This is a genomic window from Allobranchiibius sp. CTAmp26 (genome assembly GCF_017565405.1).
In the GTDB taxonomy this organism is placed as follows: domain Bacteria; phylum Actinomycetota; class Actinomycetes; order Actinomycetales; family Dermatophilaceae; genus Allobranchiibius.
The window spans coordinates 57,222-114,892 of the sequence record NZ_JAGEKR010000012.1; the positions used below are offsets into that span (position 1 = coordinate 57,222).

The following is a 57,671-nucleotide window of genomic DNA, read 5'->3' on the forward strand; positions in this document are numbered from 1 at the left end:
AGTAGGTCATCGACGGATCCAGGAACGTCGCGAACATGTCGTTCGAGAGGTCGTAGTGCCGCTCCACGTTGCTGCGGGAGTTGGCGGTCGACGGCTTGTCGGCGAGCGGCTTGCGCGTGAGGTACGCCGATCGCAGCCGCTTGAGGGATGTCGGCACGAGGTCGTCGATCCCGCCGGCGAACGCGGCGATCAGGCCGGCGAGGTCTTCGCTGTCCCACTCGCGTGCGAGGTAGGACTCGCCGAAGCCGATCAGTCCACCGGTGCCCATCCGGCGCATGAGTGCGCGCGGACGGTGCACGTGCATGGTGGGCGCGGCGGGGTCGTCGGCGCAGCCGCCGAGGGTGACGCCATCCGGCATGACGACGCGGATCGCGAGGCGTGCGACGGCCCGACGGAAGAGCCCACGCGTCACGCTCTCAGCAGCAGTTGCCTTGAGGCTACGAGGGATTCGTACGACGTCCGGCCACCGGATCGGGTCGATCCCCGTGGTTGAGGGGTCGGACAGGGCGGTCATACTGCCTCCTGAGGCGCGTGGTGTGGGCGAGGTTGGATCGGCAGCCTCCGCGACCACAACCGCACTCCGTGCAGATGGATCAGGGTGGTGACGAGATAAGAGGCTAGGGGAGTGGCGACGGCCGCCTTGAGCACGTCGCCACGACCGCGTACGCGCCGACCGGTCCAGGTGGTCGCGAACGGTCGCTGATCCGCACGGCGCAGCGTGATGGCGACGGCGAAGTCGTCGTCCGGTTCGGGCAGGGACATCGTGTATTCGCCGTCGGTGTCGTTGAACGGCGAGACGTAGAAGTCCTTGCCCACCCGCGCACGACCACGGTCGTCGGTGCGCAGCAGGTAGGCGTGCCGCTCGCCGTAGGTGTTGTGCACCTCGGCGATCACACAGCTGAGCACGCCGTGCTTGTCGCGACACCAATAGATGCTGACCGGGTTGAAGACGTAGCCGAGAGAGCGGGCCCCGGTGAGGACGCGCACCGTGCCGCCTTCGAGATCGATTCCGTGCGTTGCGGCAAAAGCTGTCACATTGTCACGCCACGATCCGCGCGGGTCGCCGAGGTGATCGGACGCCTTGAAACGGGTGAATACACTGGCCCACCAGGGCAGCTCGGGTGGGTGTTCGGAGCTGCCCAGCTTGTCGAGGTCGACGAGGTAACTGATCCCGGGGTAGCTGAATCCGTGCTTGAGCGGGGAGGTGCGCTGATGGCGTACTCGCGTGAGGTAGGCGGTCGCCGAGGGGTGCGGGCTCACTCCCACGTCCCGCCGAGACGGGTGGCCGCCTGCAGACCCGAGAGTGCGCCGTCCTCGTGGAAGCCCGAACCGTGGTAGGCGCCGGCGAAGGCGACGCGCTCGTCGGACAGGGAGGGGAGCTCGCGCTGCGCCCGGAGCGAGCCCAACGAGTAGAGGGGGTGCTCGTAGGTCATCTGGGCGATCACGGTGCGCTTGTCGACCCGGTGCTCGCCGCCGAGCGTGACGAGCATCCGGGTGCCGTCGGGGCTCGGCAACCGCATCAGACGGGTGAGGTCGTAGGTGACGACGACGCCGGTCTCATCCTCCGGCGACAGGTAGTTCCACGAGCCCCAGGCGCGCGGGTTGCTCGGCAGCACCAACGAATCCGTGTGCAGCTGTGCGGTGTTGACCGAATACGGCATCGCGCTGAACACTCGCTGCTCGTCCGCGGTGGGCTGGGCCAGCATCGCGAGCGCCTGGTGGGGATGGGTAGCGATGACGACACCGTCGTACACCTCGCGGCTGCCGGCGAAGTCGCCGACCTCGACACCATCGGCGAGTCGGCGGACGGACGCGACGGGGGTGTTGAGCAGCGTGCGGTGCAGCCCGGAGACGACCCGGTCCACGTAGACGCGGGACCCGCCCGTCACCGTGCGCCAGGTCGGCGATCCGCTGACGGTCAGCATGCCGTGGTGGTCGAGGAACGTCAGCAGTGCGCGCGCGGGGTACTCCAGCGCCACGTCCGGCGGGCACGACCAGACAGCCGCGATCACCGGGCGGATGAAGTTCTCGGTGAAGTCGCGCCCGTAGGTCGACTCCCCGAGCCAGTCCTGCATCGTCACATCATCCTGCTCCGGGGCGTCGAGCAGCGCTCGGGCGCGACGGTGGAATCGTTTGACGTCGACGAGCATCCGGCAGAACCCAGGACGCGACATCGTGCGGGCGTCGGCGAGGATGCCGCCGAGACCCTTGCCCCCGGCGTACTGGAACCCGGTCTGCGGCACGTAGACCGACATGCTCATGTCGGTCGGCTGGGTCGGGACGTCGAGCTCGCGGAAGAGCCGCTGCAGCGTGGGGTAGGTACGGTCGTTGTGCACGATGAACCCGCTGTCGACGGCGACCGTGGTGCCGTCGGGCAGGGGTACGTCGTGGGTGTGTGCGTGACCGCCGGGTCGCTCATCGGCCTCGTACAGGCTCACGTCGCCATTCTTGCTGAGGACGTGCGCGGCCGTTAGTCCGGACACACCGCTGCCGATCACGGCGAACCTGCGCGGTGACATGGGTGCTCCTCGTGGGTGGGACGTCGGTGAACTACTGGTGATTCGAGACGACGCAGATCACGGATGGGTACGGCCGGCGGTGAGGCGTACGTCACATCGGCTCGGCGTCGGATACTTCCCCCATGGATGCGGGTGGAGCAGCGGTCGTGGTCGCGGTGGTGGGAGCGACCGCCACCGGTAAGTCGCACCTGGGATTGCACCTGGCCGACGCCCTCGGCGGCGAGATCGTGAACGCCGACGCCTCGCAGCTCTACCGCGGGATGGACATCGGGACGGCCAAGCTGCCGATGGCAGAACGACACGGCATCCCCCACCACCTGCTGGACGTGTTGGACGTTCGCGAGGAGTCCACGCTCGCGGCGTACCAGGAGCGCGTCACCGTGGCCATCGACGACGTGTGCGCCCGTGGCCGTACGCCGATCCTGGTCGGTGGTAGCGGCCTCTACGCGCGGGCGGCGCTGGATGTCTTGGAGATCCCACCGACCGACCCCGCTGTGCGCGTCGCATGGGAGGACCGGCTGGAGACCGACGGCCCGGACGTGCTGCACGCACAGCTGCGCGAGCGGGACCCCGCGGCAGCCCGCGCCATCGGACCGGCGAACGGCCGGCGGCTCGTGCGCGCCCTGGAGGTCATCGAGCTGACCGGTCGACCGTTCAGCGCCACCATGCCGACCCGCACGTACCGCCGCCCGGCGGTCCAGGTGGGGCTGCGAGCTGACCGGACGCTGCTGCACGACCGGATCGGTCATCGCGCGGCGCAGATGTGGGCCGACGGGCTGCTGGGGGAAGTGCGCGGCCTCGATGCTCAGGGCCTGCGGACCGGCCGGACGGCAAGCCGGGCCATCGGGTACGCGCAGGCGCTGCGGCAGCTCGACGGAGTGCTGACGCAGGATGAGGCGATCAACGAGACCGCCCTGTTCACAAGACGATTCGCCCGTAGACAGGTCGCGTGGTTCAGGGCCGACCCGCGGATCACCTGGCTCGAGCACGACGATCCGGGTCTCACCGAGCGCGCGCTGGAATTGATCCGGGCCGTACGTCCGTGACAATGGCACGCATGCCGACCGTCGATTTCGTCAAGGGCCACGGCACGATGAACGACTTCGTGCTGGTGGCCGACCTGGACGGTGCGCTGTCGCTGACCGCCGCCGACATCGGCTTCCTGGCCGATCGCCACGCGGGCATCGGCGGCGACGGCGTCATCCGGGTGACCCGTACCGCCTCGGTCGCGGACGCCCCGGCAGACATCGACCCACAGCTGTGGTTCATGGACTACTACAACGCCGACGGGTCGGCCGCCGAGATGTGCGGCAACGGCACGCGGGTCTTCGCCCGCTACCTCGTGGAGCACGGTCTGGCGAGCGGGCCGTCGTTCGACATCGGCACTCGCGCGGGCGTCAAGCGCATCGATCTGGTGGGCGACGGATACAGCACGGACCTCGGACCCTGGAGGCTGTCGCGCGTGGACGAGGCCACCGAGCGGGGGATGGACGCGGTGGTCCAGGTGGTCGGCGCACCCGATGCGCTGCCCGCGCTCAGCCTCGACCTCGGCAATCCGCACACCGTCGTCGCACTGCCGCCGTCGGTGGATCTCGGCACGCTGGACCTGCAGCTGGCGCCACGGGTGGACCCGCGTCCGCACGACGGCACGAACGTGGAGTTCGTGCGCGCGCTCGGCCCCGGGCACATCAGCATGCGGGTCTTCGAGCGCGGGGTGGGGGAGACCCTCAGCTGCGGCACGGGGGCGGCGGCCGCGGCCCTCGCCACCTGGTGGTGGAGCGGGCAGTCGCCCGACGAGCTCTCCTGGGTCGTGGACGTCCCTGGCGGACGCCTCGGCGTGCGGATCAGCGACGACCGGGTGTCGTTGTCCGGGCCGGCCGCGCTGGTCGCCGACGGCCGGGTCAGCCTGCCCGGCTGACCCGCAGGATCCGGTAGCCCTTCTCACTCGTATGCCGGGTGGTCACCAGCCCCTGGTCCGCGAACTCCGCGGTGAGCCAGCGATGCAGGGAGTCCGAGCCCAGGTTGCGCTGCACCACGAGATAGGCGTCACCCGTCGGGCTCAGTCGCGGCAACCAGGTGCTGAGCAGGTCGTGCAACGCGGCCTTGCCGACCCGGATGGGCGGATTCGACCAGATCAGGTCGAAGCGCAGGTCCGTGGGTACGTCGTCGGGAAGCTCCGCGCGTACGCCGTCCGCTCCGATGGCGGCGGCGTTGCGGCGGGTCAGATCGAGCGCTCGTTCGTTGACGTCGACCGCGTGAACGCTCGCCTGGGGCGACCGCAGGGCGAGCGTCAGCGCCACGGGCCCCCAGCCGCACCCCAGGTCGAGGAATGTGCCGGTGGCCGGCGGCTGCGGAGCGTGGCGCAGCAGTACCGACGTGCCCTGGTCGATGCGGTCGGGGGAGAAGACGCCGCGGGCGACCTGCACGGCGTACGTCGTGCCGGCGAGCGGGATGTTGATCGTGCGGCGATCCGCGTCACTGGCGGGTTGCGCGGTGAAGTAGTGCTGATGTTCCTCTGAGTCCGCCACGCGAGCACGCTACCCACCTCCCGGGACTGGACAACCCGCGGGTTTTCGGACCATCGACGTTTGGGGCCGAGCGGGCCGAAACGAGACTCGGCGCGGGGCTGGGCCGCGCATTTGGGGTCGAGCGGGCCGAAACGAGACTTGGCACGGGGCTGGGCCGCGCATTTGGGGCCGAGCGGGCCGAAACGAGACTTGGTGCGGGGCTGGGCCGCGCACTTGGGGCCGAGCGGGCCGAAAACGAGGTGAGGTAGGCGTGTGTTCAGGCGACCGAGCGGTCTGCAACGGGCGAGAAGTACGTTCGCCATCGCGAAGACGGGCGCGGCACCGGCATTCCTTGAGCTCGCATGGCCGCCGCGACCCGTGTCAGTAACCGGTCCGGGTGCGAGTACAGATCATCGGACGTGATGACGACGAACCGCCACCCGTGGCCTTCCAGTTCCTCGCGGCGCAGAAGGTCTCGCTGCCACTGGTCCCGCCGGTCGATGTGGTGTCGGCCGTCGTACTCGATGGCGAGCTTCGGGCGTTCGTACGCCAGATCCAGCCTCCGCAGGATCTCGCCATCTGCGTCTCGGAGGGCGAGGTTCACCACTGGTTCGGGAAAGCCGGCCAGGATCAGAAGGAGCCGCAGCCGCGTCTCATTCGGTGAGTCGACGTTGTCGCGCACCCACGCGGCGGCGCGGCAGGCGTTCTTCGCTCCTCGACCTGTCCCGGCTCTCGCCGTCGACCTGAGTTCGGCAATGGTGGTGCGCCGCTTCTTGATGAGGGAGTCGCCGAGGATGACCAGGTCGACGAGGTCCAGGCATGCGCCCAGGTCCAGGAAGGTCTGTTCGGGAGTCGTCGTCGGCACACCGGATCGCTCGACGACGCGAGGGCGCTGGTCGTACCGGTGGGTTCGTATCCCGCGCCGCTTGCTACGTAGGTCTGAAGCAACGGCGAGGTGGACGTCGGAGGTGCGCGGCGCGATCCCGCCCCACAGTTGGGCGGCTGAGTAGTGACTGGCAGCGATGGCATCGGGTGCGCAGAAGAGCGCCGCCTGAACGATGAGGGTCTGGGTGAGGTTGGTGTTCGCTGGCACGTAGCAGTCGAAGAACACCTTGGTGTACTTGCTGCTGAGCAGATCCTGCACCGGCACGCCGAGTGAGCGAGCCGTTCGGCGATCGATGAACACGCCGGCGTCGTCGGGGGTGGCCATCCGGACAGCATCGGGTACTCCGGCAGCTGCTCAGGGGTTATCCACAGCCCGCCGGGATCCGGTGTGGCGGGTGAGCCCGCACGTCTGGGGCCGAGCGGGCCCTAACGAGAGCGGGCGGGGGCCTGTGACCGGGCGTGTGGGGCCGAGCGGGCCCTAACGAGAGCGGGCGTAGGGCTGGGGTGCACGGTTGGGGCCGAGCGGGCCCAAACAAGACCGGCGTAGGGCTGGGGTGCACGGTTGGGGCCGAGCGGGCCCTAACGAGACCGGGCGTGGGGGTGAGCAGCTCGTCTAAGGCCGAGCGGGCCGAAACGAGACCGGGCGTGGGGGTGAGCAGCTCGTCTAAGGCCGAGCGGGCCGAAATGAGAGCGGGCGGCGGGGCTGTGGGCGGCGGCGTACCCGGCATAAACGGTTCGCAGATGCTGTTGACGTCTGCGAACCTGAGGAGAACATGACTGCACACGACGACTTCTTCGATACCCGCGCGACCGCGCTCGCCCAGGACGACGGCGACGCCGTGCTGGAGCGGTACGACGCCGACGGCTTCGTGCTCGACCCCGGCACAGACGGTGACCAGTTCGAACGCGAGAACAGGGCCGCCTTGCGCCGTGTCGAAGGTCTGTCCACCGAGCTCACCGACGTCACCGAGGTCGAGTACCGCCAGCTGCGCCTCGAACGCGTCGTCCTGGCCGGCGTCTGGCACGACGGCACGGTCCAGGACGCCGAGAACTCCCTACGCGAACTGTCCGCCCTGGCCGAGACCGCCGGGTCGACCGTCCTCGCCGGTGTCCTGCAGCGCCGCAGCAAGCCCGACGCGAGCACCTGGATGGGCGCCGGCAAGGCGAAGGAACTGCGCGACATCGTGATCGCCGAGGGCGCCGATACCGTCGTCGCCGACGGCGAGTTGGCGCCCGGCCAGCGCCGCGGCCTGGAGGACGTCGTCAAGGTCAAGGTCATCGACCGCACCGCCCTGATCCTGGACATCTTCGCTCAGCACGCGAAGTCCAAGGAGGGCAAGGCGCAGGTCGAGCTGGCCCAGTTGCAGTACCTGCTCCCGCGGCTGCGCGGTTGGGGTGACTCGATGTCCCGGCAGGCCGGTGGTCAGGCCGCCGCGGGCCAGGGCATGGGCTCGCGCGGACCCGGTGAGACCAAGATCGAGTTGGACCGCCGACGCATCAACACCCGTATCGCGAAGCTCAAGCGCGAGCTGACCGGCATGAAGACGATGCGCGACACCAAGCGGTCCTCGCGGCGTAACCATCACGTGCCGTCCGTCGCCATCGCGGGCTACACGAACGCGGGCAAGTCCTCGATCCTCAACCGGCTCACCGGTGCGGGCGTGCTGGTGCAGAACCAACTGTTTGCGACCCTGGACCCGACCGTACGACGCGCCGAGACCGCCGACGGGCGCCTCTACACGCTCGCCGACACGGTCGGTTTCGTCAGCAACCTGCCCCACCAGCTGATCGAGGCGTTCCGCTCGACGCTGGAGGAGGTCGGCGACTCCGACCTGCTGCTGCACGTGGTCGACGGGTCGCACCCCGACCCCGAAGGCCAGATCAGCGCCGTACGCGAGGTGCTGGCCGACGTGGGCGCGCATGACGTCCGTGAGGTGATCGTCATCAACAAGGCCGATGTCGCCGACCCCGAGGTGATCGACCGGATCCGCCGCGCCGAGAAGCACAGCATCACCGTGTCCGCCCGCACCGGCGCCGGTTTCGCCGAGTTGAAGGCGCTCATCGACGACGAGCTGCCCCGTCCGGAGATCCGGGTCGACGTGCTGCTCCCGTACGACCGGGGCGATCTGCTGAGCCGGATCCACGACGAGGGTGAGGTCCTGCAGACCGAACACCTCGCCGACGGCACCCGCGTGCACGCCAAGGTGACACCGGCCCTGGACGGCGAGCTCACGGCGTTCGCCCGCTGACCCGGTCGGCTCCACATCGTCGGACCCCCGGAACCTGGAGGGTCTGGCACAGTCAGGTGGGTGAGCGCCGAACACGACCGTCTGGCCGCCTCGCACGACGACCTCGCGCCGTGGCGGCTCTGGGGGCCGTACGTCAGCGGACGGCAGTGGGGCACCGTCCGCGAGGACTACTCCGCTGACGGAAATGCCTGGGACTACTTGCCATTCGACGACGCGCACCGCCGCGCGTACCGATGGGGCGAGGACGGCCTGGCCGGACTGTGCGACCGGTTCGGCTTCTTCAACCTGGGCCTTGCCCTCTGGAACGGCAAGGACGACCGCCTCAAGGAACGACTCTTCGGCCTCACCAACGGCCAAGGCAACCACGGCGAGGACGTCAAGGAGGTCTGGTGGCCCACCGACGCCACCCCGACCCACTCCTACGCGAGTTGGCTCTACCGATATCCGCAGCGGGCCTTTCCGTACGCCGACCTGGTCCGTGAAGCGGCCGCGCGCGGGCGCAACGACCCCGAGTTCGAGCTGACCGACACCGGCATCCTGGCCGACGACCGGTTCTTCGACATCGAGGTCGTGCACGCGAAGGCCACGCCGACCGACATCGTCGTCCGGGTCACCGCCACCAACCACGGACCGGACGCCGCCCCGTTGGACCTCGTCCTGCAGGGGTGGTTCCGCAACACCTGGGCGTGGGGCCGCGACGACCGCCGGCCCACGATGCAGCGGACGCAAGGGACCGCAGGTGGTGCCGATGCCGTGGAGTTCCACCACGCGTGGCTCGGTGACTACCGGATCGTGCCGGACGGTAGTCCGAGAATCCTGTTCTGCGACAACGAGACCGATGACCTTGCGCTCTACGGGACCCCCAGCGCGAGCGACTGCCCCGTCAGTGGACTCGATCAGGCCATCGTGCGGGGCAACGCCGCCTGCACCCGCCCGGATCACGGCACCAAGGTGGGCTTCTGGTGGCACTCCGACGCGGTGGCGCCGGGCGCGTCCGTGACGGTCGGCGTCCGGCTGACCGCGAGCGCAGATCAACCCACGCCGGAGGGGAGCGGTACGGGCGCCGACCTGCGCGCCACCGCCGGGGTGGCGCAGGCTCCGGTGGCAGCACCGGACGACACCCCGAGCGACCGCGTCGTCGAGGACCGCGCGCACGAGGCTGATGCGTTCTACGCCGAGGTGCTCGCGGACGTGCACGAGGACGAGGACAGGCACATCGCGCGGCGGGCGTTCTCCGGTCTGCTCTGGGGACGGCAGCTCTACCGCTACAGCATCGGCGAGTGGCTCGAGGGTGATCCATCCCAGCCCGTCCCGCCGACGGCCCGACGGAACGGGCGCAACAGCAGGTGGACCCACCTCGACATCGCCGACGTCATCTCGATGCCGGACGAGTGGGAGTACCCATGGTTCGCCTCGTGGGACCTGGCGTTCCACACCCTGCCCCTGGCCGACATCGACCCGTGGTTCGCCAAACAGCAGATCGAGCTCATGGTGCGCGAATGGGTGCAGCACCCGAACGGGCAGCTCCCCGCGTACGAATGGGATTTCGGCGACGTCAACCCTCCGGTGCTCGCGTGGGCGACCCGGATGGTGCACCGCATCGACGGTGGCACGGACACCGGATTCCTGGTGCGGGTCTTCAGCAAGCTGCTGCTCAACTTCTCGTGGTGGGTCAACCGCAAGGATGCCGACGGTTCCTACCTCTTCGAGGGCGGCTTCCTCGGCATGGACAACATCGGACTCTTCGACCGGTCGGCCCCACTGCCCGGCGGCGTGCGGCTGGAGCAGTCCGACGCCACGAGCTGGATGGCGTTCTACGCGCTGTCCATGCTGCAGATCGCCGTCGAGCTCGCGCGCGACACTCCGGGCTGGGACGACGTGGCGCGCACCTTCTTCGAGTACTTCCTGCGCCTCGCGGGGGCCATGGACGACTTCGGCTCCACGGGCGTCTCGCTCTGGTCGGAGCAGGACGGCTTCTACTACGACACCCTGGTGCACCCGGACGGCTCGAGTGAGCAGCTGCCCGTGCGGTCGCTCGTCGGTCTGTTGCCGCTCATCGCCGTGCACTCCGTGCACCCCGTGGTGCTGGGTGAGATCGGTGAGCTCATCGACGAGGTCGAGTGGACCCAACGTCGCGACACGGCGCTTGCGGATGCGCTGGTGCACCACCAGTCGCACGACGACGACCGCGTGACGATCGCCCTGGTGCCCCCAGAACGACGAAAAGCTCTGTACCGCAGGCTGTTCGACGAGTCGGAGTTCCTGTCCGGGCACGGCGTCCGGTCGCTGTCGGCGGCGTACCGGGAGGGGTTCGAGGTCGACGTCGATGGCGCGCGTACGTCGATCCGCTACGTGCCTGCCGAGTCCGACAGCGGACTGTTCGGCGGCAACTCCAACTGGCGTGGCCCGGTCTGGATGCCGGTCAACGTGCTGCTGCTCGATGCGTTGCGTAGCTACGCCGCCGCCGAACCCGGGCTCCAGGTGGAACACCCCACCGGAGCAGGCACGAGTACGACGCTCGTGGCCGTGGCGGACGACCTGCGGGAACGACTGGTCGATCTGTTCCGTGCGGGTCCCGATGGTCGACGTCCGGGCACCCCGCGGTGGTATCCGGACGGTCCGCTCTGGGACGGGCAGGTCACGTTCAGCGAGTACTTCGACGGTGACACCGGCGCGGGACTGGGCGCGACCCACCAGACCGGATGGACAGCCCTGGTCGCCCACCTCATCTGCCACCCCGGCGGGTTGCGCGACTGACAGGACGGCGACGCTCGGCCCGGGGTCCGTCCACAGGGCGCGGCGGGGCTCTCCGGCACGTCATACCCTGGCCTGATGCCCGACGACTTGGACGCACTGCTCGCCGCGGCGGTCCAGGGGGTGGGAGGCGCCCCCCGGGAGGGGCAGACCCGGATGGCGCACGCCGTGCAGGACGCGCTGAGCGACAGATCCCACCTGCTCGCCCAAGCGGGCACCGGCACCGGCAAGTCGTTGGCCTACCTGGTGCCGGCGATCGCCCACGCGGTCGAGAGCGGCAAACCGGCCATCATCGCCACCGCGACCCTGGCTTTGCAGGCGCAGATCGTCGACCGCGACCTGCCTCGCATCGCGGACGCGCTGGCGCCGGTGCTGGGGCGCCGGCCGACGTACGGGCTGGTCAAGGGCCGTCGCAACTACGTCTGCGTGAACAAGCTCGGTGGTGGCTACCCCGACGACGAGGGCGAGGGACTGCTGTCGGTCGGCGAGGTCGACCAGCAGGCGGGCCGGCTCGGTCGCGAGGTCGTACGGCTGCGCGAGTGGGCCGAGGAGACCGACTCCGGCGACCGCGACGACCTCGTGCCCGGCGTGAGCGAACGCGCCTGGCGGCAGGTCTCGGTGTCGGCCCTGGAATGCCTGGGTTCGAAGTGCCCGATGGTCGCCGAGTGCTTCGTGGAGCAGGCGCGCGCACACGCCAAGGACTGCGACGTGGTGGTCACCAACCACAGCTTCATGGCCATCGACGCGTTCGAGGGCCGCCGGATGCTGCCGGAGCACGACCTGCTGGTCATCGACGAGGGCCACGAACTGGTCGACCGGGTCACCTCGACCGTCACCGACGAGCTGTCCGGGGGTATGGCGTCCGCGGCCGCCCGGCGTTGCGGACGCCTCGCCGACACGGCCGCGCTGACCGACGCCGGCGAATTCGTCCAGGGCGTCCTGGACCGTCTGGCACCGGGGCGGCTGACGGGCATCCCCGACGACCTGGCCCTCGGCCTGGGACGGGTGCGCGACACCGCGCGTGAGGTGGCGAGCCAGCTGAAACCCGAGCAGGGCGCGGCCCCCGACGGTGGGCGCCAGATGGCCCAGGCGGCGGTCGACGAACTGTTCAACACCGCCGAGCGGGTGCTCGAGGAGCGCGAACTGGACGTCGCCTGGATCTCCGATGACCCCCGCCGCGGCAATCTGCTGCGGGTCGCGCCGATGAGCGTGGCGATGGCGTTGCGTGAGGCGGTCTTCGGCGACCGCACCGTGGTCCTCACGTCCGCCACCTTGGAGTTGGGCGGCAGCTTCGACGCGGTCGCCGGCACCCTCGGACTGCGCGGCGCGGGAGGCCCCTCCTGGACCGGTCTCGACGTCGGCTCGCCGTTCGACTATCCGACCCAGGCGATCGCGTATGTCGCGTCGCAGCTGCCACCGCCTGGCCGCGACGGACCCGCCGACGCGGTGTTCGACGAGATCGAGACGCTTGTCCGGGCAGCCGGTGGCCGCACGCTCGGGTTGTTCTCCTCGACGCGCGCGGCGAAGGCCGCCGCCGAGGCGTTGCGTGCGCGGCTCGGCGACGAGATCCCTGTCCTCTGCCAGGGCGATGACCAGATCGCAACGCTGGTGCGGCAGTTCGCAGCCGACGGGCCCACTTGCCTCTTCGGCACCATGAGCCTCTGGCAGGGCGTCGATGTGCCGGGCAGTGCGTGCCAACTGGTGATCATCGACCGCATCCCCTTCCCACGCCCGGACGATCCGCTGTCCTCGGCCCGCACGGAGGCCATCGCCCGGCGCGGCGGCAACGGCTTCATGGCGGTCTCCGCCACCCACGCGGCGCTGCGGCTCGCGCAGGGGGCGGGTCGGCTCATCCGACGGGCCGACGACCGCGGCGTGGTGGCGTTCCTGGATCCCCGGATGGTCACCGCCCGGTACGCCGGTTTCCTGCAGTCCACGTTGCCGCCGTTCTGGCCGACCAGCGACCGGGCTCTGGTGCTCAACGCCCTCCGACGGCTCGACGAGACGGCGGGGCCGGTGATCGCCGTACCCGACCGAGGCGGCGCACAGACTCCGTCGCCGGTCGCCGTCGTGCGCGACGACGACACCTCCGCACACCCCGGGCAGTCCACGACCGGTCCGGCCGGTCCCGTCGAGCATCCCGCACCGGCCGAGGGGCTCGAGGGGCCCGGCCCGACCGAGCAGCCCGTTGCCGCGCCGGATCCGTCGGTCGCCGCGCCGGGACCGGCGTCGACGACCGCGCACCCGTCGGGGTCGCCACAGCAGCAGCTTCTCGACCAGTTGCGCGCCCAGGTCGCGCAGGTGGAGGAGCAGCCACTCGCGCAGCCGTCGATCATGCCGCTCGGTGCGAAGCGGCCCAAGGCCGACGACATCCCGTCGAGTGGGCCGCCGCCGGCACCGGCGGAGGTGCAGGAGCCCGCCGTCATTCCGGACACACCGGAGCCCCCGGCTCTGCGGGTCGTCACCGACGGCGGAGAGCGGGTCTGGAGTGCGGAGGACGACGAGGAGCTGCGCGACGGCGCGGAGATGGGGCTGAACGTCGCCGAGCTGGCCGAGCACCTGGACCTCCCGGCGGAGGATCTCCGCACCCGAGCGGGCGTGCTGGGCGTGCGCCTGGACGGGTGAGCCTCCGGCGCCCGCGAGGAGGCGGTCCGGCCCTGGCCGGAGCGCTGCTGGTGCTGCTCGCCGTCGCGTTGGCGACGGTCTGCACGCACCTCGGCGCGCGACGTACCGGTGAGTTGCGGGTCAGCGTCTGGGCCACCCACCACGATCCGGCTTGGGCGGAGCAGGTCGGTCGGTGGATCGACACCGGCTTCGGCACCGTCGGCGCGGTCGTGATGATCGTGCTGGTGGTGCTGGTCCTCCTGATCGGCGGTCGCCGGCGGGACGTCGTGGTGGAGGTGGCGCTCTTCCTCGCGACCTGGGGTGCGTGCTCTCTCGTCAAACATGTGGCGGCCCGCCACCGGCCGCCCGCACCGCCGGTACGCCGGGTGGTCGCCCTGCAGGACCCGTACTCGATGCCCAGCGGACACACCGCGATCGCGACCGGCATCGTCGCGGCGATCTGCTTCACCGTGTGGCTCGGGCGGGGTTCGCACCGCGTGGCGCTGGGGATCGGCCTGCCCGTGGTCCTCGTGGTCGCCGCGAGCAGGGTGCTCGTCGGCGCGCACTACCTGGGTGATGTGACCGTCGCGATGCTCCTGGGTGCGGGGGTCTGTCTGCTGGTGCTGGCGCTCGGGCGCAGCGTCGGTCGGATCACGCCGGACCTGCAGGGCACCGAACCCCTGCGCCTCCCGATCCGGCGCAGCTGAGCGGTGGTCCGCGGTGTCGGCGCCGCGTGGCAGGGTGTGCCCATGCCGGAGCCTCCTGCCCTCGTGCTCATCGCCGGTCCGGAGCGGGTCCTGTCCGACCGGGCGCTGGACAGCACGCTGGAGGTCCTGCGGGCGCACGACCCGCAGATCGAGGTGGTGCGGCTGTACGCCGCCGACTACGCCCCCGGGTCGTTGCTCGTGCACGCCAGCCCCAGTCTCTTCGGCGGGGCGACCGCGATCGTCCTGCACGATGCCGACGAGGCGTCCGACGACCTGCAGGCAGATCTGCTCACCGTCATCGAGCAGGTCGGCGACGAGCTGCGCCTGGTGGTGCTGCACAAGGGCGGCAACCGCGGCAAGCGGGTGCTCGACGCGCTGAAGAGCGCCGGCGCCCGCCGGATCGACGCCCCGGCCATCAAGACCGACCGGGAGAAGAACGACTTCCTCACCCACGAGTTCCGCCGTGCCCGCCGCAAGGCGACCCCGGAGGCGGTCCGAGCGCTGCTCGATGCGGTCGGCCGCGATGTGGGGGAGCTGGCCGCCGCCGCGCGGCAGCTGGTCGACGACACCGAGGGCCTGATCGACGTCGAGCAGGTGCAGGAGTATCACGGGGGCAAGGTCGACGCGACAGGCTTCCGGGTCGCCGACGCGGCCGTCGCCGGGCAGACCTCGGAGGCGCTACGACTGCTGCGGCACGCCATCGCCTCCGGTCTCGACCCGGTGCCCATCGTCGCCGTCCTGGCGAGCCAGCTGCGCCAGGTGGCGCGGGTGGCGACAGCCGGCGGGGGATCCTCGGGTGCGCTCGCGGGCAAGCTCGGGATGGCACCCTGGCAGATCGACCGGGCGCGTACCGCCGCACGCGGCTGGGACGGCGACCGGCTCGGCCGCGCGATCCAGGCCGTCGCCACCGCAGACTTCGAGGTCAAGGGCGGCGGCCGCGACCCCGTCTACGCCGTCGAGCACGCGATCCTCACCATCACCCGGGAGCGGGGTGCGGGCTGAGTCCACGGCTGGTCGACGATTTGGGCGCTTCCCTGCGGCGCTGGTAGATTTGGCGATCGCGTGCGCGCCCCGGTCGTGCGCGCATGCAGCAGCATCTCGTACGACGATTCGCCCGGAGTGTCCCCACGCCCCAACCCGTCGTCGTACGTGCCCTCGACACCCCTGACATTTCGACCAAGGAAGTTCATTCGTGGCAAACATCAAGTCGCAGATCAAGCGGGTCAAGACGAACGCGATCCGTACGGAGCGCAACAAGGCGCACAAGTCCGAGGTGCGCACCTGGATCCGCAAGGTCCGTGAGGCCGCCGAGTCCGGTGACAAGGCCGGCGCCGAAGAGGCGCTGAAGACCGCGTCCAAGAAGCTGGACAAGGCCGTCACCAAGGGCGTCATCCACAAGAACCAGGCGGCCAACAAGAAGTCGAACCTGGCGAAGAAGGTCAACGCTCTCTGAGCGATCTCTCCTGTGCAGCGCCGGTCAGCCCGTTCGGGCGGCCGGCGCTTCGCGTTGTCGGGCAGCCAGGAGCGATGAGGTCTGTTGCGGTAGTCTGCGGACATGCATCGTCGGCTCCTTCTTCGGCAGCCGCGGCCGATCTGAACCGGATCCGGACGCGGCGACCCCTTGCATGCGCAGGGGGTTTCTTCATGCACATGAGCGTTCCCGCGTGGTGAACCCGGCGCCGCAGGCGAGGACCGACTGAAGGACGAGCAGGAGAAGCATGAGCGACACCGAACCGCAGCACCGCTACACCCCTGAGCTGGCCGGCGCAATCGAACGCCGCTGGCAGGAGCACTGGCAGGAGCACGGCACCTTCCACGCCGCGAATCCCAGCGGCCCGTGGGCGCAGAGCGGCACTGCCGATATCGGCGACCGGCCGAAGTTCATGCTGCAGGACATGTTCCCCTACCCCTCGGGCGCAGGTCTGCACGTCGGCCACCCGTTGGGCTTCATTGCGACCGACGTGATCGCGCGCTATCAGCGCATGCAGGGCCGCAACGTGCTCTACACGCTGGGCTACGACTCCTTCGGCCTGCCCGCGGAGCAGTACGCCGTGCAGACCGGCCAGCACCCCCGCAAGACGACCGAGGAGAACATCGAGACCTACATCGGTCAGTTGCGTCGCCTAGGGCTGTCGCACGACGACCGGCGTGCGGTGCAGACCATCGACCCGGCGTACTACAAGTGGACCCAGTGGATCTTCACCCGGATCTACGACAGCTGGTACGACGAGCGCGCGGGCAAGGCTCGGCCGATCGCCGACCTGGTCGCCGGGTACGAATCGGGCACGGTGGCAACGCCGTCCGGTGCGCACTGGGGTGACCTGACCGCCGCGGAGCGAGCTGCTTCGGTCGACGCCCGTCGGCTGGCGTACAAGTCGACGGCGCCGGTGAACTGGGCTCCCGGCCTGGGCACCGTGGTCGCGAACGAGGAGGTCACCAACGAGGGCCTGACCGAGCGCGGCGACTTCCCGGTCTTCCGACGCAACCTGCCGCAGTGGATGATGCGCATCACGGCGTACGCCGACCGCTTGATCGACGACCTGGACCGGGTGGACTGGCCCGAGTCGGTGAAGGCGATCCAGCGCAACTGGATCGGTCGTTCGCAGGGTGCCGCCGTCACTTTCCCGCTGGCCGGGTCCGCCGACGGCGTCGAGGTGTTCACCACCCGCCCGGACACGATCTTCGGCGCGACCTACATGGTGCTGGCACCCGAGCACGCACTGGTCGACACCATCACGCCGGACGCGTGGCCGGCGTCGACCGACCCGCGCTGGACCGGTGGCGCGGAGGATCCACGGACGGCGGTGGCGGCGTACCGTGCCGTGGCCAGCCGCAAGTCCGACCTGGAGCGACAGGTCGACGACAAGGCCAAGACCGGTGTGTTCACCGGCGCCTATGCGATCAATCCCGTGACCGGACAGCGTGTTCCGGTCTTCATCGCGGACTACGTGCTGATGGGTTACGGCACCGGCGCGATCATGGCCGTCCCGGCGGAGGACCCGCGCGACTGGGACTTCGCCAAGAAGTTCGGGCTGCCGCACGTGCGCACCGTCCAACCCGCCGAGGGCCACGACGAGGACACCGCCTATACCGGCAGCGGCCTGATGATCAACTCCTCGAACGACCGGATCTCGTTGAACGGCAAAGACGTCGACGACGCCAAGGCGACGATCATCGCGTTCCTGGAGGAGCACGGCAGCGGGCACGGCACCATCACCTACAAGCTGCGCGATTGGCTGTTCAGCCGACAGCGCTACTGGGGTGAGCCGTTCCCGATCGTCTACGACGAGGACGGCGCCGCACACGCCATCCCCGAGCGTCTGCTGCCGGTGGAGCTGCCCGAGGTGGCGGACTACTCGCCCAAGACCTACGACCCGCAGGACGCCGACTCGATGCCTGAGTCGCCGCTGGGCCGGGCCACCGAATGGGTGACCGTCGAGCTGGACCTGGGTGACGGTCCCAAGACCTACACCCGCGAAACCGACACGATGCCCAACTGGGCAGGGTCCTGTTGGTATGAGATCCGGTACACCGATCCTGCCAACAACGAGCGCTTCGCCGACCGCGAGTGCGAGGAGTACTGGATGGGTCCCGGCCGCGGTGACGGCGAGGGTGTCGCGAACGACCCGGGCGGCGTCGACCTCTACGTCGGCGGCGTCGAGCATGCGGTGCTGCACCTGCTCTACGCGCGCTTCTGGCACAAGGTGCTCTTCGACCTGGGCGAGATCAGTTCCAGCGAGCCGTTCCGCAAGCTGTTCAACCAGGGCTACATCCAGGCCTTCGCGTTCCGTGACGCGCGCGGCCAGGTGGTCCCCGCGAACGAGGTGGTCGAGGAGGGCGAGGGTCCGGCCACGAAGTACACCTGGAACGGTGCGCCTGTCACCCGCGAGTACGGGAAGATGGGCAAGTCGCTGAAGAACGTCGTCACGCCGGACGAGATGTGCGCGCAGTACGGCGCCGACACCTTCCGCGTCTACGAGATGTCGATGGGCCCGCTGGACATGTCCCGCCCGTGGGAGACCCGGGCCGTGGTCGGTTCGCAGCGTTTCCTGCAACGCCTGTGGCGCAACGTGATCGACGAGGAGACCGGCGCACTGCGGGTCGTTGACGACGCTCCCGCCGACGATCTGGACCGGTTGCTGCACCGCACCATCGACGGCGTACGGCGCGACTTCGGACACCTGCACTTCCACACGGCGATCGCGAAGCTGATCGAGCTGAACAACGTGCTGACCCGCACCGGGATGGCCCCGCGCTCGGTCGTCGAACCCCTGGTGCAGATGACCGCTCCGCTGGCGCCGCACCTGGCCGAGGAGCTGTGGCGCACGCTGGGACATGACGAGACGATCACCTTCGTGGCGTTCCCGCAGGCCGACCCGGCCAAGCTGGTCCAGGAGACCGTCACCTGCGTGGTGCAGGTGATGGGCAAGGTGCGCGACCGCATCGAGGTGTCGCCGAGCATCGATGCCGCCGAGCTGGAGCAGCTCGCGCGGGACAACGCCAAGGTCCTGGAAAGCCTGGGGGACAAGCAGATCCGCAAGATCGTCGTGCGTGCGCCCAAGCTGGTCAACATCGTGGCCGGCTGAGGTGGACGCGTGAACGTCGCCGTCGTGACGGACTCCACGGCGTACCTGCCGGGGGATCTGGCGGCCCGTCACCATGTGCGACTGGTCCCGTTGCACGTCGTGGTCGGCGGCACGTCGTACGAGGAGGGTCGCGACATCTCCTCCGCCGACGTGGCGCAGGCGCTGCGCGCCTTCCGTCCCGTGTCGACCTCGCGTCCCTCGCCGGGCGCGTTCCTGCAGGTCTATGAGGAGCTCGCGCACGCCGGCGCCCAGCACATCGTCTCGGTGCACATCTCGGGTGCGATGTCGGCGACGGCATCCTCGGCGGAGATCGCCGCCGAGGAGTCGCCGGTGCCCGTCACGGTCGTCGACAGCCGCTCCATCGGGATGGCGATGGGATACGCCGTCCTCGCAGCGGCAGAGGTCGCTGCGAGTGGCGCCCCACCCGAGGCCGTTGCACAGGTGGCGCACGACCACGCCGCCGCGGCATCGGTCGGTTTCTACGTCGACACGCTCGAATACCTGCGGCGCGGTGGGCGGATCGGTAAGGCTGCGGCGCTCTTCGGGTCGGCTCTCGCGATCAAGCCGCTGCTCACGATGAACGACGGTCAGATCGAGCCCCTGGAGCGGGTGCGCACCACCGGCAAGGCGCTCGCCCGGATGCGCGAACGAGCGGTGGAGGCAGCCGCGGCAATGGATTCACCCGACGGTGTCGACATCGCGGTGCACCATCTGGACTCCCGCGCGCGCGCCGAACAGCTCGTCGAGGACCTCGCCGAGGCGGTGCCGCAGGCGCGGCGGGTGCTGCTCGTCGAGCTCGGTGCCGTCGTCGGGGCCCATGTCGGCCCCGGGACCCTGGCGACCGCCGTCAGTCCGCGGCTGGGCGCGCGGTCGGCCATCCTGGGCGCCTCCGCCTGACCGCTCGGTCCACATCCCCCCGGTGCGGGTGCGGTTGTCCACAAGCGCGGGTCCGGCAACCGATGCGCACCCGGAGGGATCCCTAACGTCTCGGTATGCCACGTGTTCGCCCCGAGCAGGCAGCCCCCGATCGGCTGGCCGCCGTCCTCGACGAGCTGGACGCCGTGCGCCGCCCCGTCGGCTGGGTGCCGACGCAGGAGTCCCTGCTCGACAGCCGACGACCGGCGATCCAGCCCGCCGAGGCGGGCGAGACAAGGGGCTCGGCGCGGCTGGCGCGGGCGCGCGGCGGCGCGCGACACGACGGCTCGGGCGCCGACGTGCGCCCGCACGCGCCGCTGTTGCGAACACCGGCCGCGCTGCGCGACGCCCAGGTGGCGCCGAGCAGGCTGGCGGTGCTCGGTGTGCTGGTGGTCGTGCTCGTCTCGGGGCTGGTCCTCGGTGGCCGGGTGTTACTCGCTCGGGCGTCGGCGACGTCGACTCCCGTAGCCGCGCAGACCGGGGCTCGCTCGGCCGCGACGACCACGGCGGGGGTGAGCCGTTTCGGCGCCGGCTCGACGGTCCCGAGCGGGGTGTCCTCCACTGCGGTCGCGACGCAGGTCGTCGTGCAGGTCGTCGGCCAGGTGCGCCGCCCCGGTGTGGTCACGCTGCACAGCGGCGCCCGGGTCGAGGATGCGGTGGCCGCGGCGGGAGGAGCCCTGCCGTCCGCCGACCTGTCCGCCGTCAACCTCGCCCGCGTGGTCACCGACGGTGAACAGATCCAGGTGCCGAAGCCCGGCCAGACGATGACCGCGCCGGCGGGGGCCGTGGGTGGTGGTGCCGGCTCCGGCGGCCCGTCCGGGGCCACGTCGGGCAACTCCGCGGCCACGTCGGCGGGCGGCGTCGTCGACCTCAACACCGCGGATGTCACGGGTCTGGACGCGTTGCCCGGGGTCGGGCCGGTGCTCGCCCAGCGGATTATCGACTGGCGCACCCAGAACGGCCGCTTCACCAGCGTCGACGAGCTGGGGGAGGTGAGCGGCATCGGAGACAAGGTGCTGGCGCGGTTGCGACCGCATGTGACGGTATGAACCCCGGCCGACCGTCCGAGGACGCTGCCGGCGGCCGCGACGGCGAGCCGGACGAACGCACGCCGCTGGACCTGCGGATGCTGGTGCCGGCCCTCGTGGCGTGGGCGTGCACCGTCGTTGCCCTTACACGACCGGTCGCAGAGGTGCTGGGCGTGGCGCTCGGATGCCTGGTCCTCGGCGTCGTCGGTATCCTCGTGGGCCTGAGGCATCGCGGCTCGACGTGGGTCACCGGGGTCGCCCTCGGCTGGCTGTGCACCGCGCTGCTGCTCGGCGCGTTGGCGGCTCACCAGAGTGTGCGCACGGCGGGCCCGGTCGAGCGGCTCGCGGATCAGCGGGCGATCGTCCAGGTCGCCGCCGTGGTCCAGTCCGACCCTCGACTGGTCACCACCGACCCGGCGCGACCCACCGTCATCTATCGCGCCACGGTGCGCTCGGTGGTGGGCCGTGGTCGGCAGAGCACGCCGGCGACGCCGGTGCTGATCTTCGCCCGGCCGACGTGGCAGGCACCCGCCTGGCACGACCGCATCGAGTTCACCGGCAGACTGCAACCGGCGGATCCCGGCGACGACGTCACAGCGCTGCTCGACGCCCGATCACCCCCGCGGGTCGTCGGCCGGCCCGGCCCGCTCACCCGGTGGGTCGAATCACTGCGGACCGACACCAGGGCCGCGACCGCGCCCCTCCCCGCCGACCCGCGGGGCCTCGTGCCCGCCCTCGTCACCGGTGACACGGCGCGGATGCCACTGCGGCTCAACGACGACATGCGCGCCACCGGGCTCACCCACCTGTCGGCCGTCTCGGGCTCCAATGTCACGTTCGTGCTGGTCGGCGCCGGGTGGTTGGCGGGCTGGTGTCGGGTCCCGCGCCGGTGGCGTACGCCGATCGCGCTGCTCGTGCTCGGCTGGTTCGTGCTGTTGTGCCGACCCGAGCCCAGCGTGCTTCGGGCAGCAGTGATGGGCGTGGTGGGCCTGCTCGGCGTGTCGATGTCGCGCCGGCGGGCCGGCCCGCCGGCGCTCGCGGCGGCGATCGTCGTACTCCTGGTCTGGGACCCGTGGCTGGCCCGCTCCTACGGGTTCGCCCTGTCCGCTCTGGCCACGCTGGGGTTGCTGATCTTCGCGCGGCCGTGGGGCGACGCGATCGCGCGGCGCCTGCCTGCGAGACTGCGGCCGATCGCGGATGCCGTCGCGATCCCCCTGGCCGCGCAGGCCGCCTGCGCCCCGGTCATCGTGCTGCTGCAGTCGTCGGTGAGCCTCGTCGGGGTGCCGGCCAATCTGATCGCGGCGGTCTTCGTGGAGCCGGCCACGCTCGCCGGCGTGGTGACGGTACTGGTGAGTCCGCTGGGCCCGGTGGTCGCCGCGATCCCGGCCTGGTGCGCAGCCGCGCCGGCATGGTGCATCGCGGTGGTCGCCCACCTCGGCGCGGAGGTGCCGGGCGGAGTCCTGCCGTGGCCGAGCGGGCTGGGTGGCGCGCTGCTGCTCGGCGCGCTCACCGTGCTCGCCGTCTGGGCCGGCGTCGGGCTCTGGGCGCGGGCCCGCACCCATCCGGCGCTGGCGGCGGGATGCGCGGTGGCGCTGACGGCGGCCGCCTGGCCGCTCCCGCACCTGGGATGGCCGCCGGAGGGGTGGGTCTGGATCTCGTGCGACGTCGGGCAGGGCGACGGCGGGGTGCTCGCGACCACGCCCGGCCACGGTGTCGTCGTCGACACCGGACCCGATCCGCAGCACATCGACGCCTGCCTGCAGCGGGCCGGCGTCACCCACCTCGACGCGATCGTGCTCACCCACTTCCACCTCGACCACGTCGGTGGGCTCACGGGCGCCCTGCGGGGGAGATCCGTGGGAGAGATCTTCGTGACGCCGGTGGTCGCAACATCCGCACCCTCCGCGTCCGGTGCGCGGGAGACGGGCAGCAACGCACCCCTGGTGCGTCGTCTCGCCGCCGCACGCCACATCCCGGTCCGCGTGCTGGTCACCGGCGACACGGTGAACTGGCCCGGCATCCACGCCTCCGTGCTCTGGCCGAGCAGGGAGATCGACGCCGGTTCGATCCAGAACAACGCGAGCATCACCCTGGACGTGCGCACGCACGGCCTGCGCATCCTGCTGACCGGCGACATCGAACGCGAGGCGGGTGCTGCCGTCTTCGGCGAGCTCAGTCACCAGGCCGGCGCGCCGCCGTTCGATGTGCTGAAGGTGGCGCACCACGGCTCGGCGAACCAGTCGGCCGACCTGGTCCGCTACGTGCACGCGCCGATCTCGATCATCAGCGTCGGTGCCCACAACGACTACGGGCTGCCGTCACCGGCCACGCTGTCGTTACTGGCCGGCCTGCCGGGCGCGACGTACCGCACGGATCGCGGAGGCGACGTCGTGGTGGCAGTGCGTGGCGGCCGGGTGACCGTCGATCGGCCCTGACCGCTCCGGGTCACGCCGGCCCGCTCGGCGCGGTCAGGCCACGGGTGTCGCCGCGCGGACCGAGGTGGACGCTGCGCACAGCGCCTCCAGGGTGGCTGCGACGGCCGGCACGCGCGTCAGATCGGGCGTGGTGACGGCGTAGACGGTACGACGGGGAGTCGGCTTGATCGGCAGGATCGCCACGCCGTCGTTGTGTGCGGAGTGCAGGATCAGGTCGGGCACCAGCGCGACACCCAGACCGGCCGCGACGAAGCCCAACACCGCTACGTAGTCCTCGGTCTCGAAGGACACCGACGGGCTGAACCCGGCACGCTCGGCCAAGGCGAGCAGGTGCCCGCGGCAGCGCGGACATCCGGCGATCCACTGCTCGTCGACCATGTCGGTCATCCGCACGGACTCCGCGCCGGCCAGTCGGTGGTCCGACGGCACCACCAGGCGCACCTCGTCGTCGAGCAGCTTGCGCGACTGGAACGCCTCGATGTCGTCCTCGCCGCGGGCGAGCGGCGCACCGTCGTAGGCGAACGCGACGGCGATGTCGCACTCGCCGGCGCGCAGTGCGGCCAGCGACTCGGGGGGCTCGGCCTCGGTGAAGGTCACCTCCACGTCCGGGTAGGCCTTGCGGACCATCGCCAGGGCATGCGGCACGAGCGTCGAGGACGAGGACGGGAACGCCATCAGGCGCACGCGTCCGGCGCGCAGCCCGGCGATCGCCGCGACCTCGGACTCGGCCGCCTCGAGGGCGCTGAGCACCGGGCCGGCATGACGCGCCAGAACCGCCCCTGCCTCGGTCAGCCGCACACTGCGACCCAGGCGTTCGACCAGCACGGTGCCGATCCGGTCCTCCAACCGGCGCACCATCTGGGAGATGGCGGGCTGGGAGTACCCGAGCGATGTCGCTGCAGCGGTGAAGCTGCCCTCGTCGGCGATGGCCCGGATGACCCGCAGGCCCGCAGCGTCGATCATGCCCCGATCATATAATGGATGGTTATCCATCGGAAGACATCTTCGTGCTTTCGTTCTGCGCCGGGCGCGCTCACCGAAGCCGCGCCGCCCGCTCACCGGGTGTTCGGCCCCGGTGCGACACTGAGGCGTGCTCGAATCCGCGGTCTCATCGGTGCCCGACGGCGTGCGGGCGGATCAGTGGGCCGAGCTGGCCGGGTACGCCGCCGATGGTGGTCTGGTGGCGCTCACCGGTGCCGGGCTGTCCACCGAATCGGGTCTGCCGAGTTACCGCGACGCGCGCGGCGTACGCCGGGTGCAGCCGATGACCGTGTCCGAACTTCGCGCCAGTCATGAAGCGCGACAACGGTATTGGGCCAGGTCCTACGTGGGGTGGCCACGTTTCGCGGCAGCCCGACCCAACGACGGTCACCGAGCGGTCGCCCGACTGCTGGCCGGAGGAACCCTGACCGACGTGATCACCCAGAACGTCGACGGGTTGCATCAGGCGGCCGGGGCGAAGGACGTCCTCGAGCTGCACGGCAACCTCGAGCGGGTGGTCTGCATGGACTGTTCGAGCACCCATCGCCGCGACGATCTGGACGACTGGCTGCGCGACGCCAACCCCGGATTCGACCGAGCGATCGGCGGCGCGGTGCGCCCCGACGGTGACGTTGCGCTCCCCGAGGCAATTGTCCGCGACTTCGTCACCGCCGACTGCCCGGTGTGCGGCTCGGACCTGCTCAAACCCGACGTGGTGATGTTCGGCGAATCGGTGCCGAAGGCCCTGGTCGAACACTGCTTCGGGCTGGTCGAGAGCGCCTCGGCGTTGCTCGTCCTGGGATCGTCGCTGGCCGTGATGTCCGGCTACCGCTTCGTGCGCCGAGCCGCACGGGTCGGCGTCCCGGTCATCGTGATCAACGACGGGTGGACCCGTGGGGACGGTGAGACCGATCTCAAGATCGAAGCGCCGCTGGGCCGCACGCTGAGCGCGCTGGCCGACCGGGTCGACTCGCCGGCGCCGCCCGGATCCTGACCGAGCGGCGTCCGACGAGGGTGGGCCGAACGGGGCCGGTCAGACCCTGCGCAGCACCGCGGTGACCTTGCCCAGCACCACGGCGTCGTCACCGTCGATCGGGTCGTACGCCGTGTTGTGCGGCATCAGCCACACCTTGCCGTCCGTGCGCTTGAACGTCTTCACGGTCGCCTCGTTGTCGAGCATCGCCGCGACGATGTCGCCGTTGGTGGCGGTCGGCTGTTGACGCACCACCACCCAGTCGCCGTCGCAGATCGCCGCGTCGATCATCGAGTCGCCGACGACCTTGAGCAGGAAGAGGTCGCCCTCACCGACGATCTGTTTCGGAAGCGGGAAGACGTCCTCGACCACCTCGTCGGCCAGGATCGGGCCACCCGCCGCGATCCGTCCGACCACCGGGACGTAGGACGCGCTGGGCCGCCGGTCGCCGATACCGGTCTCGTCCTCCATGGCGAGGTCGCTGTCGGGGGCGCTGGTCACGCTGGAGCCGCCCCGGTAGCCGCGCTGATCCTTGTCCTGGTCCGGAGAGATGACCTCGATAGCGCGCGGCCGGTTCGGGTCGCGGCGCAGGTAGCCCTTGCGCTCCAGCATCGACAGCTGATGAGCCACGGAGCTGGGGCTCGTGAGACCCACGGCCTCGCCGATCTCGCGCAGGCTCGGCGGGTAGCCGCGCCTGTCCACGGAGTTGCGGATGACCTCCAGCACACGGCGCTGCCGGGTGGTCAAACCGTCGTCGTCGCGCTCGGGCATCTGGTGCACCTTGGCCATGGTCTTCGTCCGTCCCTCTCCGAGTGGATCGTGCTGCCTCCGCCGGTCCTCACGCGCTCGATCGGCTGGTCATCTCCCGATGGGCGGACCTGGATATCGGGCGCCGTTCCGGGGATTTGTAGCTGGTGAGCGAGGGCTGTCGGTGGTCGGTGTTTCAGTTCTGCAGGTGAGCACGAGATTACGAGACTCGGACACACTTTCCAAACATCTGTTCGGGGCGTGTCTGGATTTTCTCGAACGCGCGTGCTAGACATCAGACAGATGATCGATCGCACACACGTACGATCGACAAGCCATCGGAGGATCTCATGAGTGCCGTCACCGCTGTTCCCAGCTGGGTCACTCCTGCCATGACCGGCATGACCCCCATGACCGTCCCGTCCAGCCGGGCTGTGCCGGTCGACCCCGCCGCCCCGCGTCGTACGGCGCCCGCGTCGGCCCGTCACGGCCACCTGCGTGTGGTCCCCGATCTGCCCGCGATCCACGACGTGCCCCGTCCCGCCGCGCACATCACCCGCCGCGGCCGTCTGGCGATCACGCTGTGCGCGCTGCTGCTGTGCCTCACCGGGGGAGTGGCGGGAGCGCGCGCCGCTATGGGCGGCGCTCCGGCGCCGACGTACGACACCGTGGTCGTGCAGTCCGGGCAGACCCTGTCCCAGGTCGCGCACCACGCGTACCCGCAGATGTCGATCGGCAACGCTGTCCAGCGGGTGCAGGCCGCCAACGAGCTCAACACCCTGCAGGTGTTCGCCGGTGAGAGCTTGCGTCTGCCTCGTTGAGGTGGGTGCGGCGTCGTCCGTGCCGTCGGGCGCGCTGTCGCATCCTCGCGCGGGCGCCGGACTCGAGCGCCCCGGACGAGGGCTGCACGACGGGCGGACGCTGCAGCGCGTCGCAAGCGTGGATTGTCGGCGCTGCGGTCACTTTCCTGCACTGGCGTACGGCGGTCGGGTGGGTTGTCGGCGCTGCGGTCACTCGCCCGCACTGAGCGCGGATCATCAGTCGGCGCCGGGTGCTCGCCCACGGTGTCGCGGCGTCCGTGTCGCCCGCTCGCGACCCCCTGACCAGCACGAACGACCCCGTGGAAAGAGGCCACCCTCTAAAGCTTGCATCACCCCCTCAGCCGGAATACGATCCCTACATCTAGTAGTTACACCGATGTAAGTCGTCCACATGTAGTCCCCAGGTTGGCCGGAGTTATCCCAAGGCCTGGCACGGATATCCCCCGGTTGTCCACGAGTTACCCACAGGTGGGCGGCGTCGTGGCGGGGCTCGTGCGGTGGATACGGCGTGCGATCGGTGGATGGGTCGATCGTCGAGGGTGAGGGAGACACGCACATGCACTGCCCGTTCTGTCGGCATGAGGACAGTCGTGTCGTCGACTCCCGCTCGAGCGAGGACGGCACCTGCATCAAGCGGCGCCGTCAGTGCCCTAGCTGCGGCAAGCGCTTCTCCACGATGGAGACCACGAGCCTGACGGTCGTCAAGCGCTCCGGTGCCAGCGAGCCGTTCAGCCGTCAGAAGGTGCTGGTCGGGGTGCGTAAGGCGTGCCAGGGCCGCCCGGTCTCCGAGGACGACCTGGCCCTGCTGTCGCAGCAGGTGGAGGAGTCCATCCGGATGCAGGGGCTCGCCGAGATCGACGCCCACGATGTGGGTCTGGCGATCCTGGGGCCGCTGCGCGCTCTCGACGAGGTCGCCTACCTGCGATTCGCCTCCGTCTACCAGGCGTTCGACGACCTCGGTGACTTCGAGTCGGCGATCGCTCTCCTGCGTGCCGAGCGCGACGTGCTCGGCCCGTCCTACACCGCCGACCACGACCGGGTCGACGGCGTTGTCGGTGGTGCCGGGGAGGATCACTGACATCCGGTCGTCCCGTGCGCCGGGTGCTCCAGCAGTGGCCGCGCGCGCATCCCCAGAACTTCACAACATTCGTATCAAGCAGCAGCCAGCTCACCACGTCACACGGAGGAACAGCATGACCGAGACCACCGGCGCCCGCGCCGACGCCGCCCGCGCAGACCGTGGGGTGCACATCGAGCGCATCTTCACCACGCCTGGTGTCCACCCGTACGACGAGGTGAACTGGGAGGCGCGCGACGTCGTCCAGCAGAACTGGAAGACCGGCGCGACGATCTTCGAGCAGCGCGGCGTGCTGTTCCCGGACTTCTGGTCTCTCAACGCGTCCACCATCGTGACGACCAAGTACTTCCGCGGCGCCCTCGGCACCGCCGTTCGCGAGACCAGTCTCAAGCAGCTGATCGACCGCGTCGTCCTGACCTACGTCAAGGGCGGCCGCGACAACGGCTACTTCGCGAGCGACCAGGACGCCGAGATCTTCGAGCACGAGCTCACCTGGGCGTTGCTGCACCAGGTGTTCAGCTTCAACTCCCCGGTCTGGTTCAACGTGGGCACCAAGAGCCCGCAGCAGGTCTCGGCGTGCTTCATCCTGTCGGTCGACGACTCGATGGACTCGATCCTCAACTGGTACAAGGAGGAGGGGTTCATCTTCAAGGGCGGCTCGGGCGCCGGTCTCAACCTGTCCCGGATCCGCTCCTCCAAGGAGCTGCTCTCCAGCGGCGGCACTGCCAGCGGCCCCGTCTCCTTCATGCGTGGCGCCGATGCGTCCGCGGGCACGATCAAGTCCGGTGGTGCGACCCGCCGTGCGGCCAAGATGGTCGTGCTCGACGTGGACCACCCCGACATCGAGGAGTTCATCGAGACCAAGGCGCGCGAGGAGGACAAGATCCGCGCGCTGCGCGACGCCGGCTTCGACATGGACCTCGGCGGCCGGGACATCACCTCGGTGCAGTACCAGAACGCCAACAACTCGGTACGGGTGAGCGACAAGTTCATGCGCGCGGTCGAGGCGGGCACGGAGTTCGGGCTGACCGCCCGCGGCACCGGCGAGGTCATCGAGTCCGTCGACGCACGTGAGCTGTTCGCCAAGCTGAACAAGGCGGCGTGGGAGTGCGCCGACCCCGGCATCCAGTACGACGACACCATCAACGACTGGCACACCACCCCCGAGAGCGGCCGGATCACCGCGTCCAACCCGTGCTCGGAGTACATGTCGCTCGACAACTCCTCGTGCAACCTCGCGTCGCTGAACCTGCTGAAGTTCCTGCGCGACGACGACACCTTCGACACCGCGACGTTCCAGAAGGTCGTCGAGCTGGTCATCACCGCGATGGACATCTCGATCTGCTTCGCCGACTTCCCGACCGAGGCGATCGGCGAGACCACGCGCAACTACCGCCAGCTCGGCATCGGTTACGCCAACCTCGGCGCGCTGCTCATGGCGACCGGCCACGGGTATGAGTCCGAGGGCGGCCGCGCCTTGGCCGGCGCGATCACCTCGCTGCTGACCGGCGCGGCGTACAAGCGCTCCGCCGAGCTCGCGGAGATCGTCGGTCCGTACGCCGGCTACGCCCGTAACGCCGACGCGCACCAGAAGGTGATGCGCAAGCACCGCAGCGCCAACGACGAACTGCGCCCGCTGGACACGATGGACGGCGAGATCCACCGCTACGCCACCAAGGCGTGGAAGGACGTCGTCGAGCTCGGCGCGGCCAACGGCTACCGCAACGCGCAGGCCTCCGTGCTCGCGCCGACCGGCACCATCGGCTTCATGATGGACTGCGACACCACCGGCATCGAGCCGGACTTCTCGCTGGTCAAGTTCAAGAAGCTGGTCGGCGGCGGCTCCATGCAGATCGTCAACCAGACGATCCCGCGCGCGCTGAAGAAGCTGGGCTACCAGCAGGAGCAGATCGAGGCGATCGTCGAGCACATCGCCGACAAGGGCCACGTCATCAACGCGCCCGGTCTGAAGCCGGAGCACTACGAGGTCTTCGACTGTGCGATGGGCGAGCGGGCGATCAGCGCCCTCGGTCACGTGCGGATGATGGCGGCCTGCCAGCCGTTCCTGTCCGGCGCGATCTCCAAGACGGTCAACCTGCCGGAGACGGCGACCGTCGAGGACATCGCCGAGGTGCACCTGGAGGGTTGGAAGCTGGGGCTGAAGGCGCTGGCGGTCTACCGCGACAACTGCAAGGTCGGCCAGCCGCTGTCCGATGGTGGCTCGACCGCCAAGGACAAGGCCGCCGCTGCTGCCGACGCCGCGGTCGAGAAGGTCATCGAGTACCGCCCGGTGCGCAAGCGCATGCCGAAGCGTCGTACCTCGCAGACCACCTCGTTCGCCGTCGGTGGTGCGGAGGGTTACCTCACCGCGGGCACCTACGACGACGGTCAGCTCGGTGAGCTCTTCCTGAAGTTCGGCAAGCAGGGCTCGACCCTCGCCGGCATGATGGACGCGTTCTCGATCGCCGTGTCCATCGGCCTGCAGTACGGCGTGCCGCTGGAGACCTTCGTGGAGAAGTTCACCAACCTGCGCTTCGAGCCCGCCGGACTGACCGACGACCCGGACGTGCGGATGGCGCAGTCGATCATGGACTACGTCTTCCGCCGGTTGGCCCTCGACTACACCGACTTCGAGACCCGGTCGTTCATGGGCATCCACACCGCGGAGGAGCGCACCCGTCAGCTCGAGACCGGCTCTTACGCGGAGGCGACCGAGGCCGAGGGCGATGAGGACCTCGCCGGTGAGCTGGAGGCGTTCTCCCAGTCGGCGGCACCGTCCGCCAAGCGTCCGGAGCAGTCGGCTCCCACGGTGGCTGCGGAAGACATCACCTCGGGTGCCGGTGCTGCCGACGCCCGGGAGGTCTCTTCGGAGATCCACTCGTCGGCCGACCTGCTGGAGAAGTTCCAGGGCAAGTCTGCCGACGCGCCGATCTGCATGACCTGCGGTACGAAGATGCGCCCGGCCGGTAGCTGCTACGTCTGCGAGGGCTGCGGCAGCACCTCCGGCTGCAGCTGACGCCGACTCGGCGAGGAGCCCCTGGACCGCACTGGTCCAGGGGCTCCCTGCGTTCTATCCGCCGATTTCGACATGCACCGTGGGGCAGATATGCCCCACCGTGCATGTCCGATTCGCCGTCAGTAGAGGCGGTTGGTCGACGTAAGGACACGCAGCGGCTCGGCCGGCCCCGCGACGACCGTCATGCCGGGTAGATCGGTCCACTGGCCGCCGTCGACGGAGTACTGGCCGCCGTACGTGGTGCGCACCGACGTGCTGAACGAGCCCGGTGCGTCGTACGCATGCCGGATGTCGCCGGCGGGGTAGGTGCCACCCATCGAGTGGGTCGGGCCGCTGGTCGCGCCGTCGCCGAAGACGAAGGTGTTGGACTTCAGGGTCGGCTTGATGCGTACGGCGTGGCCGACGAGAGTCACCGTGCGGACCTCGCCGGGCGCGTACCCGACCACCGGCCAGCTCGCCTGGAAGTACGTCGGCAGCGTCACCAGCGTGCGGTTGTTGACCGGCTGAATCGAGAGCTGTGGTTTCGCGAACGGCGTGACCGACCACGCGTGCTCGATCATCTCCAGCGTGAGTTGCGGCTTGTGCTTGCCGGGGAGGACGTTCGGGTAGCACGTCGTGCCCGGAGACTCCCACGGGCCGAAGACATTCGCGCCGGTGTCCACACGGCGGTAGATGAAGACCCACGGCCCGGGGACGTGCTGAACCTTCTGGCAGTACTCCAAGGCGTTCGGGCAGATGAATTCCTGATGATCCGGGCCGTTGCCCGCGCACCGCAACACGGTGCTGTACTGATAGGCCGTGCCGGGTTTGTAGGACTTGCTGCCTACGGTGCCGCCGGTTGCCGTCTTAGGTGGGAGATGAGCGGTGTCCGACTCGCTCAACCCTGCATACGATCCTCCTCCGCTGACCTGGCAGACCAAGAAGCCGCACTTGCCCTGTGGCGGCGAAGCGTGTCCCGCGAGAGCCGCATAAGCAACCAGGACCAGAGCGGAGTGGATAGTCGCCCGGACCATCAAGACTGCGATCCCGACTGCTCAACTTTGATTTCCGAGACTTGCCAAAGTCCAGACCACGGAGCAAGGAACACGACGAACTGGACATCCGATGCAGGGGGGTAGCCACCGCGGACCCGGCCGGCCGAGTCAGTTTCTACAACCTTAAGAACGTCGCCCGATATCTGCACCAATGAATGGTCCGAGGATTGAAATGTCGCGTCTCTGATCTTGAAACTGTCACCTGTGTAGTGGGTTTTCCCTTTCGCAAGCAGCGAGACAGTCATGGAGTAGTTCGCGCAGCTCTTGCACGTAGGGAGGGCTAGCGGTTCAAGCACCCCCACCTTCGGGTGCTTGCCGGTCTCGTTGATCTGCTGCACGTAGTACTTCGCGAAGGCAATGCGGCCGGCGTCGGTATGGGCGCGGGCGGCTGTGGGCACACCGGCCGGGCCGTCGTACGCAGGACTCGAACTGCTCGGTGCGGGGGAGGAGGTCGTCGTGCTGGCACTCGTCGACGAGGAACTCGATGTGATCGATGAGGTACTGGGCGGCGCCGTGCCCGATCCTCCGGAACACGCGCTCACGCTTCCCACCCCGGCGACTGCGAGCAGCACGACGGCAGACCGGCGACGGATGCGCGACATGAGGAGCCTCCCTCGCCGGCGACGCACCGGCGTCCTGATGGACCTGGATCGTCCAAGGGGACCCAGCATGCGTGATCCCGACGGATCGCGTGAGCTATCCACAGGCAAAAGTGGTGCACGATCCGCAATTCGTGCGACGCGAGTGAGTGGGGAGGTCGTAGTGCAGCGTGTGGTCTCGTGACCGGCGACCTGACAGGGCACCCGCTGACACTGCACGTCCGATGAACGGTCAGATCCAGCACGCGGGCGCTACTCGCGGGTAGGTTGAGCTGGTTACACCCTGACGAGGAGACTTCGTGACCCAACGGGCCCAGCCGCCGCTCGCCGCAGAACCCGGCGCCGACCACGGCGCCGCACCCGACATCCAGGCAGCCGCTGCACACCGCGCGGGCACCGCCGTACGCAGCGTCACCGATGCCATCCGCGACACGCACGGCGCCCTCGCGAGCAAGGCCTTCGCCTCCGCGCGCCGCAGCATCGGCCCCGTCGTCACCCCGGTGGAGTTCCTGCACGACCACGCCGCCCGCGCGGCGTACGGCGCGTCGGCGGTCGCCCTCGAAGGGGTGGCGGAGGCGGTCGGCGCGACGGCGGCCAAGGCCGCTCAGGCGGGCAGGATGAGCAAGTTCGGACGCGGCACCACACGCCGGGCGAGCGGAGTCCTCGCCTTCGTGCACGGATTCAACGGCGACAAGATGGCGTCGTCGGGGCGGGTGCCGTTGTCCTCTCCGATGAGCCTGCGTCGATCCGGGGAGCGCGTCCCGGCTACCCCTGAGGGCATGGCGCACGCCTACCCCGACGCCACGCCGCAGATCGTCATCTTCGTGCACGGGTTCGTCGGCACCGAGCAGATGTGGAAGCGCCGCGCTCACCGCGACGACGACGGGCGCAGGCTCAGTTACGGGCGACGCCTGGAGGCGCAGGGCGACTGGTCCGCGCTCTGGGTGCGCTACAACACCGGCCTGCGGATCAAGTCCAACGGCTTGGAACTCGCCCTGCTGATCGAGCAGATCGTCGACGGTTGGCCGGTGCCGGTCGAGCGCGTGGTGCTGGTGGGGCACTCGATGGGCGGCCTGGTCGCGAGCAGTGCCCTCCTGCAATGGCCCACCTCAGCGAGCTGGGGCCCGCTGGTGAGTGACTTGATCACCCTTGGCACGCCGTACCACGGCTCGCCGATCGAACAGGGCGCCAACTACCTGGCCGAGTGGTTCTCCGGGCACGGGTCGACCAAGTGGCTCGGCGACGTCATCCAGTTCCGCAGTGAGGGCATCAAGGACCTGCGCCCGGGCAACCTCTTCCTCGCCGACACCCGCGGCGCGATGCCGGACGCCGCGGAATGGCGTCGCATGTTGGAGCCTCAGATGGTCGTGCGTCACCTGGCCATCGCCGGTGTGCTCACCAAGGACCCGCACACGCGGCTCGGCGGAATCATCGGTGACGGAATCGTCCCGCGCGCGAGTGCTCGCGGCGGAGCCGACAACGATCTGAGCCGGTCCACCATGATGGGGGCCATGAGTCACAACGACCTGGTCAACGACCCGCGGGTCTACGAGGTCATCGCCGACGTCCTCGGCGTGCAGGCATGACGGGCGCGGCGTTCTTCGACCTCGACCGCACACTGCTGCGCGGGGCGTCCGGTCCGGTCATCACCGACGCACTGCGCGAGGCCGGGCTGGTCACGACCAAGCTGCCCGGTGAGAGCCTGCTCTACGGCGTGTTCAACCGGTTCGGCGAGACGCTTCCGTCGATGGTGCTCGCGCGCAACGCGACGGTGGTCGCCCGCGGCAAGCGCGCCGGTGCCTTCGAGGAGGCGGCGAAGGCCGCGGCCTCCGGACTGATGGCACTGATCGAGCCGTTCGCGCACCTCACCCTGGAGAAGCACCGTGCCGCCGGGCGCAAGGTCGTGCTCGCGACCACGACGCCGTTGCATCTGATCCGGCCGCTGGCCGACCTGCTCGGGCTCGACGCCGTCATCGCGACCCGCTACTCCGTCGATCCGGTCTCCGGACGGTACGACGGGGGCCTGGACGGGCCCTTCGTCTGGTCCACCGGGAAGCTGGCCGCCGTCCGCGACTGGGCGCTCGAGAACGATGTCGACCTTTCGGAGTCCTTCGCCTACTCCGACTCCGTCTACGACGTGCCCCTGCTGTCCGCGGTCGGCCACCCGCACGCCGTCAATCCGGACCCACGGCTGCTGGTGTTCGCGACCGTGCGACGGTGGCCGGTCGAGCACTTCAGCGCGTCTCCGGGCATCTTCAAGGTGCCCTTCGTCGACATCGAGCTGCAGCGGATCGGGCAGTGGATGGCGCGCCCGGAGGCCTTTCCCTATGCGCGGTTCGAGGTGCTTGGCACTGAGCACGTGCCGAGCGAGGGCGGCGTCCTGATCGCCGCCAACCACCGCAGCTACTTCGACCTGCCGACGATGTTCCTCGCCATGGGACGAGCCGGGCGCACCGGCCGGTTCATGGCCAAACGGGAGATCTTCGACGTGCCCGTGGTCGGACAGCTGATCGCCGGCTCCGGCGGCATCCCGGTCGACCGGGAGAGCAAGGACCCCGACGCCCCCGACCCGCTCGCGGCCGCCGAGATGGCTTTGCGCGGCGGAGAGATGGTGGGGGTTATGCCGCAGGGCACCATCCCGCGCGGACCGGCGTTCTTCTCGAACGCGCTCAAGGGCCACACAGGCGTCGCCCGACTGGCCGAGAGCACCCGGGTGCCTGTCATCCCGTGCGCGATCTGGGGCACCGAGAACGTCTGGCCGCGCTCCTCGAAGCTGCCGCAGATGCTCAACTACCTGCACCCCCCTCAGATCACGGTGCGGTTCGGACCGCCGGTCGAGCTGAAGTACCGCTCGGCCGCCGCGGACACCGACCGCGTGATGAAGGCGATCGCGCGACTGCTCCCCGACGAAGCGCGCAGTCGCCGCCGACCGACCATGGAGCAACTGGCCTCCAGTTACCCCGGCGGGAAGGTGCCGCCGGAGGACCGCTCGTTCGCCCGCGCCGACGACCCGCACGACGACTAGGACCCTCAGGTCTCTTCCGGCTCGGGCTCGGCGTACCGAAGCGGTGCTGCCAGGTGTCCAGGGGCGGTTGAGAGGAAGCGCCGGCCGCGCGATGAGGGGACTCGCATTCCACCGATGGCCGGTGGCCGCGACCTAGACTCAAATCCCATGCGCCAGTCCGAGATCGCCCTGCCGGCGTGGGCGCGACTGTCCCTGGCGCACGCGGTCGTCGAGCACCTGGCGCGTGACGCCGGAGTCGATCTGCTGCACATCAAAGGACCGGCAACGACCGCCCGCTTCCGGCTCGCCGGGCGGACCAGCAGCGACGTGGACGTCCTCGTCCGGCCCTCGCACGTCGCCCGCCTGACGAGTGCCCTGGAGGCCGCCGACTTCGAGCCGCGCACCGGGTTCGAGTCCGGATCCATCTTTCGCCACGCCGCCAATCTGCATCACCGCTACTGGGGGTGGGTCGACGTGCACCGCTTGTTCCCCGGCTTCGGGGTCGACGCGTCGGTCGCGTTCGAGCAGCTGTGGCAGCGTCGGGGCACCGCCACCATCGCGGCGTACGACGTGCAGGTGCCGAGCGTGCTCGACCAGGCCCTCCTCATCCTCCTGCACGGTGCTCGGGACACCGCTCGCGGACGGGTGGACATCGACCGGGTCCGGGCAGCACTGACCGCCGCGGAACTCGATCAGGTCGAGCGTCTGGCGCGCGGGTTGGGGGCAGAGGTCGCCCTCGCGGCGACCAGCGGAGATCTCGACCGTTTCCGGGACCGCGCCGAGCACGATCTGTGGGTGGTCGCCTCCGAGGGCGGCACCCGGCTGCAGGAGTGGCGTGCCCGTTTCCGGGCCGCGACCACGCTGCCGGAGAAGGCGAAGCTGTGCGGCGAGGTGCTGCTGGTCAACCGCGACCACCTGCAGATGCGACTGGGACACGAACCCTCACGCGCCGAGTGGCTGCGTGCGACAGGCCACCGGCCGGTGGTGGCGCTGCGCGAGCTCGGCACTCTGCTGGCCCGCCGGCTGCCCGATCGTCGCAGGCGCCGATGAGGCCGGGGTACATCGTCCCGGACGGCGTCGCGTGGGTCGTCGGCGACGACGAAGACTCCCACGGGCCGGCCGTCTACCTGACGCAGGTGAGGGCCGGTGTGCCGATCGCGCTGGAAGGCACGGCCGCCCAGATCTGGGACGCCGCGCGCCTCGTGCCCGCGGACGAGGTCGCCGAGGAGATCGCGGTGGCCACCGGACAGTCGACGGATGCGGTCAGGCACTCCGTCGAGAGCTTTCTGGCCGAACTGATCGTGCGCGGACTTCTCCAGGTGCGAGAACCCGATTCGGGGGGTCTGGACGGGTAGCATTCCAGCTGCCCACCCGGGGAGGATCGGCTCCGTCGATCACGCCTCGCCCCTCGGCCAAGGATCAGAAGACCACGTGACCGTCGTCGATTTCCTCCGGCTCAGCCGCGCCAACTGGCATGTGCTGCTGCTCGCGATCGTCGTCTGCACTCTCGGCGCCTACGCGTACGTGCAGAGCCTGCCGGTCACGTACGCGTCGTCGTCGTCGGCATTCGTGCAGGTAGGTGGCACCGGCAACATCGCCGACACGATCAACGGCAGCCAGGTGGCGCAACAGAAGGCGCAGGCCTACACGACGCTGGTGGGCACACTGCCGGTCGCCAACGAGGTGTCCAAGGCCACGGGCATCCCGGTAGGCCGAGTGGCCGGGCACATCTCCGCCAGTGTCGGTACTGCCGCTCTGATCACCGTCTCGGTCACCTGCAGCACCCCGTCCGACTGTCCGAAGATCGCCAACGCGGCCCTGGTCGCGACCGCGAACACGGTGAAGAGCCTGGAGAGCGACGGCGGTCAGACCGTCATCCGGGTGGTCCCGCTGCAGAACGCGTACGGCGACGGCGGTCGGATCAGCCCCAACGTCAAGAAGCACGTCGAGGCGGGGTTCATCGCCGGGGTCGTGCTCGGCTACCTCGTCGCCATCCTGCGGTTGATGCTCGACCAGCGGCTGCGCACTGTGGAGGACGTCGAGACGATCACCGGCACCGGCACTCTCGGCATCCTGCCCAAGACCTCGATGCTGCGCGGGAGCTCGCGGCGGGACGCCGACCCGCACTCGCACGCCGGTGAGGCGCTGCGCCAGCTGCGGACCAACCTGCGGTTCGTCAACGTCGACAACCCACCGCGCGCCATCGTGGTGACCAGCCCGAACCCGGGTGAGGGCAAGTCCACCGTCGCCTCGACCCTGGCGCGGGTCCTTGCGGACGCCGGCACCCCCACCGTCCTCATCGACGCCGACCTGCGCCGCCCGACGGTCGCCGAGGTCTACGGCATCGACGGTTCGGTCGGGTTGTCCCAGGTCCTGGCCGGCACCGTGGAGCTGGAGGACGCGCTGAGCGCGGTGACCACGGACAACCTGCAGATCCTGCCCGCCGGGCGCGTCCCGCCGAACCCGTCGGAGCTGGTCGGCTCGGACCGGATGCGCTCCCTCATCGCCACCCTGCGCGAGCACCACATGGTCATCATCGACGCACCGCCGATCCTGCCGGTCACCGACGCCGGGTTGCTGGCCGCCGCGGCCGACGGTGCCGTGCTCGTGGCGGTGATGGGCCGGACGGCCAAGGAGCAGCTCCGGGTGTCGGTCTCAATGCTGGAGCGGATCAACGCCCGGTTGCTGGGAAGCGTCATCAACCGCGCACCGGCGCGGGGGATCGGCGCCGCCTACTACGGCTACGGCTACGGCGGCTACCGGCGGGCGAGCCAGCGGTACTACAGCTCCGAGGCCACCGAGACGACGACCGGCACCGCCGGCGCGAGCGCCACCACTGACACCGCCGGCGCCGTCGACGACGACGCAGCGACCGTCGGCAGCCGCAGCGAGCGGCACGTGCACCTCAAGCGTCGCACGAAGGTCTGAGGTCGAGCGGGCTGACCTCAGCCCGGCTCAGCCGGTCGTGAACCGGGCGACCGACCGCTGCAACTCCTCGGCGAACCGGGCCTCGTCGAACGTCGCGGCATGCCGGCTGATCACCTGCCGGTCGAAGGGGAGCTCGCGCAGCCGATCCAGCGCGCGGGAGATCGCCGGACTGCTCGGCTCGTCGAAGAAGACCCCGGTGACGTCCTCGCGCACGGTGTCCAGAAAGCCGCCGGCGCGCAGGGCCACCGCGGGGGTGCCGTACGCCGCTGCTTCCAGGACCGTCAGTCCGAAGTCCTCGTAGCTGGCCGCGACCAGAGCCGACGAGTGCTGATAGCACCACCGCAGGTGAGCGTCATCCAGTTGCGGGGCGAAGGCCACGTTTGGGGGTGCGGCGCGCCGTAGTTGCTCGCGCATCGGTCCGTCACCGACCACGAGCAGACGCTCGGGGCGCCCGACGTACGCCGCGAGGACCTGGTCGACGTTCTTGTAGGGCATCAGCCGCGCCACCAGCAGGTGGAACGGTTCCTCGGGCACTTGCGGCGGTCGGGCCGTGGGCCCCGTGATGTCGATACCGAACGGCGGGTGCAGCAGGTCCGCGTCGATGCCGTACACGTCGTGGATGCGCGTCTGCACCACCCGGGAGTTGGCCCAGTAGTGATCGGCGCGCGCGGCCGCCGCGCGGTCCCACCGCACCAGCGGTGCGCGTACGGCGAGGGCCGCCAAGCCGCGTGGGCTGCGCCAGGAGCGTCGTCCGACGTACTGGTCGGTCAGGTAGAGCCAGCGGGCGGGGGAGTGGCAGTAGACGAGCATGCGGCCGTCGGTGCGGAAGCCGTGCGACCAGCCGCTGGTGGATGCGATGACCACGTCGGCGCGGATGTTGATACGGCCCACCGTGGACGCGAGCATCGGCAGCGCCAGACGGTGTTCGCGACGCAGCGGGGCGATCTTGTTTAGCCCCGAGGTCACGACGTTGGCATCGCGGAACTCCGGGAACGTGCGGTCCGGTGCATAGAGCGTGGTGTAGATCGGCGCCTCCGGGAAGGCGCGATGCATGGCGAGGACCACTCGCTCGGCGCCGCCACGTTGGGTGAGGTAGTCGTGGGCGATCGCCACGGTCGGCTCACTCATGCCGGTCGCTCACACTCCCTGCTCTTCAAGGCCTTTCGGCCGATGCTGACGCATCAACGATAGGCACTGCGGAGCACCATTGGCGCTGCGGAGTCCCGGTAGGCTGCCGCGACAGCAGATGGCCTGCACGGGGAGATCGATGACCAGCGCGCGACCGGTGTACGACGCCCGTTGGATCGGCCCGCACGGCATCGGCCGGTTCGCCGCGCAGGTGCGGTCGCGGCTCACAGGGGAGTACGAGGACCTGGCCGGCGCGGCGCCGGTATCGGCGCGGGGGCTCGCGCAACTGCAGCAGCTGACGTTCGCGCGAGCGGGTCGTCCGCGCCTGTTCGTCAGCCCGGGATTCGCGGCGCCGCTCGGGTGGCGCGGACCGGTCGTGCTCACCCTGCACGACCTGATGCACCTGGATGTGCAGGGTGAGGCCGGCCGCGGTGTGCGCAGCTACTACGAGCGAGTGGTGCGCCCCGCGATCCGGCGAGCGCCGTTGACGCTCACCATGTCCCAGCACGCCAAGGGTCGGATCGTCGCGTGGTCCGGCGTGGACGGCAGCCGAGTCCTCGTCGTCGGCAACGGGGTCGACGCGTCGTACACGCCGCACGGACCGGTGCATGAGCCCGGGTACCCCTATGTGCTCTACGTCGGCAATCACAAGCCGCACAAGAATCTGCCGGTGCTGCTGCGGGCGATGACCGACCCGGGGCTGCGCGAGCTGCACCTGGTGATGACCGGGGCACCGGACCCCGTCACCATGCGTGCGGCCGTCGATCTGGGTCTGGGGGAGCGGGTGCATCCCGCCGGTCTGATCCCCGAGGCGCAACTCCCGTCGTACTACCGCGGGTCTCAGGTGGTGGCGATGCCGAGCCGGTACGAGGGCTTCGGGTTGCCGCTGCTCGAGGCCATGGCGTGCGGGGTGCCTGCGGTCGGCGGGGACGTGACCGCCGTTCCGGAGATCGCCGGGGACGGTGCGCTCCTCGTGGACCCCCGTGACATGGACGCGGTCGCGCAGGCACTCGTCGCTGCTGTGCACGACACCGCGGTCCGCGATCGGCTGGCGGTCGCCGGGCCGAGGCGGGCCGCGCGGTTCGACTGGGACGTTGTGGGCCGCTCGGTGGACCGGGCGCTGCGCTCGATCGACGTTCCCTGACGCGCACCCTGACGCCGTTCGCGTTCGTTGACGGTGTTCGAACGCCGTCAATGATGATGAACGCCGTCAGCGTCAGGCTGCGGGTTGGCGACCGGGTCGGCAGGGCATTCGTCCTGGGGTGAGGTCCCAGGTGACGCTGGTGGTGGTGACCTGGGCGGTGAGCAGGTCGCGGTGGACGATGGTGTGGTGCCTGGCGCAGAGCAGTGCTGCGTTGGTCAGTGTTGTCTTTCCGCCGGCCCACCAGGGCCTCACATGATGCGCGTCGCACCAGTCGGGTGGCCGGTCGCAACCGGGGAAGGTGCAGCCTTTGTCGCGGTGGATGATCGCGGTGCGTAGGCCGCAGGTGAAGAGGCGTTTGGCCCTGCCGACGTTCAAGGGTTCAGAGTCTGTGCCGAGGACGGCGGGGATCAGGTCGGCGTCGCAGGACAGCCTCCGGAGAGTGCCGGCATCGAGCAGCTCTCCGTCGGTGGTGTGCCCGACCCCGGGCAGGTACGTGGGCGCAGATCCATTTGCTGCTGAACCGTGTTCGCTGAGCTGGTCGAGCCGGCCCGCGCTGCGGAGTCCCTCGTAGAGGGTGTTGTAGTCCAGGGTGACCAGGATTTTGGCGGTCCCGCCGAATTCTCCGACGGGCCGCGGGCTGCTGCCGTCCAAGACCCCGGCGGCGGTGTCGACCAGCCGCACCAGCGCGTCCGCGCGGCGCTTGGCCGGAGTGCGGGTATCCCGTTCGGGCGTCTCGGTCTCCAACGGCGAAGCTGCACCCGGCGCGCTGCCAGAGGGGCCAGGGTGGGTGCTGGTCGAACACTGTTGTGGTGCGGGTGCGGGTGCGGACAGGGCGCGGAGGGCGTGTTTCACGGCCGCGGCGTGCCCGCTCGAGAGTTCGGCGACGAACCGGGTCAACCCGGAAGGGAGGTCGGACCAGTACACCGACTCACATTCCTGCTGACGTTCCTCGTCCCGCACGAGTTGTTCGGGCGCGAATTCGCCGACGATCCGGGTGGACAGCTGCCGCAGCGTGCGCCAGCCGTGGTCGGACAGCGACAGGTAGCGGCCCAACAGGTCGTCGCGGTCCGCGGTCGGCAGCAGCGGCAGGACCCGGGGCACTTCCCGCAACGCGGCCGCCGCGGCCGGCACACTCGCCGACCCAGAAGCCAACGCCTCGGCCACCACGTCGTTGCGGGGATCAGCGCAGTCGACACCGACCGCCCCGACCCGGCGCACCACGGTCGGCTCGACGCCGACCGCCTGCCGGGCAACCCACGCCGGGGCCCCGGTCGCGGTCGAGTTGGCGACCGTCCCCCGGCTCAACGCCTCGGCGGTCACCAACGCAGCGACGTTCTCGAAGCGGGACCCGATCCGCAGCATCGACCCGACCACCGCACCCAGGGCTGCCTCGTCCAACTGCCACAACGCCCCGGGCCACTCCTGCAGGTCCGCGGCGACCTGCTCCAGATGGGCCATCAACCGGGCACCCGTCCCCGGCGCAGCGGGCTGACGTGTCGCGTTGGTCAACTCCGCCATGGCCCCTCCTCGGCTGCTAGCTGATACCCCGTCCGTATACCGTGAATCATACACGTGTTCGATATCGACAGCAAGGGCAGATGACACGAAAGATGCTGCGAATATTGATCATTCGTGAAGGAGTTATCCACATCCCCCTCTACCGACGCGTTCGTTTCCAGGGCTATCCACACCCCGCGATCAACAGTTGGCCGCACGGCACTCGGGCCCCTGTGGAGCGGGTCAAACAGGGGGGCGCCGACTAGCCGTCGAGTGAGTCCTCGACCTCGTCGCTGTCGCTGTCGTGCCGCGGTATGTCGATATCGGGGTAGGGCTGCACGGCGTACATCAGCAGATAGGTACGCCGCTGCGGGTCGCGGCCGTGGGTGCGATCGGCCCAGGTGGTGATCACGTCGTTGAGTTCCTCGGTCAGACTCTTGGCTTCCTCATCGGTGAGGCGCAACGCGGTGTCGCTGATGGTGACCACCGCCTTGTCGTCGACCGCGGTCCTGCGCAGGGCGGCGCTGATGGCCGCGTGGGCCCACTGCTCGAAGTGGGTGCGCCACACGGCGCTGGCGGCCCGCGTATCGGGGGAGGCCTCGAGCTCGCGCATGTTGATGTTGTAGCCGCCCTCGGCGACCACCTTCCACACCCGGTCGCGCCGGTCGCGGGCGGCCTCGGGCGCTTCCTGGACGACGCCGTACTTGGCGAGCTGGCGCAGGTGGAAGCTCGCCTGGTTGGCGGGGATCCCGAGGTCCTGAGCCAGATCGGCGGCACGGGCCGGCCCCGTCGCGGTCAGCTCGGTCAGGATCCTGTTGCGCACCGGGTGGGCGATGGCCCGCAGTGTGCGCGGGTCGTGGACTGGGGTGCTGACCCGTCGCTTGGACACCATGCGGGCACCTTATCAATCCCGCACCATCTATTGCGCAACACTAGTTGCGCAAGCTAGCGTGCGGAATATGAGAGGTTTTCGAGGGCTGACCCACCAGCGCGACTTCACCCTGTTGTGGGTGGGGGAGACGATCAGCGAGCTCGGCAGCCGGGTGAGCATGTTCGTCTTCCCGCTCATCGCCTACGCCCAGACCCACTCCACGCTCGCGGCAGGGCTCGCCGAGACGGCCAACCTGCTCGGGGTGGCCGCCATGCTGCTGCCGGCGGGCGTGCTCGCCGACCGGTTCGACCGGTGCCGCATCATGCGATGGGCCAGTGCCGCGGGCCTGATCCTCTACCTCTCACTGGTCGTGGCCATCGGCCTGCACCGGCTCACCCTGGTGCACCTGGTAGCGGTCGCGCTCGGCACCGGTCTCGCCGCCGGCGCCTTCTCGCCGGCCGAGGTCTCGGCGGTGCGCAGCGTGGTCCCCACCGACCTGCTTCCCACCGCCCTGGCCCAGAACCAGGCCCGCCAGCACGTGGCGTCCCTGGTGGGCGGACCGATCGGGGGAGCGCTCTACGGACTCACGCGGTGGATGCCGTTCGCCGCGGACGCCGTGTCGTACGCCGTCTCCTGGGTGCTGCTCGGACGCATCCGCACCGATCTGACCGCGCCGGTCCACGCGGAGCCCCGTCGGCGGGTGCGCACCGAGTTCGCGGAGGGGGTGCGCTTCGCCGTCGAGCGGCCGTTCTTCCGGGTGCTGCTGGTGTGGGCGCCGCTGCTCAACCTGACCATCAATGCGATCAGCTTCACCGCCGTGCTGCGACTCATTCAGGCGGGTCGCAGCCCGGTGCAGATCGGTCTGGTCGAGACCGCCGCCGGCATCTGCGGCATCGCGGGCGCCATCTGCGCGCCCCGCGTGGTGAACGCCGTTCCGACCGGACTCCTCACCGTGCTGGTCGGGTGGAGCTGGGTGCCCCTGGCCGTGCCGCTGATGTTCTTCAACACGCCACTGGCGGCGGCGGTGTCGCTGTCCGTCGGGATCTTCCTGAACCCGGCCGGCAACTCCGGGATCGGCGCGTACCGGTTGCACATCACCCCGCCGGAGCTGGTGGGACGCGTGCAGTCGGTCAGCCAGTTCGTGTCGTACCTGCTGCTGCCGCTCTATCCCGTCGTGGCGGGACTCGCGCTGCACCGGTTGGGCGGGCCCCAGGCCATCGCCCTGCTCATCGTCCTCACGGCCGGTGTCGCGTTCATTCCGACGCTGAGCCACGCGGTGCGGTCCGTGCCACGCCCCGTGGAGTGGCCGCCCACGGCACGCACCACCAAGGAGGTCGCCGCGTCAGACCGGTGAACGGGTCGCGGCCGACGGCAGACGGACGTCCGGGCGGGACCGCTCCCACAGGCCGAGCGCGGGCGGCGCCTCCGGATCGTGCATCCGACGCCGGCTGAGCGACAGGTGGCGCAGCGCCACGCCGACCGCGATCATGGCCGGCGGCGCGAGGAAGACCTCACCGAGGTTCGCCCCGCACACCAGGACGCCGATGAGCGAGGCCTCGATCCACGGCTTGCGGTGCTCGTCGGGCAGTCGCAGCAGATTCCAGAGCAGCAGGGCGTAGATCGCCACCACGATCAGGAGCAGTATCCAGCCTCCCTCGGCGCGCAGGGCGAGGTAGGAGTTGTGGAAGAAGAAGGTGTCACCGTCGACGTTGGTCCGCGCGGTGCCGGCGCCGTGCCCGTAGAGCGGATTCTGCGAGACGGTCAGCCGCTCCGCGCGAGAGATCCTACGACGCAGGGCGTCACTGCCGCCGCGACCGGCGAAGATGCCGGTGGCGTAGTCGGTGGCCGGCAGGGTGTGGACGTACCACATGACGGCGCCCACCACGACGACCCGGACCCAGACCCGCACCCGATCTCCCACGGCCACCCACAGGATGACGATCACCATCGCGAAGAGGGAGGTGCGCGAGAAGGTGGCGAAGACCGCCGAGGCTCCCGTCAGGGCGATCAGTGCGCGCGCGAGACGGGTGCGGACGTACGCGAGTGCGACGCACCCGAGCACGACCAGGCACAGGCCTGCGTTGTTGGGGTCGCCCCACCCGCCGACGAGCCGCCCCGCGTACCCGTTCGCTCCGAGCGTCCCCAGGCCCCAGAGCGACCCCAGCACCACCGCGATCCCGGCACCGCGGGCGATGGAGATCACGCACAGCCGGCCCGAGGCGATCACCAACACGAGCAGGGCTTCCATGCCGATGTTCGCCAGCCGCTTGGTGCCCGACACGTGGTTGAGATAGGAGCTGACGAACAACCATCCGGGGATCGCGAGGGTCAGCCACACCCCCCAGCTCGGGCGGGCGATACCGCGGGTGGGCACGACGAACGCGGCTCCGAAGACCGCCGCTCCCAGGAACAGCGAGGTGGGCGGAACGGGAAGTCCGGCGCCGTACTTGTCGGCGGCGAGGGAGGCGAAGATGAGCAGCACCGAGAGGGTGGCGGAGATGACCCACGGGTTGTCCATCCGGTCGAGCGCGCCCGGGACGTCGGCATCCTTGGGCTGCCGGTGCTCGGCGACCGCGCGGTCCTGCAGCAGGGTCATGGAGGTCTTCCGGGTGGGCGTCGTACGGGGTCGATCCGCGCAGAGTCTATGGTTTCGCGGCGCCGCGTGGCCCGCGCGAGCCCGGGTGTTCGCAGGAGTCGTAGACCTCACCGATCGACGCGGCCATCCCGGCCCGGGTCGGCCAGGTCACGGGCAACCGGGGCCGCTGGGCGGGTACGGCGCCCTGCCGCGCGATCGCGGCGGCCACCTGCGCGGGTGCGTCCGGGTCTGCCAGGCACGCCGCCGGCAGGATCTCGGGGTTGCCGCCGACCGGGCTGGCGACGACGCCCACCCCGGCCCCGACGGCGTCCAGCAGGGTGTAGGAGCAGTTCTCCCAGACCGAGAGCTGGGCGACGACGTCGCACATGGCGAGCGCGATGGCAGGATCGACGAAGCCGGGCAGGTCCACCCGGTCGGCGATGCCGAGACGCGTGGCCAGAGCCCGCAGGGACCCCTCCAGCTCGCCGTCACCGGCCACCGTCAGGTGCGCCCCCGGGTGATCCCGCAACAGAAGAGCGAACGCGTGCAGGAGTGCTTCGATCCGTTTCTCCGGCGCAAGGCGGGACAGCGACAGCACCCGGGGCGCATCCGTTGCCCGGCGCTCCGTTGCTTCGGACGGCGGATCGAAACCGTTGGGAATGATGGTGATCGGGGCATCGGTGCGCCAGTTGAGGCGCATCGCGTCGGCCGTCGCACGGGAGACGGCGATCAGCCGGTCGGCGCGATGCAGTCGTGCCTGATGGGTGCGGCGCATGAGCTGCGAGCGCCACCTAGTGCCCTGGTAGACCAGGTCGTCGGCCGCGATGCCGTGCTCGGTGCTGACCCGCGTCGCACCGGAGAGCGGGGTGAGCGCGGCCACGATGTCGGCGTACGCCAGGTGGGTATGCACGATCGCGGGCCGCAGGGTCTCGCAGGTGTGTCGCAGGGTCTGAATCGACGCGCGCAGCCCGGCGTCGGGGCCGAAGGCCGCGGCGACGACCGGGACCCCCGCCTCCTGCAGCCGCGTCACGAGCGGACCGGGCGGACAGAGCACCGCGACCCGCCAGCCGGGGACACCCGCGGTGAGCGCGTCGAGGGTGTGCCGGGCGACCCCGGCCAGATTGGCGACCGGCAGCACCCAGAGCGCCAGCGGTGGGAGACTCAGAACCATGCCTCGAGGCGGTCGAGCGCCACCCAGAACCCCTCGCCGCCCCCGACGTGGCCCTGCCAGATCTCGGGGATGAAGCCGGCCCGCGGAGCGAGCTGGTCGAGCTGGGTCGCCAGCGCCGCGAAGTCGACCTCTCCGTCGGCGACCTGCACTCCCTCCCCGTCGACGCCGGTGGCATCGACGATGTGCAGATGCTCGGTGTGCGGACCGAGGAGGTCGACGTACTCGCTGAACGGGCGACCGGCGAAGTTCGCCGCCAGCTTGCTGTGCGAGATGTCGAGGGTGAGCTTGCGGTCGTACCGCTCGGCGAAGGCCGCGGTGTCGCGCGCGTCGAGGAACAGGTTGTGGAACTGCTGGCCGCCCATCAGCCACGGGTAGGGCGGCAGCGTCTGCGCGGTGAGCCGCACGCCGGTCTCGTCGACCTTGGACAGCCCCTCGGCGACTCGCGCGTACATCCGCTCCCGCAGCGACGGGTCGACGTGCGCGTCCGCGGTGAACCCGCCGAGCGTCGCCACGATGAGCGGGTCCTGCGCGCAGGTGAAGTGGGGCCGCAGTGACCGGGTGATGTCCACGACGCGCTGCAGCTCGGTGATCGAACGCTCCCAGATCGCCGGGTCCTCGCTCGCGAGGTCGAGGATGAAGTCGCCGCTGAAGAGGTCGGGGGTGTGGGTGGTGAACGCGTACGGTGCGGGCGCCGCGTCGGCGGGGAAGATCTGCGACAGGTCGAGGTCGAGATCCTTGTAACTGAAGTGGAATTCGACGAAATCGGCGTTCGAGTCGCGCACCAGCGAACGGAAGTCGTGGTAGCGCACCGGCAGCCCCCAGGGACGCCGGAAGGAGAACGTACGCCGGTCGATCTGCGCGGTGCCGAGGTCACCGTCGTAGAAGAAGTCGCCCTCGTCGATGTCGCGCCGGGACACCCGGCCGACCAGCTGCGGCAGCACGTTCGGCTGCAGGCCCCTGCCCGGGCTCTTGATCGTGACGTCGGTGGCGGCGATGGTGTCGCCGGTCGCGATCGCCCGGGTGGCGACCAGGCTCTTGGCCAGATTGACCCGGTTCATCATCTCCCCGGTCGACACCTCGCGGGGTGCGGCGCTGCCGAGCGCCTCCTCGACCTCGCGGATCCGCGCGACCATCTGCGCGAACTCCCCCGGCAGCAGCGAGACCTTGTGGTCGTTGCCCTCCAGGGACCGGTCGAGGGTGAAGTGCTTCTCCACGATGTGCGCACCGCGCGCGACCGCCGCGATGGGCACGTGGAAGCCGCGCTCGTGCCCGGAGTAGCCCACGACGCACTGTCCGATCTGCGCGAGGCGGTCCATGTAGGCGAGGTTGACGTCCTTGAACGGTGCCGGGTACGTCGACTGGCAGTGCAGCAGCGCGAAACTCGCACCGGTGGACCGCACCAGCGCGGCGCTCTCGCGGATCTCGTCCTCCCGGGACATGCCGGTCGAGAGCACCAGCGGCAGTCCGTAGCCGGCCGCCTCGCGCAGCAGGGCGTGGTTGGTCAGGTCGGCCGAGGCGATCTTGAGCGCCGGGATGCCGTAGTCGGCAAGGGCTTTCACGCTCGGGCTGTCCCACGGCGTGCACATGACATCGATGCCGCGGTCGCGGCAATGGTCGAAGACGACGCTCAGCCGGTCGAAGTCGAGCGCGAACTTGGCCAGCAGGTCGAGGGTGTACTGCGCGCCGAGATCCTCGCCTGCCGTCGAGCCCTGGGGACCGCGGTAGAGCGCGGCCATGTCGCGCAGCTGGAACTTCACCGCGTCCGCGCCCGCGTCGGCGGCGAGGTCGACCAGTCGCCGGGCCAGGTCGATCGACCCCTGGTGGTTGTTGCCGATCTCGGCGATGAGGAACGCCGGGTGGCCCGGGCCGATGGCGTGGGCGCCGATCCGCAGCTCGTCGTCGCGGTCGATGGCGATGGCGACCATCCGGTGCTGCTCGTCCACGAGCGGCACGTGCGTGACACCGGGCCGGAAGGCAGAGCGCAACGACGCGGTCGGCGTACCGAATCGGCCGCTCGCGACGTTCCGGTGGGCCGCTCGGACGGCCGGCGTCTGGAGGTCGGCATCGGGCGTGGCCACGATCCAGCGCCGGAAGTCGCCGTCGGACAGCGACCCCTCGAGGTGCCCCTGCTGGCCGACGCAGAAGACGATGCGTTCCTTGTTGTCGCTGATCTTGCCTAGCGCGCGCACGATCGGGTCCTCGGAGAAGACGATGTACGGCGCGATGTTGCGTTCGATGATCATGCGGATTCACCTGGTGTCGAATGACGTTCGGCAAGGCGGCGCATCTCGTGCGCGGCCAGGCGCAGATCGTGCTCGGTGTCGATGTCGATGCCCTCCACCTCGTCCATCACGAACAGCTCGATGCGACCGCCGAGCCGGTTGTCGCACTCCTCGTAGACCCACGGGCGGGTCAGGTAGAGGGACCCCGTCTCGCGGTAGCGCAACTGCCCGGACGTGAGGTCCTGGCGCCGGGGACGCGCCGTCACGTCGTAGTCCGCGCGCGGCGGCTGCCCGTCCTGTGCCTGCCACCAGAAGAACGGTGCGAACGGCACCACCCCGACCAGGGAGTCGGCGCCCGAGGTCTCGAAGTGCGTCATCGCCCGCTCGAGCGTGCCGGGCAGCCGCAGCGGTGAGGTCGCCTGCAGCAACATCACCGCGTCGGGCGCGCGACCCTCCCGCGCGCGATGCGCGATCGCATGACGGACCACCGGTTCGGTCGGGGTGTCGTCCCGCGCCAGCTCGGGAGGCCGTAGGAAGGGCACGTCGGCGCCCGCCTCGCGGGCGACCTCGGCGATGCGCTCGTCGTCGGTGGAGACCAGCACGTCGAGACCTGGTGTGTTCAGGGCCTGTTCGATGGTCCACACGACCAGCGGGCGGCCCTCGATCTCGCGCAGGTTCTTGCCCGGGACCCCCTTCGAGCCGCCGCGTACCGGGATCACACAGAGGGTGTTCACCTGCCGGTCCTTCCACTGACGTCGATGACGGCCGCTCGGATCGCGGCCGCGGGGTCGGTGCCGTGCGCGCCCATCGACGGCGCCGGGGTGGGTTCGCCGCCCCAGGGACGCATGTCGTAGCGCGCCCAGAACTGCTCGAGCCAGCGCGGTGGGTGGGGATAGTGGACGAAGGCGGGCACGCCGCGCGCCGCGGCCTCCAGCACGCCGGTGGAGAACGCCGCCGCGACCGGACCGTCGTGCTGGCGCAGTGGTGCGCCGCTGCGGTCGAGGCGGATTCCGCGGCGTTCCCAGACTCGATGCTGGGAGCGGGAGAGCCGGTCGGTCTCGGACGGGTGCGGGCGGTAGGTCGCTCCGGTGTCGCGGCAGAAGCTGTACGCCGCCTGGGCCAGGCCACGGCGTGGCAGCTCGGCTCCGTGCAGCTGACCCAGATAGGTCGGGGGAGCCTCGCGCGATGCCGTGTCGGCAGGCTCGAGCGCAGCCGCCGCCAAGAGCTGCGACCCGACCACCTGCGCGGTCGCGTCGTCGCGCCCGTCGGTCCAGAAGTCGGCGTCCGCCGCCGACCACGCGAGGGCGTGGGCGTGCGGCGGCAGCGGCGGCTGATACGGGGTGAGGAGTCCGTGCTGCAGCACCAGCTGCGCGCGGCCGGACCGCTCGGCGAACGCGTGCACGATCGACCCGGCAGCGAGGTAGTGGCCGTAGGAGAGGACGGCGCGTACGTCGGGCAGCAGGCCGGGCAGGTCCGCCTCGGAGACGTGGCGCGCAACGCGTTCTCCCGCGATCACTCCCGGCACGGGGCGCTGGGTCAGCACCGCGACGGGCAGGTCGGCCAGCGGGTCGAGCAGCCACTGCCTCTTGGGTCCGTCGGTGACGTCCAGCGCGACCAGCACCCGCGGGCTCGCGTCACGCGGCAGGTCGAGCACGAACGGGGAGGGCGCGCTCGGGCGGCGCACCCGCTCGGCGGCCCGGCGCATCCGGTGCCGGGAGTCCTGCCAGTCCTGCCAGGCGGTCAGGTCGCGCGGATGGATCAGGCCCATAGCGACTCCAGCACCGCGACGCGGTGGTCGAACGTGTGCTGCGCGAGCGTGCGGGCTCGGCCGCGGGCGCGGACGCCGTCGGCCCAGCGCGGCTCGCGCACGCACCGCTCGGCCAGCTCGGCCAGCTCCTCGAGGGCGGTGAAGACGAGCAGTTCGCCCGCGGCCCCGTCCACGTCGTAGAGGTCGCTCACGTCGGGCCGGTCGATCAGCTGCACGGCGCCGACGCCTGCCGCCTCGAAGGTGCGCATGGTGAAGCCATCCTGATCGCCGTGCAGGTTGAGGGTCGCGGCGGACCCCGCCATCACGCCGTACGCCTCCGAGCGGGACAGCTCACCGGCGCTGTCGACGCGGGCGGCGCGCAGCGTGTGGGTGTGCAGCCGGTCACCGAGCCCACGGGACCAGTCGCGCCCGTACGCGCGCACGGGCACCCCGGCGTCGTGAACGCGCTCCAGCGCCGACTCGCGCTCGGGGTAACGAGCTCCGATGAAGGTGACGACCGGCTCGGGGAGGGGCGTGTACGCGACCCGCCGGTCGAACGCCAGCGGCAGGTGGGTGGCGCCCAGGGCGCGAGCGTCGGTGCAGCTGTACGTCGCGAGCGGGCCGATCCGTGCCAGCGTCTCGGCCGTGTAGCGGGTCCGACGCACCTCGTCGTAGAGCCACGTGACCCGGGGCAGGCGCCGGTCGTCGAGCAGATCCCAGAAGGCGTCCTGCAGCAGGTCGCCCTTGACCACGACCACGACCTCCGGCGCGTGCTCACGCACCGCGTCGACGGCGCGGTCGGTCAGCTGGGTGCGCAGCCGGGCGGGCGTGACCGCATCGGGCAGGTCGTGCAGCAGTTTGTTCGCGACCTTGCCGGGCAGGCTCGGCGGCGCGTCGTAGACGTGGGTTTCCACGGTGTGCCCGCGCTGCTCGAGGGCGGCGGCGATGGCCTGCCAGTAGTCGTGGAACCCGGGGCTGACCAGCAGCACGCGGCGAGCCGTCACGATGTCAGCCCCCGATCCCGCAGCTCGTCCAGCGCCGCGTCCCAGGCGTCGGCCCGCGCGCCCGGCTGCTCCCAGGAGGTCCGGACGAAGTCCGCGACGGCGTCCGCGGCGTTCCAGCGCGGCGCGGGCGCTCCAAGGGCGAGTCCCCTGGTGAGGTCCGCGCAGGCATCACGGATGTCACCGGCGCGGTGCACGTCGACGTGCACGACGTCGACCTGCGGGCCCGGGGACGCGCCGACCGCATGGTCGGCGAGCTCGCGAAGCGTCGTACGAACACCGCTGCCGCTGTTGAGGATCCGGGGACCGTCCGCAATCGGTGCCGGGTTCGCGATCGCCCAGGTGATCAGCGCCGTCAGGTCGGTGACGTGCACGAAGTCGCGAGTCTGCGAACCGTCGCCGTAGACCGGGATCGCGCGGCCCTCCTTGAGGCAGGCGAGGAACGCCGCGAGCACCCCGGTGTAGGGGTTGTGCAGGGCCTGGCCCGCGCCGATCACGTTCTGCGGCCGGAGCACCGTGGCCGACCCGTGACCACCGAGCTCCTCGGCGATCACCCGCTCGCCCTCGGACTTGGTCTCGCCGTAGACCGACACCGGTGCGTGCGGGTCGTCCTCGTGGGAGGCCGCGGCCCGCGACCCCGGACGGACGACGCCGTCGTACGTGCGGGTGCCGTCGGCCTCGATGCGCGCACCCTCGCCGTAGACGGCACGGGAGCTGAGCGCGACCAGGGGTACGCCGCGGCGCGCGGCCTCGCGGCCCGCCAGGCGGGTGCCCTCGATGTTGACCTGGCGGTAGCGGTCCTGCTGGTACATCGACTGCCCGGTGCCGGTCTCGGCGGCGAGGTGGACGACGACGTCGGCGTCACCGCAGCGGGCCCAGGCGTCGGTGTCACATACTTCGCCCACCACGACCTGGCCGGGGAAACCGGCGCGCGCACTCTCCGGGTCGCGGTGCACCTGGGGGCTCAGCAGATCCAGCGCGACGAGGTCGTGGCCCTGCGCGCGCAGCCTGCTCGCCAGGTGGCGGCCGATGAAACCGGCGCCACCGGTGATCAGCGCTCGCATGACAGATCCTGCTCCGTGACGATGAGGGCCCCGGCGGGGGATGGCGGTGGGGCGAGGGAGGGTCCGGCGCCCCGCCCCTGGATGAGGCGCAGCTCCTCGCGCAGTACGTCGACCGGCCGCACCGGTCGCCGCAGTGCCCGGCGGGAGACGTTGGCGCACAGGTTAACCGCGCTCGCACCCGTGAGGGCGATCTGCAGACGGCGCAGTCCGCCCCAGGTGCGTGCGTACTGCAGACGGGACGCGACCAGCCACTGGCGGCTCCGCGCCGGATCGGACGACCCGCCACCGCGGTGCACGACGGTCACCGTGCCCAGCACGACGGACGGCACGCCGAGGGTCCGCAGCCGCCGCTGCAGGTCGACCTCCTCGGCGTTCATGAAGTAGCGCTCGTCGAAGCCACCCGCCTCGCGGAACGGCGCGACCGGCAGCAGCAGGGCGGCGCCGACCACCCAGTCGACGGGCACCACGGTGTCGCCCACCGCACGGGTGTCGTGGCCCACCGCTTCGTGCAGCCGTGGCCGGTGCCGGAATCGGGCCAACGGCGTGAGCCACTCGGTGACCTGGTGGCCGATCGTGGGGAAGTGGCGACCGACCCACTCGGGCCGACCGTCGAGGGTGGTCACCTGGGGGCTCGCGACGACGGGCTGCCAGGGCGCGGCTGCGCCGATCAGGTCGGCGACGAACGTGGGCCCGACCTGCAGATCGCTGTTGAGGACCAGGGCCAGCTCGGTGCGCACCCGCGCCATCCCGGTGTTGACCGCCGCCCCGAACCCGCCGTTCACCGCCCGGCGTACGACGTCCGCGCCCGCCATCGGGGCCAACGGCTCGGGAGAGGCGTCGTCGACCACCACGATCGAGTCCGCTTGGTCGAGCAGGGACGCGACGAGGTCGCGGGTCGGTGCAGGATCGCCGTAGTGGGGTACGACGACCGTGACGTGCTCGCTCACTCCCCACCCGCCAGGGCGCGCGCGGGCACTCCGGCCACGACGGCGCCCGGCGGGACGTCGCGGGTGACGACCGCGCCGGCCGCGACGGTGGCGCCGTCACCGATGCTGACGCCGCCCAGCACGATGGCCCGTTGCCCGATGAAGACGTGGTCGCCGATGCGCACCGGCCCGCTGTGCACGATCTCGTGCCGCCCGTCGCGCCCGTGATCGGTGGTCGCGACGAACACCCCGTCCGCCAGCACGCACTCGACACCGATCTCGAGGGGATCCGCCGCGTGCAGGTGCACGTCGTGCCCAAGGTAGGTGCCGTCGCCGATGCGCAGCGAGCCGCCGTCCTCGGTCTGCAGCCATGCACCCGGGTAGACCGCCACGCGCTCGCCGAGGCTGATCCGCTCGACCCCGCGCAGGATGCGCGGCGCCACCACGACGCTGCCGGCGCCGAGAGCGGCGAACGCGCGCCGGTAGAGGGTCGTCGTGACCGCCCGGCCGAGGTGCCAGCGCACCGAGGGGCGCGCCTCGGTCAGGCGGCGGGCGAGGCTCACAGATGCGCTTTCGGTCGTCGTCGGCTCCGGGATCCGGTCGGCCAGGGCTCATTCTGCCGTCTGGGCCGCGCGCACCGTACGATCGGCGCTCGTGAATCTCAGCGCTGCCGACGGCACCGTCCGTCCCGTCCGCCGGATCGTCGTGGCGCCGCACATGGACGACGAGTCGCTGGGCTGCGGCGGCCTGTTGGCCAAGCATCCGGACGACAGTCTCGTGGTCGTCGTCGCCGACAGTGGCGAGGTGCGGGCGACGGAGCACGAGGCCGCCCTGGCCGCGCTCGGAGTGGGCGACTCGGTGCGGCTCGGGTTCCCGGACGGGCACGTCGGCGACGACCCCCAGGCACTCGTGCAGGCGCTGGACGAGGTCTTCGAGACCCACCGCCCGCAAGAGGTCTACCTGCCCTACCCGTCGCTGCACCAGGACCACATCGCGGCGTACGAGGCCGGGATGCGCGCCTGCCGGGCGTCGATGAGCGTCACGCACTTCTTCCCACCGTCGGTCTTCGTCTACGACATCGCGGCGTACGACGTGAACCTCTATCAGGCCGAATTGCGCTGGAACGTCTTCGAATCCCTGCAGGAGGAGCAGATCGACGCGAAGGTCGCGGCCTGCCGCGCGTACGCCACGGAGATCCCGGATGAAGTGCACGCGATGACCGGTCTGAAGGAGATGGCCGTCGCGCTCGGGCACGCGCGCCTGGTCCGGTACGCCGAGCAGTACGCGCTCGTGCGGAGCATCCGCCCGTGATCGTCGCGATCCACCAACCGGACCTGCTGCCCTACTCCGGTTTCTGGTTCAAGATGCTGACCAGCGACGTCTTCGTGATCGCCCAGCACGATCAGTTCCAGAAGCACGGTTACCAGCGTCGGGTCACCATGCGCGACGCGTGGTGCTCCCATCAGCTGGAGGGCAAGCCGTCGCTGGTGCCGATCACCGCCGTGCGGGTGCTGCCCGGCTGGCAGGACCGACTGATCGGGATCGTCCGGGGCCGCTACACCGGTGCCCGGCACTGGAAGGCGCGCGGACTGCCGCTGCTGGAGCAGATCGCGGCCTGCACCGGTGACACCCTGGCCGAGGTCAACCTGTCGATGATCCACGTCCTGCGCGGTGTGCTCGACATCCGTACGCCGCTGGCGTTCACCTACCCGCCCGTCGCCTCGGGCGTGCCCCGGCTGATCGAGCAGGTGCAGGCGGTCGGCGGCACGGCGTACCTGTCCGGCGCGGGGGCGACGGCGTACATGGGCGACGAGGCGACCGCGACGTTCGCCGACGCGGGCATCGACCTGCGCTGGTCACATCACGCGATCACTTCGGGCGACTCGGTGCTCACCGTCCTGATGGACCACGACGACCCCCTCGAGGTCATCTCCCGCACCGAGTGACCGGTCGGCGGCGGGCCGCTCGCCGAGAGCCCCGCGTCAGTTCTCGCGGACCGTCGCCCGGAGCCAGAGGGTGACCCCCGGAAGCCGGCGCACCGGCAGGTGCCGCTCGAGCTTGACGATGGTGGAGAGCGCGGCGTTGACGAACGGCGACGGGTTGTCCAGGTCGCTGCCCGAACTCGATCGACGGCGCAGTTTGACCGCGGGCCGCAGCAGCACCATCCACGACCAGCACTCGACGACGTCCATGCCGTTGCGTTCGAAGAGCGAGCGCAACGTCTCCTGGGTATAGCGGCGGACGTGGTCGACCGCGACATCGTGGGCGGACCAGAGCTTGGGGTCGCAAGGCACGGCGATGATCGCCTGACCCCCCGGGCGCAGCACGCGCCGGATCTCGCGCACCGCGGCGTCGTCGTCCGGAATGTGTTCGAGGACGTCCAGCGCCGTCACCAGGTCGAGCGAGTCGGTCGCGAGCGGGAAGCGGGTCGCGTCGGCGCGCAGCACGTCCAGCCCGCGCGAATGGGCGACCTCGGCGCCGTCCGCGCCGTACTCCACCGCGGCGGCGCGCCAGCCGTTCTCGACGAGCACCCGGGTGTTGCCGCCGCCGGCCGCGCCGATGTCACAGACCAGTCCGGGGGTCATTCCCTCGATGAGACCCGCGAGGATGTGCCGGCGCTCGGCGTACCACCAGTGCCAGTCTTCGACCAACGTGAGCTTGCGTACCTCATGCCCTTGCATGGGCCGTGACTCTACGGCGTGCTGCGGGACCGTCCTCACAGGTTGCTCAGTCCGGCAGCGTCGACCGCCGGTGATGCGGCGACCGGGTCGATGGGGCGCCCTGATGCCGTCCCCAACGCATAGCATCGGCGCCCATGACCGTGGATCCCCGGGCCGTCCTGCTCGATCTGCAGATGCGTCACCACGCCGCGCAGCTCTCGACGGCCCTGGACGGCCGCGGCCGCAGCGCCCGGGCACTGGACGACCTCTTCCACGCCATCGTCGAGGCTCTGGAACCGGAGCTCTTCCTCGAGGTGGGCGCGTTCGAGGCGTCCGCCTCCCACCGCGTGCGGGCCGCTCTCCCGCAGTGTCGCGTCGTGGCGTTCGAGGCATCGCCGGTCAACTACGAGCACCACCGCGGCGTGACCGACTTCGACGGCGCGGGGATCGAGTACCTGCACTACGCGGTCTGCGATCGGGTCGGCACGACGACGATCCTGCTGAACCTCGAGCATCCCGACGCCGAGCCGCGCCCTGTCGGCTGGACGTCGATGCTGCGGCACCGCGGGTTCGAGCACGTCCGCAGCGTCGAGGTCCCGGCGACCACCCTCGACGACGTCGTGCCAGGGACCGGGGGTCCGATCGCGCTCTGGGTCGATGTGGAGGGCGCGGCCGGTCTGGTGCTCGACGGCGCCGCCCACACCCTCCCGCGCGTCGACGTCCTCAAGATCGAGGTCGAGGACCTGCCCAGCTGGGAGGGACAGACGATCAGCCTGGACATCACCGCCCGGCTGCTGGAGGCCGGCCTCTACGCCGTCGCACGCGATGTGGAGTACTCCACCCAGCACAACGTGGTCTTCCTCAGCGAGCGTGCGCTGCGCAGCCATCAGGTCCAGCGCCGCCTCGATCTGCACCTCTACGACGTGTCGCACCGGCTCTCCCGGGAGCCGCACCCGCTACGCCGTTCGGAGCGGTTGCGGGGACTCGCGCGGCCGGTGCGCCGGCTCGTCCACCCTGCCCGGAGCCCCCGCGGACGCCGATGACGTCCGGCGAGCTGCCCTGAGCAGCGCCGGTTCAGGTCGTTCGGGTCCGGTCGATCAGGCCGCGCGGGCCGTGTAGTAGAGCCAGACAGCGCGGTCGTCGCGCTCGACGGCGTCGCCCGCCAGGTCGAACGTCGCGACGTCGGCGAAGCCGGCCGCCCGTAGCTGGTTGCGCGACTCGTCGGCGCCCACGTAGTAGGTGAGCATCGAGTAGTCGTGCGCGTCGTCGTTGACGATCGCCCAGGTGGGCCGGAT

The 57,671-nt window shown here is 70.4% G+C and carries 49 protein-coding genes (2 of these 49 cut by a window edge); 26 read left to right on the forward strand and 23 right to left on the reverse strand.

The genetic code is table 11. The annotated features are described in order from the left end of the window. The 3 genes in view from J4030_RS08585 to J4030_RS08595 are tightly spaced (each overlapping or abutting the next) and all read right to left on the reverse strand, a layout consistent with a single transcriptional unit that may run on beyond the window. Nucleotides 1-514: the beginning of a cyclopropane-fatty-acyl-phospholipid synthase family protein gene (locus J4030_RS08585; RefSeq protein WP_208048809.1), read on the reverse strand. Its footprint begins 755 nt before the window's first position; only the first 514 of its 1,269 coding nucleotides appear in the window; its start codon is at nt 512-514; the stop codon falls past the left edge of the window. Beyond that, the gene (locus J4030_RS08590; protein ID WP_208048810.1) at nt 511-1,260 is read right to left on the reverse strand and encodes a DUF1365 domain-containing protein; all 750 of its coding nucleotides are present in this window, start codon (nt 1,258-1,260) and stop codon (nt 511-513) included. The genes J4030_RS08585 and J4030_RS08590 overlap by 4 nt, the downstream gene beginning before the upstream one ends. Beyond that, nucleotides 1,257-2,519 carry an NAD(P)/FAD-dependent oxidoreductase gene (locus J4030_RS08595; RefSeq protein WP_208048811.1) on the reverse strand — a complete coding sequence of 421 codons (1,263 nt, stop codon included), beginning with the start codon at nt 2,517-2,519 and terminating at the stop codon, nt 1,257-1,259. The genes J4030_RS08590 and J4030_RS08595 overlap by 4 nt, the downstream gene beginning before the upstream one ends. Nucleotides 2,520-2,641: 122 nt before the next feature. Here J4030_RS08595 and miaA point away from each other — a divergent pair, with 122 nt between their 5' ends. Together miaA and dapF are read left to right on the forward strand one after the other, a co-directional pair. Then, nucleotides 2,642-3,565, forward strand: a complete 924-nt coding sequence (gene miaA / locus J4030_RS08600; RefSeq protein ID WP_208048812.1) for a tRNA (adenosine(37)-N6)-dimethylallyltransferase MiaA — start codon at nt 2,642-2,644, stop codon at nt 3,563-3,565. 11 nt (nt 3,566-3,576) lie between these two features. After that, nucleotides 3,577-4,437, forward strand: coding sequence for a diaminopimelate epimerase (gene dapF, locus J4030_RS08605; RefSeq protein WP_208048813.1), 861 nt, complete (start codon nt 3,577-3,579; stop codon nt 4,435-4,437). On the opposite strand, the gene J4030_RS08610 is transcribed toward dapF, so the two are convergent. Next, nucleotides 4,421-5,047, reverse strand: coding sequence for a class I SAM-dependent methyltransferase (locus J4030_RS08610; RefSeq protein ID WP_208048814.1), 627 nt, complete (start codon nt 5,045-5,047; stop codon nt 4,421-4,423). The genes dapF and J4030_RS08610 overlap by 17 nt on opposite strands. A 256-nt stretch (nt 5,048-5,303) precedes the next feature. Then, nucleotides 5,304-6,236: an endonuclease domain-containing protein gene (locus tag J4030_RS08615; protein WP_208048815.1), complete on the reverse strand. Its 933-nt coding sequence runs from the start codon at nt 6,234-6,236 to the stop codon at nt 5,304-5,306. 448 nt (nt 6,237-6,684) lie between these two features. On the opposite strand from J4030_RS08615, the gene hflX reads away from it, so the two are divergent. From hflX to J4030_RS08665, 10 genes are all read left to right on the forward strand, one after another. After that, entirely contained in the window at nt 6,685-8,160 is a 1,476-nt protein-coding gene (gene hflX, locus J4030_RS08620; protein ID WP_208048816.1) for a GTPase HflX, read from the forward strand. Between the two features lie 60 nt (nt 8,161-8,220). Continuing rightward, on the forward strand, nt 8,221-10,917 hold the full coding sequence (locus tag J4030_RS08625) for a glucosidase (RefSeq protein ID WP_208048817.1): 2,697 nt from the start codon (nt 8,221-8,223) through the stop codon (nt 10,915-10,917). A gap of 75 nt (nt 10,918-10,992) precedes the next feature. Continuing rightward, nucleotides 10,993-13,539, forward strand: a complete 2,547-nt coding sequence (locus J4030_RS08630; RefSeq protein WP_208048818.1) for an ATP-dependent DNA helicase — start codon at nt 10,993-10,995, stop codon at nt 13,537-13,539. Then, entirely contained in the window at nt 13,536-14,225 is a 690-nt protein-coding gene (locus J4030_RS08635) for a phosphatase PAP2 family protein (protein ID WP_208048819.1), read from the forward strand. The genes J4030_RS08630 and J4030_RS08635 overlap by 4 nt, the downstream gene beginning before the upstream one ends. Before the next feature lie 42 nt (nt 14,226-14,267). Next, nucleotides 14,268-15,227 carry a DNA polymerase III subunit delta gene (gene holA / locus J4030_RS08640; protein WP_208048820.1) on the forward strand — a complete coding sequence of 320 codons (960 nt, stop codon included), beginning with the start codon at nt 14,268-14,270 and terminating at the stop codon, nt 15,225-15,227. 190 nt (nt 15,228-15,417) lie between these two features. Next, nucleotides 15,418-15,678: a 30S ribosomal protein S20 gene (gene rpsT / locus J4030_RS08645; protein ID WP_208048821.1), complete on the forward strand. Its 261-nt coding sequence runs from the start codon at nt 15,418-15,420 to the stop codon at nt 15,676-15,678. 265 nt (nt 15,679-15,943) lie between these two features. Continuing rightward, nucleotides 15,944-18,811 (forward strand): leucine--tRNA ligase, encoded by a 2,868-nt coding sequence (gene leuS / locus J4030_RS08650; RefSeq protein ID WP_208048822.1) that lies wholly within the window; start codon nt 15,944-15,946, stop codon nt 18,809-18,811. Between the two features lie 9 nt (nt 18,812-18,820). Next, entirely contained in the window at nt 18,821-19,708 is an 888-nt protein-coding gene (locus J4030_RS08655) for a DegV family protein (RefSeq protein ID WP_208048823.1), read from the forward strand. A 95-nt stretch (nt 19,709-19,803) separates the two neighbouring features. Beyond that, a complete protein-coding gene (locus J4030_RS08660; RefSeq protein ID WP_208048824.1) occupies nt 19,804-20,775 on the forward strand; it encodes a helix-hairpin-helix domain-containing protein in 972 nt (323 codons plus the stop codon). Beyond that, a complete protein-coding gene (locus tag J4030_RS08665) occupies nt 20,772-23,189 on the forward strand; it encodes a ComEC/Rec2 family competence protein (RefSeq protein ID WP_208048825.1) in 2,418 nt (805 codons plus the stop codon). The genes J4030_RS08660 and J4030_RS08665 overlap by 4 nt, the downstream gene beginning before the upstream one ends. A 33-nt stretch (nt 23,190-23,222) precedes the next feature. Here the strand turns inward: J4030_RS08665 and J4030_RS08670 are convergent, their stop codons facing one another. Then, complete coding sequence (locus tag J4030_RS08670; protein WP_208048826.1) at nt 23,223-24,152, reverse strand: LysR family transcriptional regulator; 930 nt, start codon at nt 24,150-24,152, stop codon at nt 23,223-23,225. A gap of 127 nt (nt 24,153-24,279) precedes the next feature. Between J4030_RS08670 and J4030_RS08675 the strand changes: the two genes are divergently transcribed. Next, nucleotides 24,280-25,164, forward strand: a complete 885-nt coding sequence (locus J4030_RS08675; RefSeq protein ID WP_307864622.1) for an NAD-dependent protein deacetylase — start codon at nt 24,280-24,282, stop codon at nt 25,162-25,164. A 39-nt stretch (nt 25,165-25,203) separates the two neighbouring features. Here the strand turns inward: J4030_RS08675 and lexA are convergent, their stop codons facing one another. Further along, nucleotides 25,204-25,932 carry a transcriptional repressor LexA gene (gene lexA / locus J4030_RS08680; protein WP_208048827.1) on the reverse strand — a complete coding sequence of 243 codons (729 nt, stop codon included), beginning with the start codon at nt 25,930-25,932 and terminating at the stop codon, nt 25,204-25,206. A 308-nt stretch (nt 25,933-26,240) separates the two neighbouring features. Between lexA and J4030_RS08685 the strand changes: the two genes are divergently transcribed. From J4030_RS08685 to J4030_RS08695, 3 genes are all read left to right on the forward strand, one after another. Beyond that, the gene (locus J4030_RS08685; protein WP_208048828.1) at nt 26,241-26,711 is read left to right on the forward strand and encodes a hypothetical protein; all 471 of its coding nucleotides are present in this window, start codon (nt 26,241-26,243) and stop codon (nt 26,709-26,711) included. A gap of 556 nt (nt 26,712-27,267) precedes the next feature. After that, nucleotides 27,268-27,789: a transcriptional regulator NrdR gene (nrdR, locus tag J4030_RS08690; protein ID WP_208049030.1), complete on the forward strand. Its 522-nt coding sequence runs from the start codon at nt 27,268-27,270 to the stop codon at nt 27,787-27,789. A gap of 115 nt (nt 27,790-27,904) precedes the next feature. Then, the gene (locus J4030_RS08695; protein ID WP_208048829.1) at nt 27,905-30,805 is read left to right on the forward strand and encodes a vitamin B12-dependent ribonucleotide reductase; all 2,901 of its coding nucleotides are present in this window, start codon (nt 27,905-27,907) and stop codon (nt 30,803-30,805) included. A 119-nt stretch (nt 30,806-30,924) separates the two neighbouring features. Here the strand turns inward: J4030_RS08695 and J4030_RS08700 are convergent, their stop codons facing one another. Further along, nucleotides 30,925-31,686, reverse strand: coding sequence for a hypothetical protein (locus J4030_RS08700; protein ID WP_208048830.1), 762 nt, complete (start codon nt 31,684-31,686; stop codon nt 30,925-30,927). Between the two features lie 131 nt (nt 31,687-31,817). Further along, the gene (locus J4030_RS08705) at nt 31,818-32,441 is read right to left on the reverse strand and encodes a hypothetical protein (protein WP_208048831.1); all 624 of its coding nucleotides are present in this window, start codon (nt 32,439-32,441) and stop codon (nt 31,818-31,820) included. 296 nt (nt 32,442-32,737) lie between these two features. Here J4030_RS08705 and J4030_RS18480 point away from each other — a divergent pair, with 296 nt between their 5' ends. The 5 genes from J4030_RS18480 (at nt 32,738) to J4030_RS18485 (ending at nt 38,370) form a co-directional block, all read left to right on the forward strand. Further along, entirely contained in the window at nt 32,738-34,024 is a 1,287-nt protein-coding gene (locus J4030_RS18480) for an alpha/beta fold hydrolase (protein ID WP_208048832.1), read from the forward strand. After that, nucleotides 34,021-35,463 (forward strand): HAD-IB family hydrolase, encoded by a 1,443-nt coding sequence (locus tag J4030_RS08715; protein WP_208048833.1) that lies wholly within the window; start codon nt 34,021-34,023, stop codon nt 35,461-35,463. The genes J4030_RS18480 and J4030_RS08715 overlap by 4 nt, the downstream gene beginning before the upstream one ends. Before the next feature lie 147 nt (nt 35,464-35,610). Beyond that, nucleotides 35,611-36,492: a nucleotidyltransferase family protein gene (locus tag J4030_RS08720; RefSeq protein ID WP_208048834.1), complete on the forward strand. Its 882-nt coding sequence runs from the start codon at nt 35,611-35,613 to the stop codon at nt 36,490-36,492. After that, a complete protein-coding gene (locus tag J4030_RS08725) occupies nt 36,489-36,797 on the forward strand; it encodes a PqqD family peptide modification chaperone (protein WP_208048835.1) in 309 nt (102 codons plus the stop codon). Before J4030_RS08720 ends, J4030_RS08725 begins: the two co-directional genes overlap by 4 nt. A gap of 76 nt (nt 36,798-36,873) precedes the next feature. After that, nucleotides 36,874-38,370, forward strand: a complete 1,497-nt coding sequence (locus tag J4030_RS18485; protein ID WP_208048836.1) for a polysaccharide biosynthesis tyrosine autokinase — start codon at nt 36,874-36,876, stop codon at nt 38,368-38,370. A 27-nt stretch (nt 38,371-38,397) separates the two neighbouring features. On the opposite strand, the gene J4030_RS08735 is transcribed toward J4030_RS18485, so the two are convergent. Continuing rightward, nucleotides 38,398-39,498 carry a glycosyltransferase gene (locus tag J4030_RS08735; protein WP_208048837.1) on the reverse strand — a complete coding sequence of 367 codons (1,101 nt, stop codon included), beginning with the start codon at nt 39,496-39,498 and terminating at the stop codon, nt 38,398-38,400. 139 nt (nt 39,499-39,637) lie between these two features. On the opposite strand from J4030_RS08735, the gene J4030_RS08740 reads away from it, so the two are divergent. Then, on the forward strand, nt 39,638-40,642 hold the full coding sequence (locus tag J4030_RS08740) for a glycosyltransferase family 1 protein (RefSeq protein WP_208048838.1): 1,005 nt from the start codon (nt 39,638-39,640) through the stop codon (nt 40,640-40,642). Between the two features lie 72 nt (nt 40,643-40,714). Here the strand turns inward: J4030_RS08740 and J4030_RS08745 are convergent, their stop codons facing one another. Continuing rightward, nucleotides 40,715-42,160: an HNH endonuclease signature motif containing protein gene (locus J4030_RS08745; protein WP_208048839.1), complete on the reverse strand. Its 1,446-nt coding sequence runs from the start codon at nt 42,158-42,160 to the stop codon at nt 40,715-40,717. Between the two features lie 241 nt (nt 42,161-42,401). Beyond that, the gene (locus J4030_RS08750) at nt 42,402-43,031 is read right to left on the reverse strand and encodes a helix-turn-helix domain-containing protein (RefSeq protein WP_208048840.1); all 630 of its coding nucleotides are present in this window, start codon (nt 43,029-43,031) and stop codon (nt 42,402-42,404) included. Between the two features lie 67 nt (nt 43,032-43,098). Here J4030_RS08750 and J4030_RS08755 point away from each other — a divergent pair, with 67 nt between their 5' ends. Further along, a complete protein-coding gene (locus tag J4030_RS08755) occupies nt 43,099-44,364 on the forward strand; it encodes an MFS transporter (protein WP_208048841.1) in 1,266 nt (421 codons plus the stop codon). Here J4030_RS08755 and J4030_RS08760 read toward each other — a convergent pair. From J4030_RS08760 to J4030_RS18490, 9 genes are read right to left on the reverse strand one after another with little or no spacing between them, the layout of a single operon-like run. Next, nucleotides 44,353-45,606, reverse strand: a complete 1,254-nt coding sequence (locus J4030_RS08760) for a hypothetical protein (protein ID WP_208048842.1) — start codon at nt 45,604-45,606, stop codon at nt 44,353-44,355. The genes J4030_RS08755 and J4030_RS08760 overlap by 12 nt on opposite strands. A 46-nt stretch (nt 45,607-45,652) precedes the next feature. Next, complete coding sequence (locus J4030_RS08765; RefSeq protein WP_208048843.1) at nt 45,653-46,756, reverse strand: glycosyltransferase; 1,104 nt, start codon at nt 46,754-46,756, stop codon at nt 45,653-45,655. Continuing rightward, on the reverse strand, nt 46,747-48,999 hold the full coding sequence (locus tag J4030_RS08770; protein WP_208048844.1) for an N-acetylneuraminate synthase family protein: 2,253 nt from the start codon (nt 48,997-48,999) through the stop codon (nt 46,747-46,749). The genes J4030_RS08765 and J4030_RS08770 overlap by 10 nt, the downstream gene beginning before the upstream one ends. Continuing rightward, nucleotides 48,996-49,712, reverse strand: coding sequence for a cytidylyltransferase domain-containing protein (locus J4030_RS08775; protein ID WP_208048845.1), 717 nt, complete (start codon nt 49,710-49,712; stop codon nt 48,996-48,998). Before J4030_RS08775 ends, J4030_RS08770 begins: the two co-directional genes overlap by 4 nt. Further along, complete coding sequence (locus J4030_RS08780; protein WP_208048846.1) at nt 49,709-50,746, reverse strand: RNA-binding protein; 1,038 nt, start codon at nt 50,744-50,746, stop codon at nt 49,709-49,711. The genes J4030_RS08775 and J4030_RS08780 overlap by 4 nt, the downstream gene beginning before the upstream one ends. Further along, a complete protein-coding gene (locus tag J4030_RS08785) occupies nt 50,737-51,729 on the reverse strand; it encodes a glycosyltransferase (protein ID WP_208048847.1) in 993 nt (330 codons plus the stop codon). Before J4030_RS08785 ends, J4030_RS08780 begins: the two co-directional genes overlap by 10 nt. After that, the gene (locus J4030_RS08790; RefSeq protein ID WP_208048848.1) at nt 51,726-52,790 is read right to left on the reverse strand and encodes an NAD(P)-dependent oxidoreductase; all 1,065 of its coding nucleotides are present in this window, start codon (nt 52,788-52,790) and stop codon (nt 51,726-51,728) included. Before J4030_RS08790 ends, J4030_RS08785 begins: the two co-directional genes overlap by 4 nt. Continuing rightward, on the reverse strand, nt 52,778-53,737 hold the full coding sequence (locus J4030_RS08795) for a glycosyltransferase family 2 protein (RefSeq protein WP_208048849.1): 960 nt from the start codon (nt 53,735-53,737) through the stop codon (nt 52,778-52,780). The genes J4030_RS08790 and J4030_RS08795 overlap by 13 nt, the downstream gene beginning before the upstream one ends. Next, the gene (locus tag J4030_RS18490; RefSeq protein ID WP_208048850.1) at nt 53,734-54,279 is read right to left on the reverse strand and encodes a DapH/DapD/GlmU-related protein; all 546 of its coding nucleotides are present in this window, start codon (nt 54,277-54,279) and stop codon (nt 53,734-53,736) included. The genes J4030_RS08795 and J4030_RS18490 overlap by 4 nt, the downstream gene beginning before the upstream one ends. A 91-nt stretch (nt 54,280-54,370) precedes the next feature. Here J4030_RS18490 and J4030_RS08805 point away from each other — a divergent pair, with 91 nt between their 5' ends. Together J4030_RS08805 and J4030_RS08810 are read left to right on the forward strand one after the other, a co-directional pair. Next, on the forward strand, nt 54,371-55,027 hold the full coding sequence (locus tag J4030_RS08805; RefSeq protein ID WP_208048851.1) for a PIG-L deacetylase family protein: 657 nt from the start codon (nt 54,371-54,373) through the stop codon (nt 55,025-55,027). After that, complete coding sequence (locus tag J4030_RS08810; RefSeq protein WP_208048852.1) at nt 55,024-55,662, forward strand: WbqC family protein; 639 nt, start codon at nt 55,024-55,026, stop codon at nt 55,660-55,662. Before J4030_RS08805 ends, J4030_RS08810 begins: the two co-directional genes overlap by 4 nt. Before the next feature lie 36 nt (nt 55,663-55,698). Here the strand turns inward: J4030_RS08810 and J4030_RS08815 are convergent, their stop codons facing one another. Next, nucleotides 55,699-56,397: a bifunctional 2-polyprenyl-6-hydroxyphenol methylase/3-demethylubiquinol 3-O-methyltransferase UbiG gene (locus J4030_RS08815; protein WP_208048853.1), complete on the reverse strand. Its 699-nt coding sequence runs from the start codon at nt 56,395-56,397 to the stop codon at nt 55,699-55,701. A 134-nt stretch (nt 56,398-56,531) separates the two neighbouring features. Between J4030_RS08815 and J4030_RS08820 the strand changes: the two genes are divergently transcribed. Continuing rightward, nucleotides 56,532-57,419: an FkbM family methyltransferase gene (locus tag J4030_RS08820; protein WP_208048854.1), complete on the forward strand. Its 888-nt coding sequence runs from the start codon at nt 56,532-56,534 to the stop codon at nt 57,417-57,419. Nucleotides 57,420-57,473: 54 nt separating this feature from the next. Here J4030_RS08820 and J4030_RS08825 read toward each other — a convergent pair whose 3' ends face one another. Continuing rightward, nucleotides 57,474-57,671 carry the final stretch of a class I SAM-dependent methyltransferase gene (locus tag J4030_RS08825; RefSeq protein WP_208048855.1) on the reverse strand. The gene runs 585 nt beyond the window's last position, so 198 of the gene's 783 nt are visible here — the last part of the coding sequence; the start codon falls outside the window, past its right edge; the stop codon is at nt 57,474-57,476.

Bases quoted from the DNA above. Each gene is read 5' to 3' on its own strand.
- J4030_RS08770 (WP_208048844.1), bottom strand. From the start codon at position 48,999: ATGATCATCGAACGCAACATCGCGCCGTACATCGTCTTCTCCGAGGAC.
- J4030_RS08720 (WP_208048834.1), top strand. From the start codon at position 35,611: ATGCGCCAGTCCGAGATCGCCCTGCCGGCGTGGGCGCGACTGTCCCTG.
- J4030_RS08715 (WP_208048833.1), top strand. From the start codon at position 34,021: ATGACGGGCGCGGCGTTCTTCGACCTCGACCGCACACTGCTGCGCGGG.
- dapF (WP_208048813.1), top strand. From the start codon at position 3,577: ATGCCGACCGTCGATTTCGTCAAGGGCCACGGCACGATGAACGACTTC.
- J4030_RS08760 (WP_208048842.1), bottom strand. From the start codon at position 45,606: ATGACCCTGCTGCAGGACCGCGCGGTCGCCGAGCACCGGCAGCCCAAG.
- J4030_RS08820 (WP_208048854.1), top strand. From the start codon at position 56,532: ATGACCGTGGATCCCCGGGCCGTCCTGCTCGATCTGCAGATGCGTCAC.
- J4030_RS08790 (WP_208048848.1), bottom strand. From the start codon at position 52,790: ATGCGAGCGCTGATCACCGGTGGCGCCGGTTTCATCGGCCGCCACCTG.
- leuS (WP_208048822.1), top strand. From the start codon at position 15,944: ATGAGCGACACCGAACCGCAGCACCGCTACACCCCTGAGCTGGCCGGC.
- J4030_RS08615 (WP_208048815.1), bottom strand. From the start codon at position 6,236: ATGGCCACCCCCGACGACGCCGGCGTGTTCATCGATCGCCGAACGGCT.
- J4030_RS08765 (WP_208048843.1), bottom strand. From the start codon at position 46,756: ATGGTTCTGAGTCTCCCACCGCTGGCGCTCTGGGTGCTGCCGGTCGCC.
- holA (WP_208048820.1), top strand. From the start codon at position 14,268: ATGCCGGAGCCTCCTGCCCTCGTGCTCATCGCCGGTCCGGAGCGGGTC.
- J4030_RS08685 (WP_208048828.1), top strand. From the start codon at position 26,241: ATGAGTGCCGTCACCGCTGTTCCCAGCTGGGTCACTCCTGCCATGACC.
- J4030_RS08735 (WP_208048837.1), bottom strand. From the start codon at position 39,498: ATGAGTGAGCCGACCGTGGCGATCGCCCACGACTACCTCACCCAACGT.
- J4030_RS08660 (WP_208048824.1), top strand. From the start codon at position 19,804: ATGCCACGTGTTCGCCCCGAGCAGGCAGCCCCCGATCGGCTGGCCGCC.
- miaA (WP_208048812.1), top strand. From the start codon at position 2,642: ATGGATGCGGGTGGAGCAGCGGTCGTGGTCGCGGTGGTGGGAGCGACC.
- J4030_RS08755 (WP_208048841.1), top strand. From the start codon at position 43,099: ATGAGAGGTTTTCGAGGGCTGACCCACCAGCGCGACTTCACCCTGTTG.
- J4030_RS08815 (WP_208048853.1), bottom strand. From the start codon at position 56,397: ATGCAAGGGCATGAGGTACGCAAGCTCACGTTGGTCGAAGACTGGCAC.
- J4030_RS08745 (WP_208048839.1), bottom strand. From the start codon at position 42,160: ATGGCGGAGTTGACCAACGCGACACGTCAGCCCGCTGCGCCGGGGACG.
- J4030_RS08670 (WP_208048826.1), bottom strand. From the start codon at position 24,152: ATGATCGACGCTGCGGGCCTGCGGGTCATCCGGGCCATCGCCGACGAG.
- J4030_RS08595 (WP_208048811.1), bottom strand. From the start codon at position 2,519: ATGTCACCGCGCAGGTTCGCCGTGATCGGCAGCGGTGTGTCCGGACTA.
- lexA (WP_208048827.1), bottom strand. From the start codon at position 25,932: ATGGCCAAGGTGCACCAGATGCCCGAGCGCGACGACGACGGTTTGACC.
- J4030_RS08695 (WP_208048829.1), top strand. From the start codon at position 27,905: ATGACCGAGACCACCGGCGCCCGCGCCGACGCCGCCCGCGCAGACCGT.
- J4030_RS08665 (WP_208048825.1), top strand. From the start codon at position 20,772: ATGAACCCCGGCCGACCGTCCGAGGACGCTGCCGGCGGCCGCGACGGC.
- J4030_RS08740 (WP_208048838.1), top strand. From the start codon at position 39,638: ATGACCAGCGCGCGACCGGTGTACGACGCCCGTTGGATCGGCCCGCAC.
- J4030_RS08705 (WP_208048831.1), bottom strand. From the start codon at position 32,441: ATGTCGCGCATCCGTCGCCGGTCTGCCGTCGTGCTGCTCGCAGTCGCC.
- J4030_RS08630 (WP_208048818.1), top strand. From the start codon at position 10,993: ATGCCCGACGACTTGGACGCACTGCTCGCCGCGGCGGTCCAGGGGGTG.
- J4030_RS08725 (WP_208048835.1), top strand. From the start codon at position 36,489: ATGAGGCCGGGGTACATCGTCCCGGACGGCGTCGCGTGGGTCGTCGGC.
- nrdR (WP_208049030.1), top strand. From the start codon at position 27,268: ATGCACTGCCCGTTCTGTCGGCATGAGGACAGTCGTGTCGTCGACTCC.
- J4030_RS08750 (WP_208048840.1), bottom strand. From the start codon at position 43,031: ATGGTGTCCAAGCGACGGGTCAGCACCCCAGTCCACGACCCGCGCACA.
- J4030_RS08780 (WP_208048846.1), bottom strand. From the start codon at position 50,746: ATGGGCCTGATCCATCCGCGCGACCTGACCGCCTGGCAGGACTGGCAG.
- hflX (WP_208048816.1), top strand. From the start codon at position 6,685: ATGACTGCACACGACGACTTCTTCGATACCCGCGCGACCGCGCTCGCC.